The organism is Streptomyces sp. NPDC005195, assembly GCF_040608315.1.
In the GTDB taxonomy this organism is placed as follows: domain Bacteria; phylum Actinomycetota; class Actinomycetes; order Streptomycetales; family Streptomycetaceae; genus Streptomyces; species Streptomyces kaempferi.
This window is the reverse complement of record NZ_JBEXHZ010000032.1, coordinates 1-57,671: the sequence shown is the minus strand read 5'-3', so window position 1 is coordinate 57,671 and position 57,671 is coordinate 1. Positions and strand designations below refer to the sequence as shown.

50 protein-coding genes and 2 pseudogenes are annotated in these 57,671 nt (G+C 69.7%); 22 read left to right on the top strand and 30 right to left on the bottom strand.

The features are described from left to right. Positions 1-51: 51 nt before the first annotated feature. From ABZV34_RS26705 to ABZV34_RS26645, 13 genes and pseudogenes are all read right to left on the bottom strand, one after another. Positions 52-204, bottom strand: a complete 153-nt coding sequence (locus ABZV34_RS26705; RefSeq protein WP_356281568.1) for a hypothetical protein — start codon at positions 202-204, stop codon at positions 52-54. Next, positions 156-596 carry a zinc-binding dehydrogenase gene (locus ABZV34_RS26700; RefSeq protein ID WP_356281565.1) on the bottom strand — a complete coding sequence of 147 codons (441 nt, stop codon included), beginning with the start codon at positions 594-596 and terminating at the stop codon, positions 156-158. Before ABZV34_RS26700 ends, ABZV34_RS26705 begins: the two co-directional genes overlap by 49 nt. A gap of 324 nt (positions 597-920) precedes the next feature. Next, positions 921-1,121, bottom strand: a complete 201-nt coding sequence (locus ABZV34_RS26695; RefSeq protein ID WP_356281563.1) for a hypothetical protein — start codon at positions 1,119-1,121, stop codon at positions 921-923. Positions 1,122-1,205: 84 nt separating this feature from the next. Continuing rightward, positions 1,206-1,484, bottom strand: a complete 279-nt coding sequence (locus ABZV34_RS26690) for a hypothetical protein (protein ID WP_356281560.1) — start codon at positions 1,482-1,484, stop codon at positions 1,206-1,208. Between the two features lie 560 nt (positions 1,485-2,044). After that, positions 2,045-2,503, bottom strand: a complete 459-nt coding sequence (locus ABZV34_RS26685; RefSeq protein ID WP_356281610.1) for a hypothetical protein — start codon at positions 2,501-2,503, stop codon at positions 2,045-2,047. Positions 2,504-2,594: 91 nt separating this feature from the next. Continuing rightward, a pseudogene (locus ABZV34_RS26680) lies at positions 2,595-2,765 on the bottom strand (T3SS effector HopA1 family protein); the annotation flags it as partial. Next, on the bottom strand, positions 2,762-3,520 hold the full coding sequence (locus ABZV34_RS26675) for a hypothetical protein (protein ID WP_356281557.1): 759 nt from the start codon (positions 3,518-3,520) through the stop codon (positions 2,762-2,764). The gene ABZV34_RS26675 and the pseudogene ABZV34_RS26680, both read right to left, overlap by 4 nt. A gap of 7 nt (positions 3,521-3,527) precedes the next feature. Next, positions 3,528-8,294: a putative T7SS-secreted protein gene (locus ABZV34_RS26670; RefSeq protein WP_356281554.1), complete on the bottom strand. Its 4,767-nt coding sequence runs from the start codon at positions 8,292-8,294 to the stop codon at positions 3,528-3,530. Positions 8,295-8,296: 2 nt separating this feature from the next. Next, positions 8,297-8,956 carry a hypothetical protein gene (locus ABZV34_RS26665; RefSeq protein WP_356281552.1) on the bottom strand — a complete coding sequence of 220 codons (660 nt, stop codon included), beginning with the start codon at positions 8,954-8,956 and terminating at the stop codon, positions 8,297-8,299. Further along, positions 8,953-9,369, bottom strand: coding sequence for an SseB family protein (locus ABZV34_RS26660; protein ID WP_356281549.1), 417 nt, complete (start codon positions 9,367-9,369; stop codon positions 8,953-8,955). The genes ABZV34_RS26665 and ABZV34_RS26660 overlap by 4 nt, the downstream gene beginning before the upstream one ends. 135 nt (positions 9,370-9,504) lie before the next feature. Then, a complete protein-coding gene (locus tag ABZV34_RS26655) occupies positions 9,505-11,205 on the bottom strand; it encodes a hypothetical protein (RefSeq protein ID WP_356281607.1) in 1,701 nt (566 codons plus the stop codon). 103 nt (positions 11,206-11,308) lie between these two features. Further along, a complete protein-coding gene (locus tag ABZV34_RS26650) occupies positions 11,309-11,728 on the bottom strand; it encodes a TOBE domain-containing protein (RefSeq protein ID WP_356281547.1) in 420 nt (139 codons plus the stop codon). Positions 11,729-12,034: 306 nt separating this feature from the next. Next, on the bottom strand, positions 12,035-16,288 hold the full coding sequence (locus ABZV34_RS26645) for a bifunctional nitrate reductase/sulfite reductase flavoprotein subunit alpha (protein WP_356281544.1): 4,254 nt from the start codon (positions 16,286-16,288) through the stop codon (positions 12,035-12,037). 282 nt (positions 16,289-16,570) lie between these two features. On the opposite strand from ABZV34_RS26645, the gene ABZV34_RS26640 reads away from it, so the two are divergent. The 4 genes from ABZV34_RS26640 to ABZV34_RS26625 all read left to right on the top strand — a co-directional run bounded on the left by ABZV34_RS26640 (position 16,571) and on the right by ABZV34_RS26625 (position 19,423). Beyond that, entirely contained in the window at positions 16,571-16,960 is a 390-nt protein-coding gene (locus ABZV34_RS26640) for a cell division protein SepF (RefSeq protein WP_356281541.1), read from the top strand. 92 nt (positions 16,961-17,052) lie between these two features. Then, positions 17,053-18,297, top strand: coding sequence for an ATP-binding protein (locus ABZV34_RS26635; RefSeq protein ID WP_356281538.1), 1,245 nt, complete (start codon positions 17,053-17,055; stop codon positions 18,295-18,297). Between the two features lie 89 nt (positions 18,298-18,386). After that, entirely contained in the window at positions 18,387-18,710 is a 324-nt protein-coding gene (locus ABZV34_RS26630) for a nucleotide pyrophosphohydrolase (protein WP_356281604.1), read from the top strand. A 236-nt stretch (positions 18,711-18,946) separates the two neighbouring features. Further along, positions 18,947-19,423 (top strand): DUF6099 family protein, encoded by a 477-nt coding sequence (locus ABZV34_RS26625; RefSeq protein WP_356281535.1) that lies wholly within the window; start codon positions 18,947-18,949, stop codon positions 19,421-19,423. Between the two features lie 43 nt (positions 19,424-19,466). Here the strand turns inward: ABZV34_RS26625 and ABZV34_RS26620 are convergent, their stop codons facing one another. Continuing rightward, positions 19,467-20,390 (bottom strand): LLM class F420-dependent oxidoreductase, encoded by a 924-nt coding sequence (locus ABZV34_RS26620; RefSeq protein WP_356281532.1) that lies wholly within the window; start codon positions 20,388-20,390, stop codon positions 19,467-19,469. A gap of 367 nt (positions 20,391-20,757) precedes the next feature. On the opposite strand from ABZV34_RS26620, the gene ABZV34_RS26615 reads away from it, so the two are divergent. Then, positions 20,758-22,233: a 3' terminal RNA ribose 2'-O-methyltransferase Hen1 gene (locus ABZV34_RS26615; RefSeq protein WP_356281529.1), complete on the top strand. Its 1,476-nt coding sequence runs from the start codon at positions 20,758-20,760 to the stop codon at positions 22,231-22,233. Next, positions 22,230-24,779, top strand: a complete 2,550-nt coding sequence (locus ABZV34_RS26610) for a polynucleotide kinase-phosphatase (protein ID WP_356281526.1) — start codon at positions 22,230-22,232, stop codon at positions 24,777-24,779. The genes ABZV34_RS26615 and ABZV34_RS26610 overlap by 4 nt, the downstream gene beginning before the upstream one ends. A 200-nt stretch (positions 24,780-24,979) precedes the next feature. On the opposite strand, the gene ABZV34_RS26605 is transcribed toward ABZV34_RS26610, so the two are convergent. Further along, on the bottom strand, positions 24,980-25,873 hold the full coding sequence (locus ABZV34_RS26605; protein WP_356281524.1) for a hypothetical protein: 894 nt from the start codon (positions 25,871-25,873) through the stop codon (positions 24,980-24,982). Next, on the bottom strand, positions 25,870-26,913 hold the full coding sequence (locus ABZV34_RS26600; RefSeq protein WP_356281522.1) for an SPFH domain-containing protein: 1,044 nt from the start codon (positions 26,911-26,913) through the stop codon (positions 25,870-25,872). The genes ABZV34_RS26605 and ABZV34_RS26600 overlap by 4 nt, the downstream gene beginning before the upstream one ends. Before the next feature lie 163 nt (positions 26,914-27,076). Between ABZV34_RS26600 and ABZV34_RS26595 the strand changes: the two genes are divergently transcribed. Next, positions 27,077-28,300, top strand: a complete 1,224-nt coding sequence (locus ABZV34_RS26595) for an arginine deiminase (RefSeq protein WP_356281519.1) — start codon at positions 27,077-27,079, stop codon at positions 28,298-28,300. 300 nt (positions 28,301-28,600) lie between these two features. Beyond that, positions 28,601-29,635, top strand: coding sequence for an ornithine carbamoyltransferase (argF, locus tag ABZV34_RS26590; protein WP_356281516.1), 1,035 nt, complete (start codon positions 28,601-28,603; stop codon positions 29,633-29,635). A gap of 132 nt (positions 29,636-29,767) precedes the next feature. Here argF and ABZV34_RS26585 read toward each other — a convergent pair whose 3' ends face one another. Continuing rightward, entirely contained in the window at positions 29,768-30,223 is a 456-nt protein-coding gene (locus tag ABZV34_RS26585) for an ATP-binding protein (RefSeq protein ID WP_356281513.1), read from the bottom strand. Between the two features lie 353 nt (positions 30,224-30,576). On the opposite strand from ABZV34_RS26585, the gene ABZV34_RS26580 reads away from it, so the two are divergent. Next, a complete protein-coding gene (locus tag ABZV34_RS26580) occupies positions 30,577-31,404 on the top strand; it encodes an enoyl-CoA hydratase family protein (protein WP_356281510.1) in 828 nt (275 codons plus the stop codon). Positions 31,405-31,514: 110 nt separating this feature from the next. Beyond that, a complete protein-coding gene (locus ABZV34_RS26575) occupies positions 31,515-33,782 on the top strand; it encodes a bifunctional salicylyl-CoA 5-hydroxylase/oxidoreductase (protein ID WP_356281601.1) in 2,268 nt (755 codons plus the stop codon). A gap of 37 nt (positions 33,783-33,819) precedes the next feature. Here ABZV34_RS26575 and ABZV34_RS26570 read toward each other — a convergent pair whose 3' ends face one another. Together ABZV34_RS26570 and ABZV34_RS26565 are read right to left on the bottom strand one after the other, a co-directional pair. After that, complete coding sequence (locus ABZV34_RS26570) at positions 33,820-34,638, bottom strand: PaaX family transcriptional regulator C-terminal domain-containing protein (protein WP_356281507.1); 819 nt, start codon at positions 34,636-34,638, stop codon at positions 33,820-33,822. A 15-nt stretch (positions 34,639-34,653) separates the two neighbouring features. Next, positions 34,654-36,369 (bottom strand): AMP-binding protein, encoded by a 1,716-nt coding sequence (locus tag ABZV34_RS26565; RefSeq protein ID WP_356281504.1) that lies wholly within the window; start codon positions 36,367-36,369, stop codon positions 34,654-34,656. A gap of 214 nt (positions 36,370-36,583) precedes the next feature. Here ABZV34_RS26565 and ABZV34_RS26560 point away from each other — a divergent pair, with 214 nt between their 5' ends. Together ABZV34_RS26560 and ABZV34_RS26555 are read left to right on the top strand one after the other, a co-directional pair. Continuing rightward, positions 36,584-37,756 (top strand): acyl-CoA dehydrogenase family protein, encoded by a 1,173-nt coding sequence (locus ABZV34_RS26560; protein ID WP_356281501.1) that lies wholly within the window; start codon positions 36,584-36,586, stop codon positions 37,754-37,756. After that, a complete protein-coding gene (locus ABZV34_RS26555; protein WP_356281598.1) occupies positions 37,753-38,151 on the top strand; it encodes a RidA family protein in 399 nt (132 codons plus the stop codon). Before ABZV34_RS26560 ends, ABZV34_RS26555 begins: the two co-directional genes overlap by 4 nt. A 28-nt stretch (positions 38,152-38,179) precedes the next feature. Here the strand turns inward: ABZV34_RS26555 and ABZV34_RS26550 are convergent, their stop codons facing one another. Beyond that, entirely contained in the window at positions 38,180-38,374 is a 195-nt protein-coding gene (locus tag ABZV34_RS26550; protein ID WP_356281498.1) for a DUF5999 family protein, read from the bottom strand. Positions 38,375-38,617: 243 nt separating this feature from the next. On the opposite strand from ABZV34_RS26550, the gene ABZV34_RS26545 reads away from it, so the two are divergent. Next, positions 38,618-39,061 (top strand): DUF6299 family protein, encoded by a 444-nt coding sequence (locus tag ABZV34_RS26545; RefSeq protein ID WP_356281496.1) that lies wholly within the window; start codon positions 38,618-38,620, stop codon positions 39,059-39,061. Between the two features lie 258 nt (positions 39,062-39,319). Here ABZV34_RS26545 and ABZV34_RS26540 read toward each other — a convergent pair whose 3' ends face one another. Further along, positions 39,320-40,234 (bottom strand): tyrosine-type recombinase/integrase, encoded by a 915-nt coding sequence (locus ABZV34_RS26540; RefSeq protein ID WP_356281493.1) that lies wholly within the window; start codon positions 40,232-40,234, stop codon positions 39,320-39,322. 777 nt (positions 40,235-41,011) lie between these two features. Here ABZV34_RS26540 and ABZV34_RS26535 point away from each other — a divergent pair. Continuing rightward, on the top strand, positions 41,012-41,245 hold the full coding sequence (locus ABZV34_RS26535; RefSeq protein WP_356281490.1) for a helix-turn-helix domain-containing protein: 234 nt from the start codon (positions 41,012-41,014) through the stop codon (positions 41,243-41,245). A gap of 276 nt (positions 41,246-41,521) precedes the next feature. Here the strand turns inward: ABZV34_RS26535 and ABZV34_RS26530 are convergent, their stop codons facing one another. Next, complete coding sequence (locus ABZV34_RS26530; RefSeq protein WP_356281488.1) at positions 41,522-42,223, bottom strand: 2'-5' RNA ligase family protein; 702 nt, start codon at positions 42,221-42,223, stop codon at positions 41,522-41,524. Further along, a complete protein-coding gene (locus ABZV34_RS26525; protein WP_356281485.1) occupies positions 42,210-43,571 on the bottom strand; it encodes a helix-turn-helix transcriptional regulator in 1,362 nt (453 codons plus the stop codon). The genes ABZV34_RS26530 and ABZV34_RS26525 overlap by 14 nt, the downstream gene beginning before the upstream one ends. A 350-nt stretch (positions 43,572-43,921) precedes the next feature. On the opposite strand from ABZV34_RS26525, the gene ABZV34_RS26520 reads away from it, so the two are divergent. From ABZV34_RS26520 to ABZV34_RS26490, 7 genes are all read left to right on the top strand, one after another. Beyond that, positions 43,922-44,815, top strand: a complete 894-nt coding sequence (locus ABZV34_RS26520) for an aminoglycoside phosphotransferase family protein (protein ID WP_356281482.1) — start codon at positions 43,922-43,924, stop codon at positions 44,813-44,815. Between the two features lie 78 nt (positions 44,816-44,893). Next, entirely contained in the window at positions 44,894-46,144 is a 1,251-nt protein-coding gene (locus tag ABZV34_RS26515; RefSeq protein WP_356281479.1) for a methionine adenosyltransferase, read from the top strand. Then, entirely contained in the window at positions 46,144-47,067 is a 924-nt protein-coding gene (locus tag ABZV34_RS26510) for an aminoglycoside phosphotransferase family protein (RefSeq protein WP_356281476.1), read from the top strand. Before ABZV34_RS26515 ends, ABZV34_RS26510 begins: the two co-directional genes overlap by 1 nt. Further along, positions 47,064-47,774, top strand: a complete 711-nt coding sequence (locus tag ABZV34_RS26505; protein ID WP_356281473.1) for a histidine phosphatase family protein — start codon at positions 47,064-47,066, stop codon at positions 47,772-47,774. The genes ABZV34_RS26510 and ABZV34_RS26505 overlap by 4 nt, the downstream gene beginning before the upstream one ends. Continuing rightward, positions 47,767-49,059, top strand: a complete 1,293-nt coding sequence (serS, locus tag ABZV34_RS26500; RefSeq protein ID WP_356281470.1) for a serine--tRNA ligase — start codon at positions 47,767-47,769, stop codon at positions 49,057-49,059. Before ABZV34_RS26505 ends, serS begins: the two co-directional genes overlap by 8 nt. A gap of 1 nt (position 49,060) precedes the next feature. Beyond that, complete coding sequence (locus ABZV34_RS26495; RefSeq protein WP_356281467.1) at positions 49,061-50,083, top strand: glycosyltransferase; 1,023 nt, start codon at positions 49,061-49,063, stop codon at positions 50,081-50,083. Continuing rightward, complete coding sequence (locus tag ABZV34_RS26490; RefSeq protein ID WP_356281464.1) at positions 50,077-51,123, top strand: hypothetical protein; 1,047 nt, start codon at positions 50,077-50,079, stop codon at positions 51,121-51,123. The genes ABZV34_RS26495 and ABZV34_RS26490 overlap by 7 nt, the downstream gene beginning before the upstream one ends. Before the next feature lie 84 nt (positions 51,124-51,207). Here the strand turns inward: ABZV34_RS26490 and ABZV34_RS26485 are convergent, their stop codons facing one another. The 5 genes from ABZV34_RS26485 to ABZV34_RS26465 form a co-directional block, all read right to left on the bottom strand. Continuing rightward, entirely contained in the window at positions 51,208-51,939 is a 732-nt protein-coding gene (locus ABZV34_RS26485) for an HAD hydrolase-like protein (RefSeq protein WP_356281461.1), read from the bottom strand. Next, positions 51,936-52,358, bottom strand: a complete 423-nt coding sequence (locus ABZV34_RS26480; RefSeq protein WP_356281458.1) for a hypothetical protein — start codon at positions 52,356-52,358, stop codon at positions 51,936-51,938. Before ABZV34_RS26480 ends, ABZV34_RS26485 begins: the two co-directional genes overlap by 4 nt. Before the next feature lie 120 nt (positions 52,359-52,478). Continuing rightward, positions 52,479-53,663, bottom strand: a complete 1,185-nt coding sequence (locus tag ABZV34_RS26475; RefSeq protein WP_356281455.1) for a cytochrome P450 — start codon at positions 53,661-53,663, stop codon at positions 52,479-52,481. A gap of 4 nt (positions 53,664-53,667) precedes the next feature. Beyond that, positions 53,668-54,837 (bottom strand): MAB_1171c family putative transporter, encoded by a 1,170-nt coding sequence (locus ABZV34_RS26470; protein WP_356281595.1) that lies wholly within the window; start codon positions 54,835-54,837, stop codon positions 53,668-53,670. Between the two features lie 17 nt (positions 54,838-54,854). Next, a complete protein-coding gene (locus tag ABZV34_RS26465) occupies positions 54,855-55,400 on the bottom strand; it encodes a regulator component (RefSeq protein WP_356281452.1) in 546 nt (181 codons plus the stop codon). Between the two features lie 351 nt (positions 55,401-55,751). Between ABZV34_RS26465 and ABZV34_RS26460 the strand changes: the two genes are divergently transcribed. Next, positions 55,752-56,594 (top strand): helix-turn-helix domain-containing protein, encoded by an 843-nt coding sequence (locus tag ABZV34_RS26460; protein WP_356281449.1) that lies wholly within the window; start codon positions 55,752-55,754, stop codon positions 56,592-56,594. Between the two features lie 54 nt (positions 56,595-56,648). Here the strand turns inward: ABZV34_RS26460 and ABZV34_RS26455 are convergent, their stop codons facing one another. Further along, positions 56,649-57,218, bottom strand: coding sequence for an SMI1/KNR4 family protein (locus ABZV34_RS26455; protein WP_356281592.1), 570 nt, complete (start codon positions 57,216-57,218; stop codon positions 56,649-56,651). A gap of 103 nt (positions 57,219-57,321) precedes the next feature. Then, positions 57,322-57,543 (bottom strand): annotated as a pseudogene (locus ABZV34_RS26450) (transposase); the annotation flags it as partial. Between the last annotated feature and the right edge of the window lie 128 nt (positions 57,544-57,671).

The window sequence follows — 57,671 nt, the reverse complement described above, 5'->3', positions numbered from 1 at the left end:
GCGAACGGGCGAGGCCGTGCCGCTGTCATCCGCCGGGACGGGGCGGGCGCGTCATGGCTTCGGGTCGGCGAAGGCCGAGCCGTCGACCACGAACCGGTACTGGACGTCCGAGGCGTGGATGCGCTCGTGGACAGTGTTGATGTCCTGGGCGCCGATCAGCTCGATGTCGGCCGTGACCTGGTGCTCGGCGGCGAAGTCGAGCACCTCCTGGTCTCGGCGATGCCGCCGAACGGCGACCCCACATAGGAGCGGCCGTTCTGGCAGAGCGTGAAGACGTCCACGGGCATCGGCTCGGTCGTCACGCCGACGTTCACCATGGTGCCGTGCAGGCGCAGCATGCTGAGGTAGTCGGGCAGGGACACCGGGGCGCTGACGGTGTTGAGGATGAGGTCGAAGGTGTTGGCCAGCTCGGTGAACGCGCTGCCGTCGCCGGTCACGGCGTAGTGGTCGGCGCCGAGGGCCGCGACGGCCTCGCGCTTGCTCGCCGACTGGGACAGCAAGGTCACGTCGGCACCCATGGCCTTGGCCATCTTCACGCCGAGGTGGCCGAGGCCGCCGATCGCGACCTTGGTGCCGGGACCAGAGGATTGGGACAACGTCTCCCGTGCCGGTCGATCCCCCCGCCGGGCGCTGTTGCCCGGCGGGGAACGCGCCTCTTGCAGCGGATCCGTCGGCGTCCGAACGCTGCTCGGCGTGACGCTCGTTTGACGCTCCACGCGTCCGATCGCACGGCGAGCGCCGTAAAATCGGCTTTGACCTGCGATTTTACCGGGCTTTCTCTAGGTGACGTGTTTCCGATGACGCATCACGTGGATTGCGTGGCGATTCTGGAGCCGGTGAAAAGGGATGACTGAACTTTCCCCGTGATGCTGGAGACTCTCTGCCTGCGCTGCGAGGGCTTGTCCTTGCCCGTGTCGCTGTCAGGTCTCCAGTGGGTTGAGGTAGCCCCAGACCGGATGCCTGCGCAGGCGCTGGTGGTGATAGAAGGTCTCGATGAACGCGAAGATCTCCGAGGAGGCGCTGGCCCGGTCCGGCCATTGACGGGTGCCGATCTCCTCTTTGAGTGCGGCGAGGAAGGACTCGGCGGCGGCGTCGTCGAAGCACGAGCCGGTGCGACCCATGCTCTGCCGCAGTCCCAACCGGCTTATCGCGCGCTGGAGTTCGTCGGACGTGTATTCGCAGCCGCGGACCGCATGCGCGATGCGTCACGGCTGGAGCCGACCGCGTCCGGCAGCCATCCGCAATGCGACCACGACCAGGGAGGCACGGTGCTGGTCGGCCATCGAGTAGCCGACGATCTCGCGGGTTGCGAGGTTCAGCCAGGATCTCGTGCCAGGGCGTCGTCGGCGGCCTCCCTCGCCGTGCGCGCCTTCTCGTCGGCCGGCCATGTGTAGAAGGAGGAGCGCCACCTTCAGCAGCCGGCACAGCAGAGCAACGCTGTGGGTGGTCTTCTCCGCCTCGATGAACGCGTACACCTCGCTCATCGATCGCTCTCCCTGGCGAAGAAGACCGCTGCTTTTCGCAGCACCTCGAGCGTCTCGGCCTGCTCACGGTTCTGCTGCCGCAGCCGAAGCAGGTCCTCCCGCTCCGCGCTCGTCAGCTCGCCCGGTGCCCCTTGCCCGCGGTCGATCGTGTCCTGCTTGACCCAGCTCCGCAGGCCCCCGCGCTGACCCCGATCTCCCGGGCCACCTCGGTGACGGTCCTGCCGGAGGACCGGACCAGCGCGACCCGGCGCGCTTGAACTCCCCCGTATACCGCCTGCTGCGGTTGCTCTTGCTTCCCACCTGGCACTACTTCCTCTGGAACCTCACGTCCCAGTCGCCGGGTGTCCACCATCAAGGGGAAAGTTTCATGGCTGACCTGCGGTTACTCATCAGGTGTCACCGTGTGGGGCCGTGATGGTCGGTCCCAGCCGGTGACCGTGTGGGGACCCGCGTCTTTGAGTTGTAGCCGCCCGCTGAGGCAGGTACCGAGCCGCAGCGCGGAAGGACTGAAGTTGCGGTGCCTCGAAGCTCACTCACTCAGCGCGGGTCGGCCTCGCCCGTCAGCGTCCGCGGGGGCGCCGCGAGACCACCTGGGGGAGGCTGCCGGCCTTCCAGTAACCGTCGAGGACCTTGAGCAGGCGTCCGGGGTCGCGGAAGACCTCGGCGATCCGGTCGCCGTATTCGTCGAGGAGCGGGTCGCTTTCGACCATCTTGCGGCCGGCGCCTGTGAAGGACGACGAGTAGGCGTGGCAATTGCCGCACCACAGGTAGTTGATCCATGACGGAGTGGTTCGGCCATATGTCTCGTGGTGGTAGTTCCGCAGCGCGATGTGTCCGCAGAGCGGGCACATCCGTTCGTTCAGGGGCAGGTGCAGTTGGGCGCCGAGTGCCTCACGGTGATCGTGGTCGTACTTGCGGATCATGGGATCGGCCTTTTGCTCGGTGCCGGTGTCGCCGTAGTTGGCCATGCGATGGTGGTGGTAGGTCTCGTGGAAGAACGTCTCCATGGCCTCCTGCATGTCTCGCAGGCCCTTGTTCGAGATCTGGATGATCGGCAGTCCGTTCCGGCCCAGGTGGGGATATTGCGTCGCCCAGTCCGGGCAGGCCCCGGACGGACGCGGGGATGTCGGCGGCCGCGTGCCAGACGTCGGAGCCGAGGTACACCACCAGCGCGTCACGGCGCGGAAAGTGCTTCAGTGACGAGGTGACCTTGGCCCGGTACCGCAGCCGCAGCGCCGCCAGGCGTGACAGCGCCCTGGCATTCCGCGCTGACGCCGTCACCCGCCCCCGTAGGTCTCGACCAAGTTCGAGATGAGCGCGAGCAAGGTGTCCGCGCGATGACGGTCCTCGCGCTGGGCGCGCAGGGCCTCGTCGGTCGCCCGGAGTCGGGCCAGGGCCGTCGGGTCGCCGTCTTCCACGTCGTAGATCAGCGGCTGGGTGATCAGGTCCAGGCAGTCGGTGAGCAGGCGGCGGGTGGCGTCGGTCGGTGGGGTGGGGTCGGGGTCGGTGTACGCCGTGGTCAGGTAGCGTGCGGGGTCCGTGAGGCTCCAGCCGACGACGGTGCCGTGCTGGACCAGGAGCGCGACGTCGGGGGCGATGCCGACGCGGGCATCCAACGGCGCGTCGAGGACGGCGAGGTCCCGCAGAGAGGTCAGTACGGTGTCTCCGGGGGCGCGGCACAGGACCGCGCACATCTCGTGCCGGAAGTTCTCGGCCTCGACCGCGTGCAGTCCGCCCGAGCGCACCGCCGGGGTGAGCGGGAGGCGGGCCGCGTCCTCGGCCGAGGAGGAGTCCTCCGGCAACTGGAACTCGACCCCGACCAGTTGGCGGCCGGCCGGGTCGAAGCGGAAGACGTCGGGCGCGTCCCACAGGCGGTGCTGGCTGCCGAAGGTGTCCAGGACGAACCGCCCACGTTCCTTCGCATCCGCGTAGCGCACAACGCGTACAGAGTCGCCGTCGAAGCGGGGGGTGATGTGCAGCGGATCGTCCGTCACCATGGCGTGCCAGCCGCCGTCGAAGGACAGTTTCATGGTCATCCTTGCCTCATCTGATCCGCACCGCGGGGGCCAGGTTGCCGCCCTTACCGGGAATTCTGCCCTCCACGATGTCCTCGTGCGTCACCGGTGGCCCGGGGTCGGTGGGGCTGCCGCCCAGCGCCTGCGCTCCGGAGTCGCCCTTGACACCCGACGGGCCGTACGCCGTGATGGCCTGGCCCTGGGTGTTGCCGGGGCCATCGGTCACGACGATGTCCTCGCCCTGCCGGAACGTGAGCCTTCCGGCCGTACCCGTCGACTGGTACACCGCGTCCGGGTTCTTCAGGATCTCCAGAACCCGTTCGTCGCTCATACCGTGCATGGAGGCCCCGTGGTAGTCGTTGTGCTTCTTGAACCCGCCGTCCTGTGCCCTCTCGATGACGTTGTCCACGATCTTGTCGACCCGTTTTTTGGCCCTTTCCTCTTTCGTGTAGTTCGGCATCAGCCCCAGCGGGTCGCACCCCGTGAGCGGGTTGTCCACGTAGCCGACGGGGTTCGGCGCGGGAGCGAGGCCGAGGGGGTCCGGGGAGGTGTAGCGCCCGGTCTGCGGGTCGTAGTGCCGGAAGAGGTTGTAGTGGAGGCCGGTCTCGGCGTCGTAGTACTGGCCGGGGAAGCGGAGAGGGGTGTACGTGACTCCGTCGCGGGCCCACGCGGTGGCACCCCACAGCGTGGACCGGGAGCGCCACGCGATGCCGCCGGACTCGTCGATCAGCTCGGTGGGGGTGCCGACGAGGTCCGTGGCGATGGCGAAGAAGCGGCGGTCGATCTCGCGCTGCCGGTCGTCGGCGGTGAGGATGCGCTCGGTCTGCGCCAGGGGGATGTGGCCGCGGTGGTCCCAGGTGAGGGCCACCGCGTTCGGCCGGTCCGGTCCCTGACTGGTCTGTTCGCACAGGGTCAGGCCGTCCCAGGTGAAGCGGGTCTCCTCGGCCACGCTCGTGCCGTCCGCCGCCAGGCGCTGCTTCGCCGTACGACGGCCCAGCGGGTCGTAGCGGTACCTCCACCGGGTCCCGTCGGGGGTGGTGACGGAGGTGAGGCGGTTCTCCGTGTCCCACGCGTAGCGCCAGGTGTCGGGCCTGCGGGACAGACGGGTCTTCTGGCGCAGGGTGACGCGGCCGAGGGCGTCGTACTCGAAGCGGACGTCTCCGGCGCGGGTGACACGGGTGCCGTCGTACGAGCGGGGGCCGGCCGACTCGCCGCCGGGGTGGCCGGCGGGCCAGGAGGCGGACGTCTGGTTGCCCGTGTCGTCGTACGCGTACCGCTCCGTCCAGGCCGGGGCGTGGACGGCGGTGACCCGGCCCATCGGATCCAGGTCGAACGTGCGGGTCCCGGAGAGCCGGTCGGCGACGGAGAGCAGGTGTCCGTCGGCGCGGTAGGCGTACGCACGGCTGTTGACGGCGCGGGCTCCGGCGGTGAAGTGCTGCGTGGCGAGCCGGCCGCCCTCGTCCCAGGCCGACGTCACGGTGAGCGCGTCCCCGAAGACACGGGCCAGTTCGCGGCCGGCGGCGTCGTGGGTGAAGGTGATGTGCCGTCCGCCCGTGTCCAGTCGGGCGGGCAGGCCGTCGGAGTCGTAGGCGTAGGACGTGACATGGCCGGTGGGCGTGGTCCGGCGGACGCGCCGGCCCTGGGCGTCGTAGGAGTAGAGCATCGGACGGCCGTCCACCAGTTCCGTCTTGACGCGCCCGTCGCGGTCGTACTGGTACCGCAGTTCGCTGTCCGGTCCCACCGCCGCAAGGAGGCGGCCCGCCCGGTCGTACGCGTAGGTCGTCACCCGGCCGTCGACGGTCTTTGCGAGCACCTGACCGAGTGGGTCGCGCTCGAAGGAGATGGTGCCGCCGAGGACGTCGGTCCTGGCGGTGAGGCGGTCGGCGGCGTCCACCCGGTAGGTCAGGGTGCGCCCGTCGAAGTCGGTCTCGGAGACGATGTTGCCGACCGCGTCGTACGCGTACGTCCAGCTCGGGCCCCGCGGGCCGGTGACCCGGGTGAGGCGGAGGTCGGCGTCGTGCTCGAACTCGTAACGGCCGCCGTCGGGACGGGTGGTGGCGAGCGGAAGGTCGAAGTGGGTGTATTCGTAGCGTGTGTCGGCTCCGACGGCGTCGGTGTGGGCCGTGCAGTTGCCCTCGCCGTCGTAGGTCCATGACTCGCTCGCACCGTCCGGGCCGGTGCGGCGGGCGAGCCGGCCGTCCGCGTTCCACTCAAGGCGGGTGACGCCACCCGTTCGGTCGGTCGTACGGACCGGGCGGCCGAGCCCGTCCCGCTCGGTGCGGGTGGTGGCGCCGGACGGATCGGTCACCGCCACGGTCCGTCCCGCCGCGTCGCACGTGACGCGCGTCGTGTTCCCGAGGGTGTCGGTGACCGCGGTGAGTCGTCCGGCGCCGTCGTAGGACATGCGGGTGGTGTGTCCGGCCGGATCGGTGAGCGACGTGCGGTTGCCGAGTTCGTCGTAGGTGTGGGCAGTGCGGGCGCCGTCCGGTCCGACGACCTCCACCGGTAGCCCGAACGGGCCGCGTACGAGGCGCAGTTCGGTGCCGTCCGGCCGGGTGACGGAGACCGGCCGGCCGTCCTCGTCGTACCCGAAGGCGGTGGTGACGCCCAACGGGTCGGTGCGGGACAGCAGTTCACCGCCGGCGCTGTAGCGGAACCGGGTCGTGCGGCCGAGCGCGTCGGTGGTGGCCAGGACGCGGCAGCCGGGGCCGATCAGGTGGCGGGTGGCCCGGCCGTCGGCGGTGGTCAGCACGGTCGTCCGGTGTCCGGTCGCGGCGTCCGGTCCGGTGTAGGCCAGGGTGATCTGGACGTGGCCGGCCTCGCCGCCCTCGGCGACGACGCGGTCGTGGTCGTCGTAGACGTAGTCGTAGCGGTGGCCGTTGGAGTCGGTCCAGGCGATGACGCGGCGGCGGTCGTCGTAGAGGAACGTGGTGACGGCGCCGGAAGGCCTGGTGACAGTGGTGAGGTTGCCGTCCTCGTAGCCGTAGCCCAGCACTGGCAGGTCCGCGCCGTTCTCGCCCGCGCCGGCCAGGGACAGGGCGGTGACCCGCCCGTCGGCGGCGGACAGCCGCAGCTGGTGGCCCGCCGAGTGGACGAGGGCCAGCGGCAGGCCGTCCTCGGCGCGGTCCACCGTGACGGTGTGGCCGCCCCGTTCGGTGATGCCGGACAGCCAGGCCGTACCGTCGCCGCCCGGCTCACCGCCGGGCGGGGCGCTGAAGTGCCGGGTCGGACCGGCGTCGGGGGCGGCGATCGTGTAGTCGCCGTCGGCGTCGCGGGACAGGAGCGTACGGAAGCGGCCCGAACGCGGCCGGGTGGGCAGGCCGGGGACCGGATGCGGGTACGGGACGAGCAGCCCGTCGGCGGTGACGTGGAGGACACCGATCGCGTCGACCTCGAGGCGCTCGTCGACGGTGGACGACCAGGCGGCACCCAGGAAGCGGCCGGTCGCGCAGCCGGACTCGGCGCGGCGGGTGAAGACCAGCGGCAGGATGCCGGGTATCTCGAGGTCGGTCTGGGGCAGGAACATCCGGCCCGAGGCGAGGTCCACCGGGTCGGTGCCGTCGGTGGGGCGCTCGCCGTCCGGCCGGTGGTGGGTCCCGTCCGGGGCGTCGTCGACCAGCCTGCGCAGCCGCGCGGCCTCCGCGGCGTCCTCGGCGACGCGCGCGCCCTTCACCGCGGCTCCGCCGCCGTCGGTGGCCACGGTCAGCACGATGTCGGGTATCAGCCGGCCGAAACCCTCGGCCGGGTCCTTCATGAAGTCCTTGACCATCTGGGTGCCGGTGCCGACCGGGTCGTTGGCGGCGACGACCAGACCGGCGGCGAGACTGTTCAGGGACGTGAGGTACTCGGCCGGGTGCGTGAGGTTGTACGGATCCATCGGGTCGACGCTGCGGACGAAGTTCAGCAGCCCCGCCGTGCCCTTGACGAGACCGCCGCCGACGTGGTCGCTCATGATCTGCAGCTCTTGGAGCCCGTCGCTCGCCTGCTGGGCGTAGGACGGCTTCTGCGGGGCCATGTCGCGGGCGGCGCGGACCGCCGAACGCGCGGTCTCCGCCGCCGAGTTCCGCTGCTTGCGGGCCTCGGCGAGGATGTCCTGGGCGTCCGTCATGAGCTTCTTGCCGGGGTCGTCGAACGTCGTCGCCGGCCTGGGCGGGAGCGAGGCCGGGTCGCGCTTGTCCGCGGGCTGGGCGTTGTAGCGGTCGACGGCGCCGTTGTAGTCGTCGACCTTCTTCCGGTGGGCGTCGGCCGCGTCCTCGGACGCCTTGACGCCCTCCTTCCACTTGTCGATCGCCGCCTGGGCCTGTCCCTGCGCCCAGGTGACGGTGCCGGCGAACGCGTCGAGCGCGCCGATCGCCTTCACACAGGCTTCGCCGGCGGCGTACCACCTGCGCGGCTGGGTCGCCACGGCGGTGCGCAGCGCTTCGGCCGTCTCCCCCTTGAGCCGGGACGAGTCGAGGCCCCGGAGACCGTCGCCGGTGCCGTCGAAGGACGACTCGAAGGCGCGGAGCTTCTCGGCCGTGGAGTTGATCTTTCCCGGACTGCCGTAGATCAGCTTGGTCTTGTCCTCGGTCTGCCCGAGGTCCATCTCGTCGACCTCGGCGCCCATCCGGTTGGCGACCGAACGGGACTGCTCGCGTACCCAGTCCGCGCCGGACTCCCAGCCGACGTCGTCCAGCCGGTCGGCGGTCCAGTTTCCCGCGTCCTCGACCCGGTTGCCCGCCCACTCGACACCGTCCTCGACCGCGTTCTCGACCGAGTCGGGCGTGATGTCACTGATGAAGTCGCCTATGCCCACGATCAGTTCCCCCCGGACTCACCCTGCGGCGGCTGTTCCTGCTGGGCGCGTTCGTCCGGCGAAGGGCCGAAGGTGTCGTCCAGCGCCTGGTTCCACTGGTCGTCGGAGACGCCCAACGCGTGGTTGAGAACCTCCGACTGCCGGCCGCCCTGGCCCTCGGTGAGCACGGTGCGGCCGGTGTCCTTCCAGGTCTGCGCCATGTCGTCACCGGCCTTGTCGAACGACTCGGCGCTCCAGTCCGGGTTCAGGTAGTCCGGGGTGAAGATGTCGCCCCAGTCCTGCTTGGCGATGTCCTCCTCGCTCGCGTGCGGGTTCCCGCCGAACAGGGAGTTGGCGCCCACCTTGAGGGAGTTCCCGACGTACTGGTCCTCCTCCCACACGGTGCCCGCCGCCAGGCCGAGACGGTTCGCGATCGCGCTCGCGTCCCGCACCAGGGCGCGCACACCCCATTCCCAGCGCTCGCAGAAGTCCTCGAAGTCGACCGAGAGCCCGTGGTGCCCCGCCTCCATCCCGGTCATCGCCAGCCCCGAGAAGCCCTTTCCCAGCACCGCGCCGGTGGGGCCGCCGAGTTCACCGAGCTGGTCGATCGTCGCCCCCATGCCCTGGGTGAACTTGGCGACCGACGTCTGGTCGAGATGCAGGTCCGCGTCGTCGCCGCTCATGCCTCTGCCCCCCTCGTGCCCGCACCCGCGTCGACGGCGGCCGCGTCCGCCACGATGCCGACGACCGGCGGGAAGAACATCGACCCGTCCTCGGTGGCGATGTCGACGGCGAGACCCGCGGGTTCGCCGAGCGTGGGCACGATCTCGTCGACGATGCGCGCGCCCAGCAACGCCGCGTAGTCCATGGGCTGGTCACCGGCCGCGTGGCGCAGCGCGAACCTGGCCAGCGCGATCTCGTCGGTGAACCCGCAGATCCACCGCACCCCGCCCGAACGCACCGACCAGAGGCCTCCGTCGGTCACCGGCACCAGGAGGACCGAGCGCCGCATCTCGCCGACCAGCGCACGGGGGTCTTCACCTCCCCTCCTCCGCTCGGCGATGCGCTCCGCCAGCGCCGTGTTGGGCTGCCGCACGGTTCCTCCCGGGTCCTGGGTGACTGATCGCAGGTCTTCGGTGACTGATCGCACCATAGGGCGGGACGCGTGGGAAGGAGGGGGCGGTTCTCGTTCTCCTGGGGGCTTGTGCGGTCGGACGGACCTGCCGAGGCACTAGCCGGTGGGCGTCAGCCGGATGTCCGTGCTGGACAGGGTCATGGGGGAGGCGGAGACCGCCCGCAGGCGGATACGTACTCCGGTGCCGGGGAGGGTGAACCTGCCGTCGGGCGGCAGGATCTCGTAGCGGGCCGACGCGTGCCGGCCGAGGGTGGCAGGGCCGGAGGCGATGGACCAGTAGCGGCCCATGCCCTGGCCGGTGGTGAGGGTGAAGTGCGGACTGAGGGCCGTGTCGCCGAGGTTGGTGACACGGACGGTGAGCGCCGTCACGGCCTTCGTGGCCCGGCGCGCGCCGACGAGCTCCATCCGCAGGGGCGGCGAGCCCGTCACGGCCAGAGCCGTCGCCACCAGGGCGGGGGCCAGCAGGAGCCCGGCCGCGGCGATGCGCGCCCCCTGCCGGCGAGGGCCGCGGAGCAGGGCCGGCCGGGGCTGCCAGGCGGCGGCGAAGGCCTGCGGGGGCGCGGTGACGGCGGCGGCCAGCCACAGCGGCGTCATCATCAGGTAGTAGCCGTCCTGGGAACGCGTCGCCACGTAGAACGCGCACCAGGGCAGCACCGTCGCCGCGGGCCCGAGCCGTCGTACGAAGAGCACGAAGAGCCCCAGCAGCCCCGCGGCCAGGAGCAGACTCGCGTGCGAGTACCAGGCCAGCCTGCCGCTTCCGTCGGTGAAGTAGAGCGAGACGCCGACCAGGCCCTGGCCGTGGATGTTCGCCTTCTGGGTGAGGGGCAGCACGATCCCGTCGAACCAGGTACGCGGCTCGCTCACGATGAAGTACGCGTTGATCAGCAGCCAGGTCGTGGCGGCCACGCCGACGATCCTGCCCACGGCCGTCAGAGCTCCCCGCGGGCCGAGATCGGCACGGCGCAGGGCGTAGACGCCGGCCAGCAGGAACGGCGTGAGGAACCACGGCAACTGCTGGGAGGCGCAGGCCGCGCCCAGACACGCCGCCCGCGCCCAGTCCGCCCGGCCGCCGTATCCCATGCGGGTCCAGCCCACCACCACCGGGACGAGGAAGGCGACGGCGACGATCGCCGGGTAGCCGAGCCGGGCGTACGCCGGCAGCAGACCGAGACCGAGACAGACCAGCGTGGCCGCGGACCGCCACTGCACGGGCAGCATCCGCCACATCACGACCGTGGCCACGATCAGGGCCACCGTACTGACCAGGACCGCCGGAGCCGCCCCGTGCCCGACCCACAGCAGGGGCGCGGTGAGCAGCAGGGGCAGCGGCGGATAGCCGTACGTGAAGTCGTAGCCGCCGGTCATCGTCGGGGTGAGGGCGACGCCGTGCTGGGAGAAGAGCCACGGCCACGGCTGCCCGTAGACATGATGACCGGCGACGAACTCGCGCGCGGCCTGCGTGGTGAGGAACGACTCGTCACCGCCCCCGTGGTACATGGCGTACCCGCACGCGGCGAGCGTCACCGCCGTCACCAGGACGACGAGGTCGAGGCGGGCCAGCGTACGGGAGCGGCGCGCGATCAGGGTCAGTACGCCGGTCACCAGGATCGAGGCGTAGCAGACCGAGATGACCGCGGCGACGAGGAGCCGATGGCTCGCCGCCGCCGTCCACATCGGGCGGGTGCCGATGAAGAGACCGATGTCGGCGAGCAGCGTCAGCACGCGGTGCCACTGCGCGGGCGCCTCTTCCGAAGGCGCCTCGGTACGGGCCCGTAGGCGGATGGTCGACGGCCTCATGTCTGCCAAGTACACAGGTTCGGACGGTAATTCCCGCAGTTGAGGGCCGTGTCGGCGGACGTGAAGAGTCCGGTGTGAGGGCGGTAAGAAGCGCATAGGCGGCTCATGCGTGGGAGAGGGAGACCTCGGTGGACTTGATGAGCGCCACGACCGAGGAGCCTGCTGCCAGGCCCAGTTCGGTGGCCGCGTCTGTGGTGATCGCGGAGGTCAGTTCGGCCCCCGCGACCGCGAGCCTGACGCGGGCCATCGCACCGCCGGTGGCGACGTCGGTGACCGTGCCGGGGAGCTGGTTGCGGATGCTCACCCCCTCGACCGGGCCCGTGGCCAGGGACACCTCCGTCGACTTGACCAGGGCGCGGACCACGGAGCCCTGGGTGAGGCCCAGCTCCTCCACGGCCTCCGCGGTGACGGCCGCGGTCATGTCCTGCCCGCCGTCGAGACGGAGCCTGACCGTCGCCATCACCTCGTCCGACGTGACGGAGGTGACGGTGCCGGGGAGCTGGTTACGGATGCTCAGGCTCATGGGTGCGCCTCGATTGCGGTCCGGATAGTCGGTTTTCGACAATTATGTGCGCCGCGCGCCGCGTGGAGTGGACGCCGCGGCCCGTGTCTCCCATGCGGTGTAGACGCATTTCCGGTGGTCGCTCTATTTGTCTTGTTTGCCTATCCGCTACATCCGCCGTAACCGTTCATATGAGTGTGTATTCGTCTGTATCGCGTGTACCCATGTGCGTCTGTGTATATTTGTGTGTATCCGCGTGTATCGGTATGTGTCCTTGTGTGATGATTGGTATCCCTCATACCCGCATGCCGGGAAGAGTCCGCCCCGTCAGTACACGTCCCGTACGTACCGCTTGTCCGCCGCGAGTTGTCTGACGTGGGCGGCGGCCTCCGCCTCGCCCAGGCCGCCGTGCGTGACGGCGATGTCCCGCAGCGCCCGGTCGACGTCCTTGGCCATCCGTGAGGCGTCCCCGCACACGTAGAAGCGGGCGCCGCCCTGGAGCCAGTGCCAGAGCTCGGGCCCGTGTTCGCGCATCCGGTCCTGCACATAGACCTTGGCGCGCTGGTCACGCGAGAACGCCGTGTCGAGGCGGCTGAGCGTGCCGTCGTCGAGCAGCGCCGTCAGTTCCCGCTCGTAGTAGAAGTCGGTGGCGCGGTGCTGCTCGCCGAAGAACAGCCAGTTCGGCGCACGGTGTCCGAGCGCTCGCCGCTCCTCGAGGAAGCCCACGAACGGCGCGACTCCGGTGCCGGGTCCCACCATCACCATCGGGGTCGTCGCGTCCGCCGGGGGTCTGAAGTGCGGCGACCGCTGGACGAAGACCGGCACGCGCGCATCCGGCCCGGCGTCGGCCAGGAAGGGTGAGCACACCCCGCCGCGCGGCCGGCCGCCCGGATTCTCGTAGCGCACGACGGAGACAGTCAGGGCGACCAGGTGCGGATCGACGAGCGGACTGGACGAGATCGAGTACAGCCGGGGCCGCAGCCGGCTGAACACCCCGGCCCACTCGCGTGCCGAGGCGCGCACCGGATGATCGGACACCACGTCCACGGACTGCCGTCCCCACGACCACCGGGCCAGCTCGCCGTTGTTGTCCGGACGTAGGAGTTTCCTCAACTCCCGGCCGTCCCCGGCTCGTTCGCCGACGAAGCGCAGCAGGTCCGAGGTGATCCGGGTGATGTCCAGATGCCGCAGGAGTGCTTCCTCGAAGGGCACCTCGCCGACGCCCGCGATCTCGACCGGAGTCGGCCCGTGCGCTCCGGTGACCTCCAGCCACTCGGCCACGAGGCGGGCGGAGTTGACGGGTCGTACGCCGAGCGCGTCCCCGGCCTCGTAGGTCAGCGGGCTCTCGCTCTCCCGGGTGTCGAAGGTGAACCGGCGGACTTCCTTTCCGGCGCCGGGCAGGCTGAGCAGCCGGTTGCCGGTGAGGAGGGCGGTGCCGGTGGCCAGCCCCGAGCGGGTCGTCCGGGTCGCCCGGGACGCCTTCGGTGACTCCGCGTCCTCGCCGGGCACGGGCACGGGCATGGGACCTGTGTCGAACGGAGGTACGGCTCCCGCGCCGGGGCCGGGTTCCGCCCTCGTGCCGAGCGCGGTGAGGATCCGCTCCAGCCAGCCGTCCGCGGACGGCGCGTACTCCGGTTCGCAGTCCGTGCGGGGAGTGAGCCGTACGGCGCCCAACTCGTCCAGCCGCGCGTCCAGTCGACGGCCGTGCCCGCAGAAGTCGCTGTACGAGGAGTCGCCGAGCGCCAGCACGGCGTAGCGCACCCCGTCCAGGCGCGGGGCATCCCGCCCGGACAGGGTGTCCCACAGGCCGGAACCGTTGTCCGGTGCGTCGCCGTCCCCGAACGTGCTGGTGACGAAGAGCAGATCGGCGCCGCGGGTGAGGGAACCGGCGTCCGCCTCGTCCATCCCGACCAGCCGTGCCCGGTGGCCCTCCGCGCCGAGCCGCTCGGCGGCGGACGCCGCGCACTCCTCCGCGTTCCCGGTCTGCGAGGCCCACAGCACCACGACTTCGCGGGCCGCCGAGGTCGATACCGATGTCGTAGCCGGTGGTGGAGCGGATGCCCATGCCGGTACTGGCGTGGATGTGGATGTGGGCGTGGGGACGGCCGTGGGTGCGGAGCGGGAGTACATCCCGGCGAGCGCGCCGTTGACCCAGAGCGCGTGGTCGGGGGCGAGGGGAGCGTCCGGCGGGAGGACGGGTACGCCGGGCAGGCCGGTGCCGAGCCCGGCCAGGAAGCCGGTGAGATATCGGCGTTCGGAGGAGGACAGGACGGGCGGCGGCGAAGGCTCCAGACCGAAGCCGCGCGGGGACACGTCCCGGGGAAGGACCCCTGGGGGAGCGACGGCGGGACTCGCGTGCGCGACAGCATCCCCGTCCGCGACGGAATCCGCGGGCTCCACGGCGAGATCCCCCCGCTCCACGGCGGCCGCGCCACGCGTCCGCGTCAGCGACACCGCGCACACCTTGAACTCCGGCTGGAACGACACCGGATCCACCGCGTCACCGGTCACCGCGTTGATGCTCAGGTACTCCCCGAACAGGTCGTTCCAGTGGAAGGGCGCGAACACGCACCCCGGCAGCACCCGGTCCGTCACCACCGCCGGGAGCACCGCCCGTCCTCGCCGGGAGGCGACCTCCACCGAGTCGCCCTCCCCGATCCCGAGTGACTCCGCGTCCCACGGGTGCAGTTCCACGAACGGGCCGGGATTCAGCCTGTTGAGCCTCGCCACCCTCCCGGTCTTGGTCAGCGTGTGCCACTGGTGCGGCAGCCGCCCGGTGTTGAGCACGAACGGAAAGTCGTCGTCCGGCATCTCGGCGGGCGGCAGATGCGGCCGTGCGTGGAACACCGCCCGACCGCTCGCGGTGGGGAACGACAGCTCCGCACCCTGCCGGTACCGGATCGGATTGCGCCGGGGCCCGTCCGCCTCGGCGACGGGCCACTGCACGGGGCCGCCCCGCAGCCGCTCGTACGACGCACCCCGCAGATCCCACCCGGTCCTCGGGTTCCAGGCCCGCTTGATCTCCTCGAAGACCTGCTCGGCGCTCTCGTACGAGAACCCCTCCTCGTAGCCCATCGCGCGGGCGACGGCCGCGATGACGCGCCAGTCCGCCATCGCCTCGCCGGGCGGGTCGACGGCCGGCCGGGCCAGGGTGAGCGTGCGCTCGCTGTTGACGAGGACGCCCTCCGTCTCCGTCCACAGCGCGCCGGGCAGGACGACATCGGCGTACGCGTTGGTCTCCGTCTCGGCGAACACGTCCTGGGTGACGACGAATTCGGCGGCTTCCAGCGCCTCGACGACCGTGCGGCGGTTGGCGACGGAGGCGACCGGGTTGGTGCAGATGATCCAGCACGCCCTGATGTCACCGTCGGCCATCCTCCGGAACATGTCGACGGTGCCGCGCCCCACGCCGTCCTTGCGGAGGGTGCCCTCCGGCAGCCCCCACAGCTTTTCGACGAAGGCCCGCTCGTCGTCCACCAGCACCGACCGCTGCCCGGGCAGCCCCGGTCCCATGTATCCCATCTCGCGGCCGCCCATGGCGTTGGGCTGCCCGGTGAGGGAGAACGGCCCGCTGCCCGGACGGCAGATGGCACCCGTCGCGAGGTGCAGGTTGACCAGGGCGTTGGTGTTCCAGGTGCCGTGCGTGGACTGGTTGAGCCCCATCGTCCAGCAGCTCGTCCACTCGCCGGCCTCGCCGATCAGCCGCGCCGCCGTCCGGATGTCCTCCTCGGGGATGCCGGTGATCCCGGCGACCACGGCGGGCGGGTAGGCGGCGAGGAACGCGGGCATCTCCTCCCAGCCCTCGGTGTGCCGGGCGATGAACGCGGCGTCCGTGTGCCCGCCCTCGTGCAGCAGGTACAGCAGACCGTTGAGCAGCGCGAGGTCGGTGCCCGGACGGATCGGCAGGAACAGATCGGCCTTCGCCGCGGTCGCGGTACGGCGCGGATCGACGACGATCAGCCGGGCGCCCGCCTTGACGCGCTCCATGAGCCGCAGGAAGAGGACGGGATGACAGTCGGCCATGTTCGAGCCGATGATCAGGAAGACGTCGGCGTGGTCGAGATCGTCGTACGAGCCCGGAGGTCCGTCGGCGCCGAGGGACAGTTTGTATCCGGCGCCCGCGCTCGCCATGCACAGCCGGGAGTTCGACTCGATCTGGTTCGTCCCTACGAAGCCCTTGGCCAGCTTGTTCGCCAGGTACTGCGCCTCCAGGCTCATCTGCCCGGAGACGTAGAACGCGACGGCGTCCGGGCCGTGCTCGTCGATGATCGCGCGCAGCCGCCCGGCCGTCTCGGCGAGCGCCGCGTCGACGGACACGGGCTTCGCCTCCTCGCCGCGTCCCGCCCGTCGCAGCGCCGTGGTCAGCCGGCCGGGTGCGGCGAGCATGTCGGCCGTCGTCGCGCCCTTGGTGCACAGCCGGCCCGAGTTCGCGGGGTGCGCCTTGTCGCCGGACGCCTTCAGGACCGTACGCCGTCCGTCGCGACCCGCGCCGATGTCGAGGACCAGACCACAGCCGACACCGCAGTACGAGCAGACGGTCCGCACCCGCGCGGTGTCGGTCTGCGGACCCTGTGCGGTCACGGACGGCCCCTCTCGTCTCTCACCGGACGCGATGTCACTCGTGACGCGTCTCGCGCCGGTACCCGATGCGGCCGAGCGTACGAATTGCCCGTTACGTCGATGTCACGGCCCTTGATCGCGAGGGGTTACGCGCGTTGCACAGCCGGACGAAGGGCCGTGTGAGGCCCCGGAAATGACGGGCCCGTGGAGTCGCCGACCGTGTCGCTGTTGGGCCGAACGGGTGACCATGCGTAAGAATTGCCCGGTGCAGACAATGAGTGCGAGCCAGGACGGGGTGGGCCAGTGAGAGGCCGCGACGTCACCGACGAGCAGTGGGAAGGGCTCGCCCAGGTCGTTCCGCTGCGGGGCCGGGACGCGTGGCCCTCGGCGGTGAGTCACCGGGCGATGCCCGAGGCCCCGACCGAGACGCGGCGCCGCTTCGTGGTCCTGCGGGTCAACGTGTTCGCGGACGCCCGCGACGTCGCGGAGACGCTGATGTCCGGCATCCCCGTCCTGCTGGACCTGACGGGCGCCGAGACCGAGGTCGCCAAGCGGGTGCTGGACTTCAGCACCGGAGTGGTCTTCGGGCTCGCGAGCGGAATGCACCGGGTCGACCGGAACGTGTTCCTGCTGACACCGCCCGGCACCGAGGTGCGGGGGCTGATGGAGGGCGCGGGCGTTCCCGGGGTCTGAGCGGGGCGATGCGGAGGGCGCGGTTCCCTCGATCGTAGGAAGGTCGTCGGGGTGTAACGGTTCCCCTGACGGCGGGGTCCTACCGTCCACATATGACCCTGTCATCTCTGGCGGCCGAGCCCCCCGCCCAGGCCGAGTCGCACCCCGCTCAGGCCGAGCCGCACCACGCCCAGGCCGAGTCGTACGGCGCCCCGGCCGCGCCGCCTCCCGACCGGCCCGGCGTCATCGAGCTGCGGCTCGCGGCCTTCGCGGCGCACCGGCGCGCCCGGTTCCCGCTCGGACCGTTCACCCTCTTCGCGGGGCCCAGCGGCAGCGGCAAGTCCGCTGTCCTGCGCGCGTACGAGGCACTGGCGCGGCTCGGCGGCGGCGCCGAACTGGGCGAGGTGTTCCCGGACCCGGTCGCCTGCGTGCCCGAGCGGGCCCGGCCCGACGCCCAGAAGCGCCGCGGCTTCCGTATCGGCTGCACGGTCGACGGCCCGCAAGGACCCGTACGGCTCGATGTCGCCGTACAGGCCGAGCCCGAACTGCGCGTCGTCGGCGAACGGCTCTCCGCGGGCGGGCTGACCCTGCTGGAGACGGCGCTGCGGGACCCGGGGCGCCCCGTGGTCCAGGCGGCCTGGCACACGGCGGGCTCGTCCGCCGTCACCCGGGGTCCGCTCCCCGACGACCGCCTCGGCACCGCCCTGCTGCCGCTGCGCCTCGCGGGCCGGACGGAGGGCGAGCGCCAAGTCCTCGCCGCCGCCGAGCAGATGGTCGTCGCCCTGCGCTCCGTGTACGCCTGCGACCCGAGCCCGGGGCGGATGCGGGCCGCCACCCCGCTCGGCGCGGGCCGGCTGCTCCGGGGCTGCGACAACCTCGCCGACGTCCTGTGGCGGACCCGCTCGGAGTGCGGCCACCGGTACGCGCACCTGGTCGCGGCGGTCCGCGCCGGATGTGCGGGCCCCGTCGCGGACGTCCTGGCCGAGCCCCTCGGCGACGGGACGGTCCGCGCGCTCCTCGACCGCGGCGACGGCGTCCGAACGCACCTCGGGCTGCTCGGGGACGGCGAGTTGAGGTATCTGGCACTGGCCCTGGTGCTGCTCACCGGCCCCGGGGTGCTGGAGGTCGACCTGGTGGGCGAGGTCCCGGCCGCGCTGCAGACGCTGACCGTGCTGGCCGACGGTCTCGACCGGGGGCTGGACGTCCGGCAGGCCGGTGAACTGGTCCGGCTGGCGGCGCGGATGTGCGAGCGGGGGCACATCCGGCTGGTGGGTGCGGTGAGCGATGCCGTCCGGGTGTGCGGGGACGACGGGCTGGACGGGGTGGAGGGCGTCACGGTGGTAGACCTGACGCCGTGAGCGAGAGCGAGAGCGGAAGCGAGAATCCGGGTGCGGGTGCGGGTGCGGGCGTCGGGGCGGGGGCCGGTACGGGTGCTGGTGCCGGTGGGCTGGACGTGCCGAAGCTGCAGCACCGGCTGGCCGCGTTCGCGGCCGCGCGGAACTGGCAGCCGTTCCACACCCCGAAGAACCTGGTCGCCGCGCTGAGCGTGGAGGCGTCCGAACTCGTCGAGATCTTCCAGTGGTTGACCCCCGAGGAGTCGGCGCGGGTCATGGACGAGGCGGACACCGCGCACCGCGTCACGGACGAGGTGGCGGACGTCCTGGCCTATCTCCTGCAACTGTGCGAGGTCCTCGGCATCGACGCGCTGGCGGCGCTCGACGCGAAGATCGACCGGAACGAGCGGAGGTTTCCGGCGCCCGGGGGACCGTAACGGAGTGCCCTGGCGGGGCCCGGTGCGGGTGTGACACCTCCAAGGGACGGCTCCTGGGGCAAGCGCCACATCTCTCTGTCACTCTCCGGAGTCGTTGAGTTGTCTACATTCGATTCTCTGTCCACAGATTTCGGGCTTCCTCTGGCTTTTCGTCGCGCTAGAACTCACTCTGGGTAGTGGACAACGGAGTTCGGGCGGACGTGCGACGAGCGCGTCGGGACAGACGGGGGCAGCGCATGGAAGCGGTGCGGCTCATCGTGGCGAGCAGACGTGCCCTGGCGGGGACCGGGGACACGGACGAGGTGGTGGCGGAGGCGTGGCAGGCCCACGCCCTCGCCCAGGCCATAGGCAGTCGCTTCGCCGTCTCGGGGCCACCCGAACTGCGGGGCGAGGCTCTCGGGCTGACCGAGCTGGCGGGGCGGGGGTGCGGTGTCCTCGACGCGGCACCGCGCGACCTAGCCGATCTACGCGCTGCCCGGCTCACCGAGGTGGGTGACGCCCGCGAGGCGCTGCTCTGTCTCGGGGGGCTTCTCGCCGAGGTGGGCATCGCCCTCGTCGGTGTGGCCTGCGCGGCGGACGAACAGGGGACGTACTGGCAGTGCATGGAGGCGATCGACGCGGCGGACGAGTCCCGGGACCGGGTCCTGGAGATGCTGAGACGGCTGGCCGACCGGGATCAGGGGGTGGTGGAACGGAAGTGGGCGGCGGGGTAGGTTTTCGCCCCGCCGCCCGGCAGGACGCGGCCGTTCCGAACCCTCAACCCACCTGCGGCATCACCTCGGACGCGATCAGCTCCAGGTGATCCAGGTCGTCGAGGTCGAGCATCTGGAGATACATCCGCTGCGCGCCGACGCCCTGGAACCGGGCGATGCTCTCGACGACCTCCGCGGGCGACCCCGCGAGACCGTTCGCCTTCAGCTCCTCCACGTCACGCCCGATCGCGTCCGCCCGACGCTTCACCTCCAAGTCGGTCCTGCCGACGCAGGCGACGAGCGCGTTGGAGTACACCAGGTCGTCCCCCTCGCGCCCGGCCTCCTCGGCCGCCGCCCGCACCCGCTGGAACTGCCGCTCGGTGTCCGCGAGGGAGGCGAAGGGCATGTTGAACTCGTCGGCGTACCGCGCCGCCAGGGCCGGCGTCCGCTTGGCCCCGTGGCCGCCGATCAGGACCGGCACCTTCGACTGCGCGGGCTTCGGCAACGCGGGGGAGTCCTTGAGCTGGTAGAACTTCCCCTCGTAGGTGAACCGTTCACCGACCGGCGTGTTCCACAGGCCTGTGACGACGGCGAGTTGTTCCTCCAGCCGGCCGAACTTCTCCTTGGGGAACGGAATCCCGTACGCCTCGTGCTCGGCCTCGTACCAGCCGGAGCCGAGTCCGAACTCCACCCGCCCGCCCGACATCTGGTCGACCTGCGCCACCTGGATGGCGAGGACGCCGGGGAGGCGGAAGGTGCCGGCCGTCATCAGGGTGCCGAGCCGGATCCGGTCCGTCTCGCGCGCGAGGGCGGCCAGCGTGATCCACGCGTCGGTGGGCCCGGGGAGCCCGTCGCCGGACCCCATGTGCAAGTAGTGGTCGGAGCGGAAGAAGGCTCCGTAGTGGAGGTCTTCGGCGGCCTTGGCGACGCGGAGCAGCGTCTCGTAGGTCGCCCCTTGCTGCGGTTCTGTGAAGACTCGAAGATCCATGTATCCATCATGCACCGGTCGCATCAGTCGTCCCATCCGGCGCCGCAGTCACCCCCGTAACCGATCGTGCCGATCCGGACACAGGGTGCCGTGACCGTCGGCCACCCCGTGTCCCGGGTAGTCCGGCGTGGGCCGTCACCAGGGAAAATTCCCGGCTCCGCCCGAGGCGTTCGCTGTAGGTTGGGCAGGCGCGCCGAGGGCACGGCATGGCGCGCTCTTCCCCTGTCGCGGTTCACCGTCGACCGGCGCCGGACACCCGGAGCACACGTGCTCGGAGCACGCGTTCCCGCAGGACGTGTTCCCGGAGTGCGCGGTCAGGTCCGTACGGAAAGTCCGCGGCTCAGATGACGTTTCGAGGAAGACCACAGTGTTTCTGACGATCAGCACCACCGGCGACCCGGAACGCCCCGCGACCGACCTCGGATTCCTGCTGCACAAGCACCCCGACAAGGCGCAGGTGTTCTCGACCTCCTACGGCACGGCCCACGTCCTCTACCCCGAGGCGTCCGCCGAGCGGTGCACGGCCGCGCTGTTGCTGGAGGTCGACGCGGTGGCGCTGGTCCGGCGCGGCAAGGGCAAGGGCCGCGGAGGCGCACCCGACGCCGCGCTCGCCCAGTACGTCAACGACCGGCCGTACGCGGCCTCGTCCCTGCTCGCCGTGGCGCTGAGCGCGGTGTTCTCCAGCGCGATGAAGGGGCGGTGCGCCGCGAAGCCGGATCTCCCCGCTCGCGCGCTGCCCCTGCGGATCGAGGTGCCCGCGCTTCCCGCGCGAGGCGGCGCCGACCTCGTACGCCAGCTGTTCGAGCCGCTCGGCTGGACCGTGGGTGTCGAGGCCGTGGCGCTGGACGCCCGGTTCCCCGAGTGGGGTGCGTCGCGGTACGTCGGTCTCGTCCTCGAGTCGGCCCGGCTGACGCTCGCCGAGGCACTGCGTCACCTCTATGTCCTGCTCCCCGTGCTCGACGACGCCAAGCACTACTGGGTGTCGTCCGACGAGGTCGACAAGCTGCTGCGGGCGGGCGAGGGCTGGCTGCCGGACCACCCCGAGCAGAAGCTGATCACCAGCCGGTACCTCTCCCGGCGCTGGTCCCTGACGCGTGAGGCGATGGAGCGGCTGGAGCTCGTCCGGCTCGCCGAGACCGACGACACCGAGGTCGAGGACATCGACAACGCGGTCGACGAGGAGACCGACACCGAGGAGAGGCCGGTGCCGCTCGCCGTGCGGCGGCGGGACGCAGTCCTCGCCGCGCTGCACGCCCGTGGCGCCGCTCGGGTCCTCGATCTCGGCTGCGGCCAGGGGCAGTTGGTGCAGGCGCTGCTCAAGGACACGCGGTTCACCGAGATCGTCGGGGTGGACGTGTCGATGCGCGCGCTCACCATCGCCGCGCGCCGGCTCAAGCTGGACCGGATGGGCGAGCGGCAGGCGGCGCGCGTACAGCTTCTGCAGGGCTCGCTCGCCTATACCGACAAGCGGCTCAAGGGGTACGACGCCGCCGTGCTCAGCGAGGTCGTCGAACACGTCGACCTGCCCCGGCTGCCCGCCCTGGAGTACGCGGTGTTCGGCTCCGCGCGCCCCAGGACCGTCCTGGTGACCACCCCGAACGTCGAGTACAACGTCCGCTGGGAGACCCTCCCGGCCGGACATGCCCGGCACGGCGACCACCGCTTCGAGTGGACCCGCGAGGAGTTCCGGAGCTGGGCGCGCGGAGTGGCCGAACGCCACGGCTACGAGGTGGAGTTCACGCCCGTGGGCCCCGACGACCCCGAGGTGGGGCCGCCGACCCAGATGGCCGAGTTCTCCCTGAACACAACCACCCAGGACACGAAGGAGGAGAAGGCCGCATGAGCAGCGAAGACACCACCCGGGGGCGGGTCCTGCCCGTCACCGACCTCTCCCTGGTCGTCCTGATCGGCGCGTCCGGATCGGGTAAGTCGACCTTCGCCCGCAGGCACTTCAAGCCGACCGAGGTCATCTCCAGCGACTTCTGCCGGGGTCTCGTCGCCGACGACGAGAACGACCAGAGCGCCAGCGGCGACGCCTTCGACGTCCTCCACTACATCGCGGGCAAGCGGCTCGCGGCGGGCCGGCGCACGGTGGTGGACGCGACGAACGTCCAGCAGGAGAGCCGCCGTCAGCTGATCGAGACCGCCAGGAAGCACGACGTGCTGCCCATCGCGATCGTCCTCGACGTACCCGAGGAGGTGTGCGCCGGACGCAACGCGTCCCGGACCGACCGGGCCGACATGCCACGCCGTGTCATCCAGCGGCACATCCGTGAACTCCGTCGCTCCCTGCGGAGCCTGGAGCGCGAGGGCTTCCGGAAGGTGCACGTGCTGCGCGGCGAGGCGGAGATCGAGGCCGCCGAGATCCGCACCGAGCGGCGCTTCAACGACCTGACCCATCTGACCGGTCCCTTCGACATCGTGGGCGACATCCATGGCTGTGCCTCGGAACTGGAAACCCTGCTCGGCAAGCTGGGTTATGTCGACGGTGCGCACCCGGGGGGCCGTACGGCCGTCTTCGTCGGCGACCTCGTCGACCGGGGACCGGACACGCCCGGCGTGCTGCGCCGTGTGATGTCGATGGTCGCGTCCGGCAACGCCCTGTGCGTGCCCGGCAACCACGAGAACAAGCTCGGCCGTCACCTCGGGGGCCGCAAGGTCCAGCACACCCACGGACTCGCCGAGACCGTCGCGCAGCTGGCGGGGGAGAGCGAGGAGTTCCGGGCACAGGTGAAGGGGTTCGTCGACGGTCTGGTCAGTCACTACGTCCTGGACGGCGGACGGCTCGTCGTCTGCCACGCCGGACTGCCCGAGCGGTACCACGGCCGTACGTCGGGCCGGGTGCGTGCGCACGCGCTGTACGGCGACACGACCGGGGAGACGGACGAGTTCGGCCTGCCGGTGCGGTACCCGTGGGCGGAGGACTACCGGGGCCGTGCGGCGGTCGTCTACGGCCACACCCCGGTGCCGCAGGCGACCTGGCTGAACAACACCCTCTGCGTCGACACCGGCGCCGTCTTCGGCGGCAAGCTCACCGCGCTGCGCTGGCCGGAGCGCGAGCTCGTCGACGTACCCGCCGAGCGGGTCTGGTACGAGCCGGCGAAGCCGCTGGCCTCCGAGGCGCCCGGCGGACACGAGGGGCGTCCGCTCGACCTCGCGGACGTGCACGGCCGGCGGGCCGTCGAGACGCGGTACGCCGGGCGGGTCGCGGTGCGCGAGGAGAACGCGGCGGCGGCCCTGGAGGTCATGAGCCGTTTCGCGGTCGACCCGCGGCTGCTGCCGTACCTCCCGCCGACGATGGCACCGACCGCGACGTCCCGGGTGGACGGGTATCTGGAGCACCCGGCGGAGGCCTTCGCCCAGTACCGGGAGGACGGGGTCGCCCGGGTCGTGTGCGAGGAGAAGCACATGGGTTCCCGGGCGGTGGCGCTGGTCTGCCGGGACGCCGGGGTGGCACGCGAGCGGTTCGGGGTGGCCGGCGGGCCCACCGGGTCGCTGTACACCCGTACCGGCAGGCCCTTCTTCGCCGACGCCGGGGTCACCGAGGAGATCCTCGGGCGGCTGCGGGACGCGGCGGGGGCCGCGGGTCTGTGGGAGGAACTGGGGACGGACTGGCTGTTGCTCGACGCCGAGCTGATGCCGTGGTCGCTCAAGGCGTCCGGACTGCTGCGGACGCAGTACGCGGCTGTCGGCGCCGCGTCCGGGGCGGTGTTCCCGGGGGCGCTGGCCGCGCTCGAAGGGGCGGCGGCGCGGGGTGTCGACGTGCGGGACCTGCTGGGCCGGCAGCGGGAACGGGCTGCCGACGCGGCGGCGTTCACCGACGCCTACCGGCGGTACTGCTGGACGACGGACGGCCTGGAAGGGGTGCGGCTCGCGCCGTTCCAGATCCTGGCGGCGCAGGGGCGCAGCCTGGCCGCGCTCCCGCACGACGAGCAGCTCGCGCTGATCGACCGGCTCGTCGAGCACGACGGGAGCGGGCTGCTCCGGACGACCCGGCGGTTGTTCGTCGAGACCGGGGACGCGGAGTCCGTGCGGGCCGGTGTCGACTGGTGGCTGGAGATGACCGGGCGCGGCGGCGAGGGCATGGTCGTCAAGCCCGTCGAGGCGGTCGTCCGGGGCGGACAGGGCCGGTTGGTGCAGCCCGGTATCAAGTGCCGGGGGCGGGAGTACCTGCGGATCATCTACGGACCGGAGTACACCCGGCCGGAGAATCTGGCGCGGCTGCGGGGGCGGTTCCTCAACCACAAGCGGTCGTTGGCGATCCGGGAGTACGCGCTGGGGCTGGAGGGGTTGGAGCGGCTGGCGGAGGGGGAGCCACTGTGGCGGGTGCATGAGGCTGTGTTCGGTGTACTGGCGCTGGAGTCCGAACCGGTGGACCCACGTCTGTAGCCGATTCCTCGCCCTGCTTGCCCCTACCCGACCCATCCTTCACCCGGGGGCTCCGCACCCAGACCCCGGTATCGGCCTCAAGGGCCTTGTCCTCACACGCCGGACGGGCCGATGGTGCGGGCCTGGGCCGCGGACTTTCAGTCCGTCCGGCGTGTGAGGACGAGCCTTCGGGATGGGTAGGGGCGGCGGGGCGAGGACGCTCAGGTCAGCAGCCGCAGCCTGACCCCCGCAACCCCCACCCGCACCGTCTGCCCCCACACCAGCTCCACCGCGTCGCCCTCCATCCCGTCCCCGAACGCGATCAGCCGATCGGACTCGACGGTGAGCGACAACCGCCCGGACCCCCCGAGCTCGCCGGCCACGAGCGACGTACCGGTGACCGGCGACGGCCAGGCCTCGCGGACGAACCAGATCAGCCGTTCGTCCGTGGGGCGGGGCAGCGGCAACTCGCCGCCCCGCCCCTGCCACACCGAGCGGAGCCACCCGCTCGCCCCCGTCCCGGTGCCCACCAGCACCCCGGACGAGGCCTGGGGCTCGACGGCACCCCCGTACTCGTCGAGCCCCAGCCGATAGCGGGCCGTCTGATGGCCCGCGGCTCCCAGATAGATCTCGTTGAGCGCCAGCAGCCGCTGCGTGTCGTCCGCGACCGCCTCGACCATGGTCAGCTCGTCGGCCGGACCCCCGCGCGCCGACGCGAGCAGGGTGCCCGTGTCCCGGGGCCGATGCCGCACCAGCACGCCCGGATTGCGCCCGGGATCGGTGTCGATCCCGATCACCGGCTGCCCGGACAGGTACTTGGCGACATTGGCCACCAGCCCGTCCTGCCCCACCACGACCACGACGTCCTCGGGACCGAACAGGAACCGGTCCAGATCGCCCCGCTCGACCCTGGCCTGACGCCACGTCAGTGACACCGCGGCGGTCACCTCCGCCAGCGCCCGCCGGTTGCGGCGGCTCCGCTCCGCGACCTCCTCGATGTCCCGGCCGCGGGAGGTGAGGAAGAACGCCGCCTGCCCGTGCGTCCCGTGCCGGGCCACCAACTCCTCGTACTCCGTGGTGCGATGGACGAGCACGACCCGTGGGGCGAGGCTCACGCCGGCTCTCCGGGGGTCCCGCCGAGCCGGGACAGCAGACCGGTCAGGACGTCGGGCGACACGGTGACGCTGTCGATGCGCGGCAGGTTCTCGGCGAGCCGTGTGCCCGTCAGGGCGTGCAGCGTGGCCACGTCCACGTCCGAGTGGACCCGCAGCCAGGCGGCCTGGGCCACGGCCCGCGCCTCGCCGACCTCGCGCGCCGCCTGCGCCTCGGCCTGGGCCAGCCGTACCACGCGGGTACCCTCGGCGTCCGCCAGGCGGACCGTCCGCGCGGCCTCCGCTCCGGCCCGCACCGCGTCCGCCGCCGCGTGCTCCTCCGCCTCGCGCCGCGCGTTCGTTCCGCGCTGGTCGACCAACTGCTCCTCGCGCCGGGCGAGTTCGATCTGACTCGCGAGCTCGTTCTCGGCGATCGCCCGCTCCCGCTCGACCGCGACGGCCCGCCGTTCGTACGTCGCCCGGTCGGCCTCCTGCTGGATCTGCTCGCGGGCGGGGGTGCGCAGGGCCCGCTCCACCTCGGGCTCGGGGCGCAGCGCCACGACACGTACGGCCACGACCTCGATCCCCGTGGACGGAAGCCGGGGTTCGGCGGCCAGGCCGCCCGCGATCCGTTCGCGCACCGAGGCGACGCCGTCGACCAGGGCCGCCGCCAGGGGCGTACGGGCGAGTACGTCCAGAGCGTGCTGCTGGGCCGTCTCGGTCAGCAGCGTCCCCAGCTGTTCGAGGGGGGTGCCGCGCCAGGCGCCCGTGTCGGGATCGATGGAGAAGTCCAGGCGCGCTGACGCGACCCCCGGGTCGCTGATGCGGTAGGTGACGGTTGCCTGCACGGCGACGTCCTGGAAGTCGGAGGTACGGGCGTGGAAGGTCATCGCCAACTCGCGGTCGTCCACCGGCACTTCGGAGAGCGCGGCGGTCAGGGAGCGGTACCAGAAGCTGAGCCCGGGGCCGTCGTGCACGAGCCCGCCCGACCGGTGGTGGCGGACGTGGGCGGTCGGCGCGCCGCGCAGATGGCGCCAGCCGAGACGCCGGGTGATGTCGGCCATGGGTACCCCCTTGCCGCCGGGCGGTCCCGGCGGCCCTTCGTTCCTTGTTGTCGTCAGTGAGACGATAATCGGGGTTCCGGTTATCGTCAAGAGGACGAAATCAAGTGGTCCGGGTCGGCCCGATCCGCGGGTGAACGGGCGTCCGGATGGTCAGGATGGAGACATGGGATTCCATGTCGACTCCGAGGCCGGGCGGCTGCGCCGCGTCATCTTGCACAGGCCTGATCTGGAGCTCAAAAGGCTCACCCCCAGCAACAAGGACGCGCTGCTCTTCGACGACGTGCTGTGGGTGCGCCGGGCCCGTGCGGAGCACGACGGGTTCGCGGACGTGCTGCGCGACCGGGGGGTCACCGTCCACCTCTTCGGCGACCTGCTCGCCGAGGCGCTGGAGATCCCGGCCGCCAGATCGCTCGTCCTGGACCGGGTTTTCGACGAGAAGGAGTACGGACCGCTCGCGACCGATCACCTGCGGGCCTCCTTCGAGACGCTGCCCGCCGACGAGTTGGCCGCCGCGCTCGTCGGCGGCATGACCAAGCGGGAGTTCCTGGACGTTCATCCGGAGCCCACGTCCGTGCGCTTCCATGTCATGGACCTCGACGACTTCCTGCTCGGTCCGCTGCCGAACCACCTCTTCACCCGGGACACCTCCGCCTGGATCTACGACGGGGTCTCCATCAACGCCATGCGGTGGCCGGCCCGGCAGCGCGAGACCGTGCACTTCGAGGCGATCTACCGGCATCACCCGCTCTTCCGGGACGAGTCCTTCCACCTCTGGTCGGAGGGCCAGGCGGACTACCCGTCGACCATCGAGGGCGGTGACGTCCTGGTCATCGGCAACGGCGCGGTCCTCATCGGTATGAGCGAGCGGACCACTCCCCAGGCCGTCGAGATGCTCGCGCACAAGCTGTTCGCCGCCGGCTCGGCCCGCACCATCGTGGCGCTCGACATGCCCAAGCGGCGGGCCTTCATGCACCTCGACACCGTGATGACGATGGTGGACGGCGACACCTTCACCCAGTACGCGGGGCTCGGCATGCTGCGCTCGTACACCATCGAGCCGGGCGTGGGGGAGAAGGAACTGAAGGTCACCGACCATCCTCCGGAGCACATGCACCGCGCGATCGCCGCGGCGCTCGGACTCACCGAGATCCGCGTCCTGACCGCCACGCAGGACGTGCACGCGGCGGAGCGCGAACAGTGGGACGACGGGTGCAACGTCCTCGCCGTCGAGCCGGGTGTCGTGGTCGCCTACGAGCGGAACGCGACCACCAACACGCATCTGCGCAAGCAGGGCATCGAGGTCATAGAGATCCCGGGCAGTGAGCTCGGCCGCGGCCGGGGTGGCCCCCGTTGTATGAGCTGCCCGGTCGAACGGGCACCCGTATAGGCTCCGGTACCGCTCACCGCTCACGTACCGGAGCGGTCTCCGCCCGCGTCGGTCCCCCGCGTCGCCGGCGCGCCCGAGGTGACCTCCGGGCCCACCGCCGGGACCGCGGACGGCCGGGTCCGGCTTCGCCGCGTGCAGGTGGCAGGTGGTCCCGGCCCGCGCCGGGCGGCTCCGTCGGCATCGTCGCCCAGGGCGTGCAGACCACACCCGCTCCGTATAGAAATGTTGAACATCGTATAGAATTCCAAAAGTCCCCGTCCGTGTGACCCCTTCCGTCCCCCAGCCCCCAGGAGCGCCCCCATGGCGACAGTTCCGCCCGCCCTCGCCGGCCGCCACTTCCTCAAGGAGCTGGACTTCACGGGAGAGGAGTTCCGCGGTCTGATCGAGCTGGCCGCCGAGCTGAAGGCGGCCAAGAAGGCCGGGACCGAGACCCCGTACCTGCGCGGCAGGAACATCGCGCTGATCTTCGAGAAGACCTCGACCCGTACCCGCTGCGCCTTCGAGGTCGCCGCCGCGGACCAGGGTGCCTCGACGACGTATCTGGACCCCTCCGGCTCGCAGATGGGCCACAAGGAGTCCGTGAAGGACACCGCGCGCGTCCTCGGCAGGATGTTCGACGCGATCGAGTACCGGGGCGACAGCCAGGCCTCGGTCGAGGAACTGGCCGCGTACGCCGGCGTGCCCGTCTACAACGGCCTGACCGACGACTGGCACCCCACCCAGATGCTCGCGGACGTGCTCACGATGACCGAGCACTGCGCCAAACCCCTGGACGGGATCGCCTTCGCCTATCTCGGTGACGCCCGTTTCAACATGGGCAACTCCTACCTGGTCACCGGCGCGCTCCTCGGCATGGACGTCCGTATCGTCGCCCCGCGGGCCTACTGGCCCGCCGACGAGATCATCGCGCGGGCCCGCGAACTCGCCGGGGCCAACGGCGGCCGGGTCACCCTCACCGAGGACGTGGGCGAGGGCGTCCGGGGCGCCGACTTCGTCGCCACCGATGTCTGGGTGTCCATGGGTGAGCCCAAGGAGGTGTGGGACGAGCGCATCGGCGCCCTGTCCCCGTACGCCGTGACCATGGACGTGCTGCGCGCCACCGGCAACCCGGACGTGCGGTTCCTGCACTGTCTGCCGGCCTTCCACGACCTCGGCACCAAGGTCGGCCGCGAGATCCACGCCACCCACGGTCTCGACTCGCTCGAAGTGACCGACGAGGTGTTCGAGTCGCCCCACTCGGTCGTCTTCGACGAGGCGGAGAACCGGCTGCACACCATCAAGGCGGTCCTGGTCGCGACCCTGGCCCGACCGGCGTCGCCGCAGTCCATGTCCTGACCGGCGGTCCGGAGAGCCACCCCTTCCGCGGCCGCCACGCGACTCTCTCCGGGCGCTCGGCCCCGCCCGAGCGCGTCCTCGTGTACGTCCTCTACGGGTGCCGTCGCTCGCTGCTCGCGCGCCCGGCCGGGGTCACGCCGGCCGCCGCCGCTGATCCGGCACCACGGGAAGCCTGAACCAGACCGCCTTGCCTGCGTCGGTCGGGCGGTGACCGCAGGAGGAGCTGAGGGTCCGGATCAGCAGGAGGCCGCGCCCGTGCTCCTGCCAGGGGTCGGGTGTCTCGACCGGTCCGGGGGCGGTCAGATTGCCCGGCGGCGCCGGGTCGGGATCGTGCACCTCGACCTGGCAGCCGGTCGCCATCAGTTCCACGACCAGCTCTATGGGACCGTTCCCGGCGGTGTGTTCCACGGCGTTGGCCACCAGCTCCGCGGTGAGCAGCTCCGCGGTGTCGCTGTCGGCCGAGTGCTCCAGCTCGGCCATCGCGGTGCGGACCAGGGCGCGCGCCACCGGCACGGCCGCGGCGGTGTGCGGCAGCGCGATGCGCCAGGAGGCGGGAGCGGGGGTGTCGTGCACGGTGGGTCCGTTCATGGAGCAGGCTGTCCTGCTTTCAACTTTAGGAAGGGTACGGCGCGGCCCGGCAGAGGCGCCCGGCGGGCGCTTCGCGGGACGTTCGGCAGGGTGCTCCCGGGACGTTCGGCCGATTACGAGGGTGCGTACCCACGCGGGCGGCTCGTCTCCCGTGCGGCGCCCCTGTCGTTACGGGCCTGTCGAGGTCCCGTTACTCGATGACGGACGAGGGGCGGGGGCGGTGGGCGACGGTCGCTTCACGCCAGGGTTATCGCGTACTCGTGACGACAGTCACAGACTGGTGATAACTTCGTGAGGGAGCACGAGCGGTCCCGTCGCGCAGACCGCCGCCCCGCCCGAGGAGGCCGTCCGTCATGAGTCCCTTCACCGGCTCAGCCGCCCGCACCTCCGACTGGCGGCACCTGAGGTGCGAGGTCGCCGACGGGGTCGCCACGGTCACCCTGGCCCGGCCCGAGAAACTCAACGCCCTCACCTTCGGCGCCTACGCCGACCTGCGCGACCTGCTCGCCGAGCTCTCCCGGGAACGGTCGGTCCGTGCCCTGGTGCTGGCCGGCGAGGGCCGCGGCTTCTGTTCGGGGGGCGACGTCGACGAGATCATCGGCGCCACGCTCTCCATGGACACCGCGCAGCTCCTCGACTTCAACCGGATGACCGGACAGGTCGTGCGCGCCGTACGGGAGTGCCCCTTCCCGGTGATCGCGGCGGTGCACGGCGTGGCCGCGGGCGCCGGAGCCGTGCTCGCGCTGGCCGCCGACTTCCGGGTGGCCGACCCCAGCGCCCGCTTCGCCTTCCTCTTCACCCGCGTCGGACTCTCCGGCGGCGACATGGGCGCCGCCTATCTGCTGCCCCGCGTCGTCGGGCTCGGCCACGCGACCCGGCTGCTGATGCTCGGCGAGCCCGTGCGCGCGCCCGAGGCCGAGCGGATCGGCCTGATCAGCGAACTGACCGAGGAGGGGCACGCCGACGAGGCCGCGCGAACGCTGGCCCACCGTCTGGCGGCCGGCCCGGCCCTCGCGTACGCCCAGACGAAGGCGCTGCTCACCGCCGAACTGGACATGCCGCTCGCCGCCTCCGTCGAACTGGACGCCTCGACGCAGGCCCTGCTGATGAACGGCGAGGACTACGCCGAGTTCCACGCCGCCTTCAGCGAGAAGCGCGCGCCGAAGTGGCGGGGGCGATAGCCGTGGTCACCCCGCGCGATCCGGGCGCCCCCAAACCGGCCGGCGCCGTGCCGTCGCGCGCGGGCGCCGTACTGCCCGCGCCGGCCGCGACCGGGCGGCTCGGCGCGCCGCTGCGCGTCGCCGTCGTCGGCGGCGGTCCCGGCGGGCTGTACGCCGCCGCCCTCCTCAAACGGCTCGACCCGGGCCGTGAGATCACCGTGTGGGAGCGCAACGCCCCCGACGACACCTTCGGCTTCGGCGTGGTCCTGTCCGACGAGACGCTCGGCGGCATCGAGCACGCCGACCCCGTCGTGTACGCGGCGCTCCAGGACGAGTTCGTGCGCTGGGACGACATCGACATCGTGCACCGGGGCGTCCACCACACCTCCGGGGGCCACGGCTTCGCGGCGCTCGGCCGGCGCCGGCTGCTGGAGATCCTGCACGAGCGGTGCCGCTCGCTCGGCGTCGACCTGCGCTTCCGGGCCGAGGCCCCGGCGCCGGCCGAGCTGACCAGGGCGTACGACCTGGTCGTCGCCGCCGACGGGGTGCGCAGTCCCACGCGGGAGGCGTACGCGGACGTGTTCGGGCCGTCCGTCGAGGAACACCGGTGCCGCTACATCTGGCTGGCCGCCGACTTCGCCCTCGACGCCTTCCGCTTCGAGGTCGCCGGCACCGAGCACGGGGTGATGCAGCTGCACGCCTACCCGTACGCGGCCGACGCCTCCACCGTCATCGTCGAGATGCGCGAGGAGGTATGGCGGGCCGCCGGTTTCGCGGACCTCGATCCGCGGGAGTCCGTCGAGCGGTGCGCCAAGATCTTCGCCGACGCCCTGGGCGGACGGCCGCTGCGGTCCAACAAGTCCGCGTGGACCACCTTCCGCACGGTGGTCAACGACCGGTGGTCGCACGGCAATCTGGTGCTCCTGGGTGACGCCGCGCACACCGCCCACTTCTCCATCGGCTCGGGCACGAAGCTCGCCGTCGAGGACGCCCTCGCCCTCGCCGCCAGTCTTCAGGAGCGGTCCACGATCGACGAGGCGCTCGCCGCGTACGAGGAGGAGCGGCGCCCGGTGGTCGCGTCCACCCAGCGCGCGGCCCGCGCGAGTCTGGAGTGGTTCGAGAACGTGGGACGGTACGTCGACCAGCGGCCGCGCCAGTTCGCCTTCAACCTCCTCACCCGCAGCCGCCGGGTCACCCACGACAACCTGCGGCTGCGCGACGCCCACTTCACGACCGCGGTCGAGCGCGAGTTCGGCTGCCCGCCCGGCACGCCCCCGATGTTCACCCCGTTCCGGCTGCGCGGGCTGACCCTGCGCAACCGGGTCGTGGTCTCCCCGATGGACATGTACTCGGCCGTGGACGGCGTACCCGGCGACTTCCACCTCGTGCACCTGGGCGCGCGGGCGCTCGGCGGCGCCGGCCTGGTGATGACCGAGATGGTGTGCGTGAGCGCCGAGGGCCGTATCACGCCCGGCTGCGCGGGGCTCTACACGCACCGCCAGGCCGAGTCCTGGCGGCGGATCACCGGCTTCGTGCGCGCCCAGGCACCCGGCACCGCCATCGGCGTGCAGCTGGGCCACGCAGGCCGCAAGGGCTCCACGAAGCTGATGTGGGAGGGCATCGACGAGCCACTGGAGGAGGGCAACTGGCCCCTCGTGGCAGCGTCCCCGATCCCGTACGGACCGGACAGCCAGTCCCCCCGCGAGCTCTCCCGCGCACAACTGACCGACATCCGGGAACAGTTCGCGGCGGCCGCCTGGCGTGCCGCGCGCTGCGGCTTCGACCTCCTGGAACTGCACTGCGCCCACGGCTATCTGCTGTCCGGCTTTCTCTCGCCACTGACCAACCGGCGCACCGACGCCTACGGCGGCACGCTGGAGCGCAGACTGCGCTTCCCGCTGGAGGTCTTCGACGCCGTGCGGGCGGTGTGGCCGGAGGAACGTCCCATGACCGTCCGCATCTCCGCCACCGACTGGGCCGAGGGCGGTACCACCGCGGACGACGCGGTCGCCGTCGCGCGGGCCTTCGCCGCGCACGGCGCGGACGCGGTGGACGTGTCGACGGGCCAGGTGGTGGCGGACGAGCGGCCCGAGTACGGACGCTCGTACCAGACGCCGTACGCCGACCGGATCCGCCACGAGACCGGTCTGCCGGTGATCGCGGTCGGCGCGATCTCCTCCTGGGACGACGTCAACTCGCTGCTCCTGGCGGGGCGGACGGACCTGTGCGCACTCGCCCGGCCGCACCTCTACGACCCGCACTGGACATTGCACGCGGCGGCCGAGCAGGGGTACGAGGGTCCGGGCGTCGCCTGGCCGAAGCCCTACCGCGCGGGCAGCAGACGGCCGCAGACCGGCCGCATCGACGCTCCCAAACCCCGTCTCTCACTGGGGACTTGAGGGCAGTCGCGAGGAACATCCGGGACGCCCGCCTGAACTACGCGGGCACCTCGGTGAAGTCCGCACCGGCGTCGCGCAACCGCTCGTGCAGGGCCCGGAAGACGGCGGCCGAACGGGCGCCGGGCCAGTCCCGGGGCAGCAGCGCGACGGGAAGCCCCGGGTCGGCGTACGGGAGGTGGCGCCAGGTGTCCAGGGCCAGCAGGTAGTCGCGGTACGCCTCCTCGGGAGGGGTGTCCGTGCGCCGCTCCCACGTGTGCAGCACGGGCGCGTGCCGGTCGAGGAACGCCTCGTGCTCCTTGGCGATCGAACTCAGGTCCCACCAGCGCGCGACCGCGTCCACCGTCGCCGCGAAGCCCAGGTGCTCACCACGGAACAGCTCCACGTACGGGTCGAGCCGCAGCCGCGCCAGGGTGTGCCGCGTCTCCTCGTACAGCCGGGCCGGAGCGAGCCACACCCCGGGTGCGGCCGTCCCGAATCCGAGACCGGCCAGCCGGGAGCGCAGTACGTGCCGCTTCTGGCGCTCCGACTCCGGCACGGAGAAGACGGCGAGCACCCAGCCGTCGTCCTCGGGAGGCGCCGTCGCGTACACCCGCCGGTCGCCGTCGTCGAGCAGCTGGCGCGCGTCGGGCGACAGCTCGTAGCCCGCCGCGCCCGCCGAGGTGCGGGCCGGCTCGAGCAGTCCGCGGCGCTTGAGCCGGGAGACCGACGAGCGCACGGAGGGCGCGTCGACGCCGACCGCGGCGAGCAGCCGGATCAACTCGGCCACCGGCACGGGGCCAGGCATGAAACGGCCGTACGCGCCGTAGAACGTGACGATCAGGGACCGGGGGGCGCGCTGCTCTGACACATTGATCACTCTAGTGCTCGAAGATCACTTGGCGCCGCCGGTGGGCAACCCCCCTCCGGGGGACGCCTCGCCCCCGGTAGACGCCTCGCCCCCGGTGGACGGCTCGTCCCCGGGGGACGCCTGCGCGGGGACGGTCGTACGCAGCCGGAACCGCTGCAGTTTCCCCGTCGCCGTGCGCGGCAGCACGTCCAGGAAGACGAACTCGCGGGGGCACTTGTAGGGCGCGAGCTCGGACTTGAGGAAGACCCGCAGCGCCTCCGGGTCCCGTGGTGCGCCCGGCCGCAGCACCGCGTACGCCACCACGACCTGGCCGCGGGCCTCGTCGGGGCGGCCCACGACCGCGGTCTCGACGACGTCCGGGTGGCGCAGCAGCGCGTCCTCGACCTCCGGCCCCGCGATGTTGTACCCGGCCGAGACGATCATGTCGTCGGCGCGGGCGACATAGCGGAAGTAGCCGTCGGCGTCACGGACATAGGTGTCCCCCGTGAGATTCCAGCCGTCGCGCACGTACTCCCGCTGCCGAGGGTCGGCGAGATAGCGGCAGCCCACCGGGCCGCGTACGGCGAGAAGGCCGGGTTCGCCGTCCGGTACCGGATTCCCGTCGGCGCCGACCACGCGGGCCTGCCATCCGGGGACGGGCAGCCCCGTGGTGCCGGGCCTGATCCGCTCGTCGGCCGCGGAGATGAAGATGTGCAGCAGTTCGGTGGCGCCGATGCCGTTGATGATGCGCAGCCCGGTACGGGCCTGCCAGGCCTGCCAGGTCGCGGCGGGCAGGTTCTCACCCGCCGACACACAGCGCCGCAGCGACGTCGTGTCGTGTCCGTCCAGTTCCGTCAGCATCGCCCGGTACGCGGTCGGCGCGGTGAACAGCACGGAGACACGGTGATCCGCGATCGCGGGCAACAACTGCTTGGGACCCGCCTGTTCGAGGAGCAGGGAGCAGGCGCCCGCGCGCATCGGGAAGATGACGAGTCCGCCGAGCCCGAAGGTGAATCCCAGCGGGGGACTGCCGGTGAAGACGTCGTCCTCGCGTGGCCTCAGCACATGGCGGGAGAAGGTGTCCGCCGTCGCCAGCACGTCGCGGTGGAAGTGCACACAGCCCTTGGGCCGGCCGGTCGTGCCCGAGGTGAACGCGATCAGCGCGACGTCGTCGGCGGCCGTGTCCACGGCCGTGAAGGGCTCGTCGGGCGCGCCCGTGATCCGCAGCAGCAGGTCGTCTGGCGCGTCACCGCCGTACGTCGTGATCCGCAGCCCCGGGATGTCCGCGTCGGCCAGGTCGTCCACCGACCGTATGTCGCACAGGGCGTGGGTCACCCGGGCGATCGTGCCCATCGTGGTCAGCTCGTGCGGGCGCTGCTGGGCGAGCACGGTGACGGCGATCGCGCCCGCCTTCAGGACCGCGAGCCAGCACGCGGCCAGCCAGGGTGTGGTGGGCCCGCGCAGCATGACCCGGTTACCGGGTACCACGCCCAGCTCGGTGGTCAGCACATGGGCGATGCGGTCGACGCGCGTGAGGAGCTGTCCGTACGTCCACAGGTCGCCGGAGGGCGTGCGGAAGACGGGACGCTGCGGATGTCCGCCGTCGAGGAGTTCGGCCGCGCAGTTGAGCCGGTCCGGATAGTTCAACTCGGGCAGGTCGAAAGGGAGTCGGGGCCACTGTTCCGGCGGAGGGAGGTGGTCGCGGGCGAAGGTGTCGAGGTGGGCCGAGGTCGTCGGCTCCAGGGTGTCGCCGGGGTCCATGGAGGTTCGCCCCCTTGTCGTGGTGGGCTCGCGGCTCTCAACTCGCGGCTTGTGGCGCGTGGTTGATGGCACATGGTGCGTGGTGCGTGATCCGTGGCGCGTCGTGCGTGGTCGGTCGGTCCGCTCTCGGTTGCGCACAAGGAGCGTATCGTGTTGGTGACGACAGTCAACGTCCCGCGATAACCTGGGGCTCGCAGGGGAGAGGGGACCGGCCGTGACCGTTTTCTCGCTCGACACGGAGCAGGGCGCCTGGTGCGCCGAGCTGCGTACGCTCGCCGCCGAGCGGCTGAGCCCGCTGGCGGAGAAGGGCGAGCCGGGCCACGTCAACCGCCCTCTCGTCGCCGAGCTGGGCCGACTCGGGCTGCTCGCCCGGCTGTTCACCTCGGGCGCGCTCGACCTGTGCCTGATGCGGGAGTCCCTGGCGCACGTCTGTACGGAGGCCGAGACCGCGCTCGCCCTGCAAGGGCTCGGCGCGCATCCGGTGCACGCGCACGGCACCCGGGCGCAGCGCGCGTACTGGCTCCCGCGCGTCTCGGACGGCACCGCGGTGGCCGCCTTCGCCCTCAGCGAGCCCGCCGCGGGCTCCGACGCGGCGGCGTTGACCCTGCGCGCGGAGCGGGCCCTGTCCGCCGGCGAGGGGGACACCGGGACCGTCGCCGAGGCCGACGGCGCCGGGCGCTGGCGGCTCACCGGGGAGAAGTGCTGGATCTCCAACGCGCCCGAGGCCGATTTCTACACCGTCTTCGCGCGGACCACCCAGGGGGCCGGTGCCCGAGGGGTCACCGCGTTCCTCGTCCCCGCCGACCGGCCCGGCCTCACCGGGACCCCGCTCGACATGCTCTCGCCGCACCCGATCGGCGCCCTCGCCTTCGACGCCGTACCGGTCACGGCGGACGACGTGCTCGGCGAACCCGACCGCGGCTTCCGGGTCGCGATGGGCACCCTCAATCTCTTCCGCCCGAGTGTGGGCGCCTTCGCGGTCGGCATGGCGGGAGCGGCCCTGGAGGCCACCCTCGCGCACACCTCCCGGCGAGAGGCGTTCGGAGGCAAGCTGAAGGACCTGCAGACGGTGGCCCACCAGGTCGCCGAGATGGCGCTGCGGACGGAGGCGGCCCGCCTGATGGTGTACGCGGCCGCGGCGGCGTACGACGAAGGGGCCCCGGACGTGCCCCGGCGCGCGGCGATGGCGAAGCTGCTGGCGACCGAGACGGCCCAGTACGTGGTCGACACGGCGGTCCAACTGCACGGCGCCCGCGCCCTGCGTCGCGGTCATCTCCTCGAGCACCTCTACCGGGAGGTCCGCGCTCCCCGTATCTACGAGGGCGCGAGCGAGGTCCAACGAGCTGTCATCGCCAAGGAGTTGTACGCAGCATGGGAGGCACTGTGAGCACCGAGCGTCTCAATCCGCCCGAACTCTCCCCGCCCACCGGTTTCTCGCACGCTGTCGTCGCCACTGGTACCCGCATCGTCTTCCTCGCGGGCCAGACCGCGCTCGACACGGACGGGAAGGTGGCCGGCGAGACCCTCCCGGAGCAGTTCGAGCGGGCGCTGGCGAATCTGCTCACCGCGCTGCGGGCGGCGGGGGGAACCCCGGCCGACCTCGCACGGGTCACCGTCTACGCCACCGATGTCGCGGACTACCGCGCTCACGCCGCCGAACTCGGGCGTGTCTGGCGACGGTTGGCAGGGCGCGACTACCCCGCGATGGCCGTGGTCGGCGCGGCGCGGCTGTGGGACGAGCGCGCCCTGGTCGAACTCGACGGCTTCGCGGTACTGGCGTAGCGCGGTGCCGGAGCGGTGGGGGTGGTGATCAGGCGGCGACGGTGAGCCGCTCGGCGAACATCCGGTGCGGAGCGACCACGCTGCCGTCGGGGAGCAGCTCGCCGCTGTCGTCGAAGACGATCGCGCCGTTGCACAGCAGGCTCCACCCCTGCTCGTGGTGGGCCGACACCACGTGCGGAAGCCTGGAGTCCGCGGACGGGCACAGAGCCTGGTGGGAACACATGGCGCACCTCCACGTCGGATGCGATGAGTGCCTGCGGCGCTGTCGCCGCCTCGCATGTACTAGACCATGCTCCCGCGGCGAACTCATCGGAACAGCCGACCGAGAAGCGTGACAACACACGGACAACTCTCGGACGTTCCCATGACGCGTGGGGCGGACTCGCCACCAAAGGGGTGATGATCACCGCCCCGGGCGCACCGGGCCGGTACCTGTGGAGCCTTCCACGTTCCAGGAGGTACTTCCATGTCCTTGCGCCAGGTCATCGGCGCGGCCGCCGCCGCCGCGCTCCTGCTGCTCGTCCCGTCCGCCGTCGCCGCGTCCGCCGCCGGCCTGTCGGACCCGTACGAGACGGTCACCGTCGACAGCACCGGTCACCTCGCGGCGGACGGCACCATCACGCTCTCCGGCACCTACCGGTGTCTGACGGGTGCCGGCCCGGTGCTCGTGTCCTCGTCGGTGTGGCAGGGCGACTCCGGAGTGCGTCACGGCATCGGCGGCACCTCGGCCGTCTGCGACGGAGTGGCGCACCGCTGGACCAACTCCGAGAAGCGCGAACCCGGCACCCTCCGGCCGGGAGCCGCCCATGTCGAGGCCACGCTGATGGAGCTGAGCACCGGCGCGGGCGGCCTGCCGCTGCCGAAGTTCCACGCGGTGCGGCAGCAGGACATCACGTTCATGGAGAGCTGAGAGGCCACGCACCGGGGCCCGCCGGCCGACGCGCGAGCGTCCTCCGGCGGGCCCCGGTGCCGTGCGGCATACCCGGCGGGAATCACCGAGGTGCCGCCGTACCCCCTCCCGGTCCGCTGCGTCGCGGGTCAGGAAGAGACGCGTCGGCACTCGCGTATCAGATGTCCCGGAACTCCTATACAACGCATCTGACCTGCGTAAACGAATCCTTCGAAGATCATCTTGCACGGTTGTTGCACAAGCCGACCAGCGTAGGAGTCATGCGGCCCTCGTATAGGCGCTCCGGACCGCGATACGGATCTTGGAACCGGCCCCCACGACCCGGTGCACGTACTTACGCAGAGTGAACGCAGGATCGGCGTGTCCGAGTCGATCCGCGAGTGTGTACACGTCTACCCCGCCGTTGATCATCATCGTCGCGTACAGGTGTCGGAGGGCGTGCATCATCACGTCGCGGGACTTCTCCCAGCGCCGTCCCTGCGCGTCGGGGTCAAGGGGCTTGATGATGCCGGCTGCCGCCAGAGCAGGCTTCCATCGGTAGGAGTTGAACCAGTTCGACTGGATGGCGGTCTTCTCTCGGGTGTAGAAGATCAGCTTCACCGTGGCCGGGTCGCCGCCTTTGCTGCCCCACGGTCGGGTCACCTCGGCGGGTGGATATTTCTCCATGTGCTCACGCAGGGGGATGGCCACGTCGTCGGTCAGTTCGACCCACCGGTCCTTCGGGTCCTCGTCGTTCCCGCCCTTGGGGAGGGCGTATGCCAGGAACGAGCCGTCGTGGACTACTTGCCTTTGCACGTGCACCATCGGGCCGTCCGGATGTGCCCAGTCGATGTCGTCTGGTGACAGGCCGAATATTTCTCCTTGACGAAGGCCCAGGCCGCGACCGCAGTCGACGAGCGCCTTGTAGCGGTCGGGAAGTTCGGCGCGGATCTTGTCGGTGTCCTCCCATGTCAGGGTCAGCTCTGCCCGGCCGCCATCTCCTCGCTTCGGCTTGGCGTCCTGCACCGATTTGGCGAGGCACGGATTCTTCGGTATCAGGCTGTCGTCCACGGCCAGGTCAAAGACAGCCCGAAGATTGTCGAAGACCAGGCGCAGCGTGGAACTTTCGAGCAGCCGACGACGATCGTGCAGCCAGTCCAGCAAAGACGACGCGTTCACGTCCTTTACGCGCATCTTCCCAACTGCGGTAGGAACGATGTGTAGGTGAACCCGCTCCCTGTGGCGTCGGTATGTGCGCGGATTCTTGTGTTCGTGCCCCTTGAGCCATGTCAGGGCGAGTTCACAGACCCTGACCTCTCCGGCGCGAGGGTTGATGTATGACCCGTCGTCCACTCCGGACCGCATTTTGGTCTCGTGCCTGCGGGCTTCGGCCTCGGTGCGGAACAACTCCGTCTGCTGGACATCTTCCTGGTTACGCCAGCGAGCCTGCCACCGCTTCCCGGCCCCGTGATCCCTTGTCGGAACCTTCCCGTGTTCCCTGCAGGTCGACTCCCCGGCTTTTGGGCGTGACTTGTGCCAGCGGTCGTACGGCATGGACTCAACTCCTAGTTCTCAGTGGGCCTTCAGGTTTCTTTGTGAGTTCTCTCGCATCAGGCCGTCATCTACGGCGAGATCGTGTGCCCGTTCATCACGCCCTGAGCGAATTGGATGTTGATCCAGGCAAGCTAAAAATGTCAAACGCATTCTTGGGATCCTTGCGACAAAGGGTGCAGAGCGGCAGGGAGGATTTCACCTAGGCGAATTCTCGCTGAGGGTTCGGCGAGGGCTCGCCGAACCCTCGCCGAAGATTCTCCTGCTTCCTTCGAGGGTTCGAAAGAGGCGTAGGAATTTCGTCGAAAGTCCTTCTGTTTGGTCCGGCCGGAAATTCATGTAAACGTTCCGTGCACCACCACGGCGGACTACCGCTCACGTGGTTCTTTCCTGCCCGTTTCGAACCGTTTTGGAGTACCCATGCGTCGGACCACTGCCCGTGCGGAAGAAGCCGCCAGTGGCGCGCGGGGCCGTTGCCCCTTGATGAGCGCGGAGGAACTGGCCGACTTCCTGGGCGTACCTCTGAATACGGTCTACATATGGAATCACCGACACCAGGGTCCGCGAGCCCACAAGGTCGGCCGCTATCTGCGCTACCGCTGGCCGGAGGTAGAGGCATGGCTGGAAGCTCAAGCGGTGAATCGCGCGACCTGAGCGGCCAAGAGTGGCTGGTGCCCATGACCTTGGTAGGGCGACAGAACCCGGCGTACAGCCCGACTCGTCTGCCGCTACCTGCGGCTTTGCCTTGGAAGGGTCTCTGACCTGTGTCGGAGGTCCTTTTCGATCTTTCGGGGGGCTTGCCGTGTTAGGCGGCGAAAAGTCCCTCGGAAGTCCCTCGGACAGCGCTGAAAGTCCCTGAAAAGTCCCAGGAGCGGAGAGGCGGGGGACGCCTCTGAGCTGGTACGTCTGCGAAGGGTGCCGGGGATGCGATCAGTTCAGAGCCACTTGATCGATGGTGCGCCAGCGATAGGCGCGGTCTTCGCGACGCAGTTCGACCAGATCCAGGTGATCGACCGGGACGCCGACGCTGTCCATGTCGCGGAGCGGGCGGATCGCTTCCCGGACAACGCAGGCATCCGTGGGGCGGTTGCAGTACGCGATGCCGATGTGCGGCCGCAGCACCGCGGTCGGCTTCCGCAAAGGCAGCTGGCATTGCGCGGTGGTGGCGGACAGCTTGGAGTGGAGGTCGAGCACGGGAGTCCACGGGGCGATGCTGTAGCGGACCGCGCCGCGGGATGCGGTCATCGGTATGGCCTGGAGCCGGAACCTGCCTGTAGGTATCGCGGCTGTGGTGGCGAGCAGTGTGTCCAACTGCTCCAGCGAGACGTCGTCGGTGGTGCCGATCCGGCCGAGTGTCAGATGCAGACCGTCCGCGTCGATGGAGTCGAAGTTCAGGTTTCGGATCTTGTCTTGGCAGTGTCGAGCGTGCTCGGCGAGCGCCGAGTCGGCGGGGAAGCTGAGCATCCAGTAGTAGGCCCGCGTCGATGGAGTCCACCCAGCCCGGTCCCAGTGGTTACTCATCTCCTGCACCCGGTCGAAGGCCGCCCAGTCGTGTGCCGCGATGACCTCGGGGTCATCGACGCTCGGCGGCGGGGCGGTGGGAAACGCGCTGGGATCCTCAGTCAGCAGCACTCGGTGCCCTTCTCGTACGGCTATCGCTCATGCGTGCCATCTTGGCAAAGTTGGTCACCGCTCGGGTTAACGGGGTGGTGTGCCAAGTGCGTAGCGCCTCGGCGTAATCCCTGACGACAGGTAGCTGGTGCCACGATGCTGCACGGGTGTGGAGTTCACCGGCTCGCTGGATGACCGATCGGATCGGCGGGCCACCCCCGGCTTCGAGAACCTGCCTGCCGAGCACCATGGCCTGCTCCACATCCGGCTGAGGCCCTGCGAGCAGAGCAGTGGCCACGTCCAGGCGGACCAAGGCCCGGCTCCAGTCGGAGTTGGACTGCTCTATGAGTTCGTCGACCTGCTCTGCGTACTCGATGACGTCCCGTGTGTTGCCGAGGGCGACATGGGCGGTAGCGGCGTTCGCCAGGGTGCGGGCGATGCTGTACGGGGCGAAAGAGATGCACGGTGTCAGCCCGCCCGGGAGCCGGTGGTTACTGCTGAGGTCCTCGGCCTCTGCGATGGCCCTCTGCGCGCCCACGGCGTCGCCGAGCTTGCCGAGAGCACGTGCTCGGCCGTTAGCAAGCAGCCGGATCGCCTGCGCGTTGTCGCGATCGATGGCCAAGCCGGCATCGGCCCATTCGAGCGCCTGGTCGTAGAGGCCCGCGTAGTACGCGCCCAGAGAGCGGGTGCCAAAGATCCACATCATCAGTTCCAGGTCGTCGATCTCCTGGGCGAGCTGGAGGGCTTCGGTGCTGTAGGCCTCGGCGATGGCCTCGTGACCCGCGTTGACCGCCATGTAGCTGAGCAGGCCGGAGGCTTGGGCTGCAAGACGGAAGAGTTCTGCCCGCTGCCCAGGCGGCTGGCGCCCTTCCAACAGTGTCTGGATGAAATTACGCAACTCGGCAGCCGTGGGTGCGAGTTGGTGCGGACCATCGGCCTCGTAGCGGTCCACTATGGCGCCCACCTGTTGGGCCAGCACGGTCAAGGTGGTGGGGTCGGTGTTGGACGAGATGGTCGTGCTCAGGCGCCTCGCCACGTCGAGCGGGCTCTCCCAAGGTTCCCGGGCAGCTGTCTCGCGGACAGGTTCCGGGTGCCGGTGAGCTTCCTCGATCGGCTCGGGAGCGTTCCGAGCGAATAGCTGCGGCAGCGCGTGCGGCGGCACGGCCAGCCGCTCCAGCACGGTCACGATCTTGTCGAAGTTGGTCAGCCGCCTCGAACCGGACTCGAGAGCGGAGAGGAACGGCTGACTCAGGCCCGTGAGACGGGCCATCTCCTCTTGCCGTAAAGAGGCCAGCTTGCGCACGCGGGTGAGAGCCGTCCCAAAGTCGCCGTCCCGCAAGGCCATGACGACCTGCGCGTCCTGCCACACGTGTTTAGGCACCCGAACTGGGTCCGGCTCGGCGGCTGTCAGTAACCGGCTGCAAGGGGCACAGCGCGGCTCACGGTTGTACCGGCTCAGCACAAGCCCGCACCCCTCGCACCGTCTTGGTTTGCCTGCCACCGCTACCGCCGCCCCTCCATCGCCAGCTTCTTGCGGGCCTTCAAAAGTCTGATCACCCAAGTGATATCACCGCCGGAATGTGCGCTCAGCCGGTTCCTGCCACATCGTTGATGGCCACAGCCAGCACGCATTCCCTGGCCGCTGATCAACGCTCAGGTCGTAGCGGACCCCTGCCTGGAAAGGGCGAAGGTCAAGACCCCGGCTACAGGAGGTGACTTGTGCCCGACGTTGACACGACGATGCACGAGATCGAGCTCAAGCACGGTCCATTCGGCCAGGCGATCACGAAACCGTTCGCCAGAACGCGGCGGGCAGTCGACGAACGGTCTCTGCTCAAGGTCTACATGGGGATTGATCCCGAGGGCCGCCGTAAGCGGGAGGTGGAGTCAGTGCAGCGCGCTGCTCACTTGGGCCTGTCGGTCCCCGAGGTCCTGGCCACGGGCACGGGAGAGGACGGATCTTGGACGGTGTTCGGTATGTTGCCAGGCGTGCCCTGTGGGGTGCGTACCGGCCGGGCAATCGAGGGGTACCTCGGTCACGTTCTTAACCTGACCCACCGACTCCACCGGTCTTCGGCCAGTCTTGCACCCGGCCTCGGCTGGGAGAACCGTCACGGTCGCCTTGTGCCCCAACACCGCTTCCTGCTCGACCAGTTCTCTCCACGCTGCCGACTACGACCGTGGTGGGAGGCGTTGACCGAGGCCCTTCAACCGCTTGAATCGCATCCCGTTGTCCACCTGCATGGCGACCTCAAGCCCGAGCACCTCTTGCTCGACGACGACCGAGTGCACGTCGTGGACTGGGAAGCCAGCGCCCGAGGTCCCGCCGTCGTCGACTACACCGACGTGGTGTTCCATCTTGTACGTGACCTGCTGTACGAGGGCGTGCCACCCAAAGACGTCCCAGTCGGCCTCATGACCCGGTTACCGTTCAGCGGTCCTGTGCTGGCCTGGCGCTTGCTGCTCTGGCTCGATCGCCGTCGACCTGAGGACATCGACCTCGTCACGGCCTGCGAAGTCGGCCGCCTCACGGCCGAGGAGCAGGCTCCGGCTGCCTACGCGGCGTTGGCTCGGACCGTCTCACTCCTGCGTGCCGTCGGCGTACCTCGCTGATTCCTTCGCGCATCGCCCGTCCAGGCGTGCTGACGCCTGCGCTCATTCACCTTTCTGTCCCCCTGAACGGAGTTCGTGATGCCTCGTACGAGCACGATCATCAACAACAGTCACCTCGTCATCGACACCGCCATGGCCAAGCCGGATACGACGACCATCGTCGAGCGGAAGGGCCTCGGACACCCGGACACCCTGGCTGACCACCTCGCCGAGCGGCTGTCCCGTGCCTACAGCCACCACACCGTCGCGCGGTTTGGCGCCGTGCTTCACCACAACTTCGACAAGCTCGCCCTCCTCGGTGGGGGCAGCGAGGTCCGATACGGCGCCGGCAGGATGACAGCTCCGGTGCGTGTCCTGGTCAATGGGCGCGCAGCACCCATGTGCGGAGGCGAGAAGATCCCGGTCGAGGAGATCATCGAGACTGAGGTCAGGGCGTTCTTCGCCGAACGGCTCCCCGAGGTGTCGGACCACCTCGACATCGTCTTCAACATCACCAGCAACTCCAGCCCGGGCGCGGTCCTCACCGGCGACGGGGTCCCGGACCGTACACGCTGGTTCAATCCGCGCTCCGTCGATGACCTGCGGGAGCGGCGGGTGCGGCTGTCGAACGACACCTCACTGGGGACCGGCTGGGCTCCGGAGAACGCTTTCGAGTCGTTCGTCCGTGAACTGGTGAACCACTTCTCCGGCGAGGGCGTTTTCACTCGCGCCCATGCCTGGTGCGGGTCCGATGTCAAGCTCATGGGCTACTGGGACGGCGATCAGGCAGACGTCGTGCTGTGTGTTCCGCAGAAATCGCGCCACGTCGCCAGCCGGGTCGAATATGTCCGCAACGCGGAGAGCGTCCTGGCCGAGTGCCACCGGCTGGCGGGCCTTCGCCTGCCTGGTGCTCAGGCACGCTTCCGGCTCAACGCCCGCGACGTGCCGGAGAAGGACGAGTTGTACCTGACCTACACCGGAAGCTCGATCGAGTCGGGGGACGAGGGTGTCGTCGGGCGCGGCAACCGAGTCAACGGCCTGATCACGCCACTGCGTCCGATGAACCTTGAGGGAGCCAACGGCAAGAACCCCGTGTACCACGTCGGCAAGCTCTACAACATCGCCGCCCAGCGCCTGGCCGAGCGCCTGCACGAGAGCACGAACGGGCACGCGGAAGTGCACCTGGTCAGCACCACCGGGCAGCGCCTCGATCAGCCGTGGCGCATCCTGGTCCGCCTCTCGGCTCCCTACGCCGAGACCGACAAGGTGCAGGCCCTCGTAGCGGAGACACTGGGAGAGTTCCCGGCGCTGACCGACGAGTTGGTCTCCGACGGGATCGTGCTGAGCTGATGACGAAGCGGACGCTCGGAGAGATCCCCGCAGGGTGCCGACGGCGATTACTTGCGCACTACGGGCCTGCTGCCCAGCGGTGGCTCGATGCCGCCCCGGGGCGGCTGGCACGTGCGGCGGAACGCTGGAAGCTGTCGCTTGTGTCCTATCACGACGCCGGACACGCCTCGGTGATCGCGACGGCGACCTGCCTTGACGGGTGTCCGCTGCTCCTCAAGGCGTGGTTCGATCCCACCCGCTACCGCCGTGAGGTGGACGCGCTACGACTCTGGTCCGGCGGACCGACAGTCGGCGTCGTGGAAGCCGCGGACGACCTGGCTGTCGCCGCACTCGAACTCGTCGGAGGACAACCCGGTGGCGCGGAGTGGCCGAGGCGGGAGATTCAGATGGTGGCTGCGGCCCTCCAGGGGCTGCATGTCTTTGGGCAGCGCAGGCGCCGGCCGGAGAGTCTGCCGCGCCTCGCTGACTACCTCGCGCAGGAAATCCGGCCCCGGATCGAATGGCGGCTACAGAAACTCGATCTCGGCGGCTGGCGCTCCCTGGTCGAAGCCGGGCGCCCTGCTGCCGACCTGGAGAAGGGCCCCCGCCGGGTGACGGTGCTGCACGCGGACCTGTATCGGGAGAACGTGCTGTTCGACCGGCCGGGTCACCCCCGGCTGATCGATCCGCTTCCCATGGTGGGTGACCCGGCGTTCGACTGGGCGTTCTGGACCGTCTACTACGACCTGGGGCGCGGTACCGACAGGCGACTGGCCACCGCCTCACGCGTCTCCCGGATTCCCGTCCCGGTGCTCGCACCCTGGTGCCGTCTCCTGGGCGTCGACGGCCTCCTTTTCTACGTGGAGTCTCGCGACCCACGAGCGGCCCTTATGGCGGAAGTGCTCACCCACCTCTTGGCATCAGACTCTTGGAGCGGATCGTGACGACGTACATCCTCCGCCATGGCCAAACGGACTACAGCAGGCGGCACCTCGTCAACGGCGACCCATCCCAACCCATCCGCCTGACCGAGGAGGGGCGGCAATCGCTGAGCTTGAGCCGCTCCACTCTCCCCCTCCACACCGTACGGACGTGGCTGACCAGCGAATTCCCGCGTGCCCAGCAGACAGCTTCTCTACTGATAGATGTGTCGGCGGCGGACCTGGTCATCGATCCTCGGTTGAACGAACTCGACTATGGAGAGTTCGAGGGCCGCCCGTTCCTGGAGTACGCGGTCTGGCTTGACGGCCAGGGTCCGGGAGAGCGGCCGGCGGGTGGCACTGAATCACAGCGCGACGGCATTCGGAGGATGCTCACGGGAGTCCTGGCGGCCCTGGAGCACCCAGGTCCCCGTGTCCTCGTAGGCCACGGCCTTCTGGTCTCCGTACTCCTCTGGCACCAGTGCCGATCGTCGAAGGAGACCATGCCGCTCTTTTTCCCGGAGGCGCCGTACGTCGAGCCGATCGCTATACCCGACGACGAACTGCCTGACTGGTGCACGGCGCTGCTGAGCGATCTTGACAGAGATGTTCCCGGAGGTCGCGTCGACCGCCGTGGCGTGGACATATTCCGGATCGACGAGGGCTCGGCGCTTGCTACCGTCGATTCCGTATCCCACCCGCCGGATCAAAAGGATCTTCCTCATGCATGATGCCCGCGCCCTAATCGAAATGGGTGCCGAAGCGGTTCGTCGGCTCGCTCGCCGCGGCTACTCTCTGGACCTGTCCGAGCTGGAGTCCCTCCAGTCTCGTCGCAACCAGAACATCCGTTCGGCTGACGAGCTGCGGGCTGAGTCCAAGCGGGTGGCGAGCGAGGTCCAGCAGACGGCCAAGCAAGGTGGTGACATCTCCAAGCTGAAGGATCGGGCTCGCGAGCTGAAGGAGCAGATCCGGGACATCGAGACCGGTCAGAGCCAGATCGAGGAGCAGCTTCGCGACCTCCTCCTCAGCATCCCGAACCTGCCGGACGAAGCGGCCCCAGACGGCGATTCCGAGGACTTCGCGGTCGAGGTCCGACGGGTCGGTACTCCGCCGGCCTTCCCGTTCGAGCCGAAGGACCACGTTGACCTCGGCGAGGGCATGGGGATCCTCGACTTCGCGCGGGCTACGAAGCTGTCCGGCCCCCGCTTCGCGGTCTCGCGAGGCGTCGGGGCAGCCCTGGAGCGTGCCCTAGCCACGCTCTTCCTCGATCTGCACACTCGTCGGCACGGGTACATCGAGCACGCCGTCCCGTACCTGGTCACCCGCAAGACGATGACCGGCACTGGGCAGCTGCCGAAGTTCGAGGAGGACCTGTTCAAGACCGGCGTCGCCGACCGTGAGCTGTTCCTGATCCCGACCGCCGAGGTGCCGCTGACCAACCTCTACGCCGACGAGATCATCCCTCCGGCCGAGCTGCCGCTGGCGCTCACCGCGCACACGCCGTGCTTCCGGTCCGAAGCAGGCTCGTACGGTCGTGACACCCGGGGCCTGATCCGCCAGCACCAGTTCGCCAAGGTCGAGATCGTCCAGATGGTCGACCCGGTTGACGCGGACGCAACGCTGGAGACGATGGTCGGCCACGCCGAGGCGTGCCTGAAGGAACTCGGCCTCGTCTACCGCGTCGTCAAGCTGGCCGCCGGTGACACGGGCTTCTCAGCCCAGCTCACGTACGACATCGAGGTCTGGATCCCGAGCCAGAACACGTACCGCGAGATCTCCTCGATCTCCAACTTCGGCACCTTCCAGGCCCGCCGGGCCAACATCCGGACCCGTGGCGACGACGGCAAGCCCAAGCTCGTCGCCACCCTCAACGGCTCCGGCCTCCCCGTCGGCCGCACCCTGGCCGCTCTCCTTGAGCAGTGCCAGCAACAGGACGGCTCCGCCGTCCTGCCCGAATCTCTCGTCCCGTACCTCGGCTTCCGCCGTATCTTGGCGGACGGAACACCGGAGGCATAACGTGCTCGTCGGCGTCTGCGACTTCCCCAGTAGCTACGCTTTTCCACCCGCCGGTTACGGCGGGATCGAACGATGGCTGTGGGCGGTCGCCGTAGGCGCCCGAGCCGCAGGCGCCGACGTACACCTCCTCGGGCCGGGCTGGCTCACGAACCTGGAGAACGACTGGGTTCGTCGGCCGGTCCGCCTGGAGGACACCACCACCGGGTCGCTCGCCTCGCGCGATCTCCGCAGCACCGGATACGACCTCCTGGTCGTGGGGCACGAATACCCGTCGCTGCCGGCCTGGACGCGTACCTGGAACGACCTGGACTGCGACGTTGCCACGTTCCAGCACTCGCCCGTCTTCGAGCACGCCGATGCGGCCTTCGACGGCAAACGGTCACGGCTCTACTGCTACTCGCCTGAGATGGTCGAGCGGTACGCAGACCACCAGCCGATCCCTGAACTCGCTGTACACCTCGGCTTGGACGAGGAAGAGCCGTCGGCCGTCGCCGGTGACGACCTCGTGTGGCTTGGCCGCATAGACGAGGAAAAGGCGCCCCACATCGCTGTCCGAGCCGCCCAGATCCTCGGCGGCCGGATACAAATCGTCGGCCCCGTCTTCGACCAAGCGTATGTACAACGCCACGGACGCCTCTTCAGCGCGGACCACGTGAAGTGGGCCGGTGAACTCGGCGGTCCCGCCAAGACCGCCGCCATCCGTGACGCCTCCGTCTTCGTCTACACCTACGCCCGTACGTACGTGGAGGCCGGCGCTGCCGTTTTCGGCGAGTCCCTCCGCACCGGCACCCCTATGGCTGCGCTCACATGGCGCGAGGGGACCTGCGCCGAGGCGGCCCTGTGCGAACGGACAGGCGTGATTACGGTGGCCGATCCCGACGAGGACGACGAAACCGCTGCGGAGCTTCTCGCCCTCGCGATTGAGCAGGCCGAAGACCTCAACCACACGGAGGTCCAAGAGATCGGAATGCATCGCTTCGATCCGGCCCGCCACTTTTCGGCGATGTCAACTCGGCCGTGCTGAAGGGCGGCCTCAGAGAGCTTGCGCCCGGTCCGCCGACCGATACAGAGGGCCGCTTACCTGCGGTCCTGCGCCAAGCTCTGGGACCCCACTGGGAGTTCACCATCGCCGACGGGCGGATTGCAATCGAGCACGCCCACAGAGGCTCGCCGTACCGTCCGCCCCGCCAAGCCCCGTCGTGGGAGGGACTGCTGGCGGAACTGAAGGCAAGTTTCGCCGCCCAGGGCGTCCCGCAGGACGCCTGCCTGCCACTTCGGTGGGGCCGCGAGACCGAGCTGACGATCTCGGCCGTCCAAGCCCTCGACCCCCTCCTCAAAGATGGGCGTCCCCTGACCTACCGCAGCGGCTTCCTGCCTCAGCCTGTTGTCCGTTTCACCGGGCAACGCGACGCATCGGGCGACCTCCGGGATGGATTTCTGACCTCGTTCGTCAACGTTTCCCGTGTCCAGCCAATTCAGCGCATGGACGAATACGGTGTGATCCTGGATGGCTGGCTCAGCGTGCTGTCGCGATTGGGTTTCCACGCGCGCCACATCAGCGTCCAAGGAAAGCTGGCAGCATGGCGACGTCGCCAAGTCGAAGGCGTCACCCTTCGCTTCAACCACCTCGACCTGTCTCTCGGCGACATCGTCCTTCTATGGAACGCCGACAACCCAGCGCGAATGGCGGTAGACCTCGGCACCGGATTGGAGCGGTTGGCCTGGGCACGTACGCGGCTGGGGTGGATGGACCTCGTCTTCGGCAGGTTCGCGCCCTTGGCGCCCCCACCGACTCTGGACGCCGTCCGCACCGCCACTCTCCTCCTTGCGCACGGCATCCGTCCCGCCGCGCGAGGGGCTGGCGGAATCACACGCCGGGTGATCGGAACGATCGACCCTGATTCGGCGAGGTTGGGTGTCAGCTCCCTGGTTCGCGCCTCGTATCGCTATTGGCGACTGTTCGGTGAGCCGAATGTCCCATGGCCAGCCGTGGCCATGGCGATTGAGGAGGAGCTCGGCATCTCCCTCTCTGTCAAAGTAGATCGAGTCAGGCATACTGGATGATTTATTGAGTCGAGAGCGGAGACGCGAGTGCCGGTATCACTCATGTAATACGGGCAGTTGAGGCATCCTGACGGGCAGCTGCCATCAGTTGCGGCCGTGGGTCGTTTTGACGATCGCGTCCAGGAGCCGTGGGACGTCTTCGAGACTGTCGAGGACCACGTCGGCTCCGGCCGTGGAGAGTTCGGCGGCGGTGGTCTTGCCGGATGCGACGCCAATCACAGGAGCACCGCCTTCAAGCCCGGTACGGACGTCTTCGAGGGAATCTCCGATGATGACCGTGTTGGAGCGGCTGAAGGCGGTGGTTCCGTACTTGGCCTGAGCTCGCTCCTGTGCGACGGCGACGAGAGCTGGGCGGTGTTCGTCGTCCGAGGAGTATCCGCCGATCTCCGTGTCAAGGAACCCGTCGAGGTGGAATGCTCCGAGCTTCAGCAGTGCGTTGGGCTTGAGGTTTCCCGTGACGACGGTAGGAACGCAGCCTGGTTGTGCGTGTACGGCCTTGAGCGCGTCCACGGCGCCAGGCAGGAGCACGCCTCGCTCACGAAGGTCGTCGACGTGCGCGGCGAGACGCCGCGGTAGGAGTTCCACCATGCGCGGCACCAGGCCGGGGACGTCTGCCTCGGGGACGCCGTTGTCCAGGAGCAGGGACCGAATCGCGAGGGGCATGGTGACGCCGGTGCCGCGGGCTGGAAGGTGTTCCACGGGACGTCCGACGATCTCCGTGAAGGTCTCCCGGTACACCTGCCGGTCGATGCCACCGACGTACAGCAGGGTGCGGTCGATGTCCCACAGCACGAGAATCTGCCTGGCGTCGGTCAAGTTCGGCTCCCTGCTGCTGCCATGGCGGCGCGTCGCTCCAGTACGTCTTGAGCGTACGGGCTGTGGGCGACGGGGCGGAGTTGTTGGATCATGCTCGTGACGTGACTGTCGAACCGTGCCGACTGAAGATTCTCGGCGAGGTCGAGGACCTCGTGTGCCGTGGTGCAGCCGGCTTCGAGGTCGCCCTGCTCGATGTGGGCGGTTGCGGCTCGGGAGAGGAACAGACCCCTGGTGCGGTTGTCCGCCGGGTTGAGTGCCTTCCGGGCCTTCGTGAAGCTGGCGACGGCGCTGCGGGCGTCGCCGAGGAATCTTGGAGGCCAGCCACGCGCGGGGCCTGCGCCTCTACACGGAACGGCGTCAACACCCACGGCTCCGCGGCACTTTTCGGTGCCGCGGTCGACGAGCAGCTTGTACGGCACTGGCTGCGTGAAGCGACGGCAGATGTCGTACCCCTGACGCCCCTGCCGTTCACCTCCACCTGCTTCGTACGGAGTGGGCCTCAGGTCGAGCACATCCCATCCCGGAATTCCCCGCCGACCTCATGACGAGGTCAGGACGGGCAATGAGGCCAGTCCGCGCACAAGGCGGGTGCGCCGCCAGTCCAGTTGATCAGGCGATACGGCAAGCCGGATCCCAGGGAAGCGGGACAGGATCGCGCGCAGGGCGATGTCGGCTTCGGCTCTGGCGAGGGGAGCGCCGACGCAGCGATGGATGCCGTGGCCGAAGCTGAGGTGGCCGGCGGCTTCCCGGTCCAGATTGAGCTGGTCCGGCAAGGGGAATCGCTCCGGGTCTCGGTTGGCGGCTCCAAGAGCGACCATTACCGGGACACCGGCGGGGATCTCGGTGCCGCCGAGCGTGACGGCTTCCGTGGTGAATCGGAAAGTGGCCGTGCTGACGGGCGAGTCGAAGCGAAGCAACTCGTCCAGCGAGGCAGGGATGTCCTCCGGGTTGATGCGTAGGCGCTCCAGCTCGGCTGGGTGCTGGAGGAGCGCCAGGGCGGCGTTGCCGAGGAAGTTGGTTGTGGTCTCATGTCCGGCGACGAGCAGCAGCACGGCCAGGGAGACCAACTCCTCTTCGCTGAGGTGGTCGTTGCCATCGCGCGCTGAGATGAGGCGGTCGAGGAGTGAATCACCGGGCTGCAGGCGCTTGGTGGCGATGAGGCCGGTCATGTAGTCGGCCACGGCGTGCGAGGCCGCGTCGATGAGGTCGGGCTTCCCGGCGGCGAACAACTCGGCGGACCAGCGCTGGACCTCGGGCCGGTCGACCTCTGGGACCCCCAGCAGTTCGCAGATCACGATGACCGGTAGGGGCACCGCCAGACCGGCGAGGAGGTCGACCTGCTCGCCGACGGGCCACTGGTCCAGCAGCGCGTCGGTCACCTGGGCGATGAACGGCCGCAGCTCGGCGACAGCGCCCGTCGTGAAGGCATTGGTCACCAGCTTGCGCAGGCGGGTGTGCTGGGGTGGATCGCTGGCCAGCATGTTGTGTGCGACCGCAGGGTGCAGACGGCGCCGCGACCCCTTGTCGGCGAAGAAGGCGGCCGTGTTCTTCGAGAGCCGCGGGTCGCTGAGGGCTTGTCGGGCCTCCGCGTATCCGGTGACCAGGTAGCTGCTGTGCCCGCTTGAGCCGGTGGGAACGGCCTGCACGGGGCACGCAGAGCGCATGGCCGCGTAGGTGGGATAAGGGTCGCGCACGAAGCGAGGGTCTTGGGTCGGGTTGTCCATGCTGTCAGGCTCCAACTGGTTCCGGGTGGCCGTCGTTGGCGACACGCGCTGGGACACGGTGCACGTAGGCATCGGTGACCTGTAGAAGCCATTGCGTGTCCGCGCGGAGGTCCTTCCGCGAAGCGGCGTCCACTGTCGACGGCGCAGCGACCTCGTCGACGAGGCGGCCGCCCTGCAGCGCGGCCAGTGCTGCCTTGACGACAGCGGCCTCGATGATCGCGGCACCCTTATCTGTTCCGGCGTCGACAGTTCGCTGGGCGGCCTCCTGGACGAGCTGGGAGCGGTAGGTCCGAAGGGCAAGGATGCCGTCGCTGATCTCGATGACACGCCGTTGAAGGCGAAAGTCGGAGTCGTTCGCCGCCTCCTCGTCGAGGCCCCCTGATGGCAGAACGATTTCTGGCATCGCGGCCGAGAGGTCCTGCCAGAGAGGGCCGAGCGCGTTGAAGGAGCGCACCTCCCAGCGGTGGAGGCGGGTCTGACTGATCGGATAGACCACGGCGGGCAGTGTGAGGCCGAGGCAGATCAGCAGCACGGCGAGCGCGGGAGAGGTCACGCTGAAGAAGCAGGGCGAGGTGACCAGCGAGGAGCACTGCGCGTGGTCGGGTATGAGGTGAAGGCCCAAGCTCAGAGAGAAGAGGACCGTGAGCTTGTACGTGGCGTAGACCAAGGCGAACGCGCAGCCCGCCGCTGCCATCCGGAGACCGATCCGAACGCTGCTTCTGCGGGTTGACTTCGACTGCCGCACGGCCTGCCGCAGAAAGTCGACGATGGCGAAGCCCAGGTAGGAGATGAAGAGGAGCAGGTAGAGCGCGTACACCTGCGGGGAACGGTGCGTCATCTGCTCGTACACGAACAACACCGTCATGCCGAAGACCGAGGCGGCGAGGAGGACGAGGCGCAGGCGGATGCGGCGCCGCGCCTCCGCAGGTTGCAGATTGACCTGGAAAGAGACAGCGAGAACCGAGGTGGCAGCCGACAGAGAGGCAGAGTTGCTCAGGAGCCGAGCCACGTGCGGCACGACTGCCTCAACCGCGTTCTCGAACAGCGGCGCGTAGGAGGCGAAGGCCAGGGCGAACGAGGCGAGGAGAGCACCCATGGCCCACGTTCCGGCGGGGCGAGGTGCGCCCCGACCGAGGACCCAGTAGCCGGCAGTTGCTGTGAGCAGGCAGACCATGCCGAGAAAGAGGGCATTCATCGTGAGAGGAATCGACCTTTCTTGATGGGCTGGGCGAAGAGTGCATCCCAGCTATCCGATCCTTTTTCGGGTTGACGGGAAGGGGATTCGCGTTCGCGGTAGATGCGCTGGCGAATGATGGTCGCCATCAACTCCGCTTCGCGTTCGTCGGCCGTCGAGTAGCTTGTGCGCCCCGACATGCGCATCACCAGCGTGGGATTCACTCCGAGGGAATGTGCCGTTTCGGCGTCGACCTCTAGGCTCCCTGGATGGTCGCAGTACACGTGGCACAGCTCATGCGTGAGAATGTGCCGCTGGTGATGCACGGAAGTCCCCTCCTCGTAATAGAGAAGATCGGCCTCCGGCAGCTCTAGACGTATACCGCACGGTGCGTCGATCGAGCCGAGCGTGCTCAGAGGTTTCAGGACTATTGGCTTCCCGCGAAGCGCGGCTACCGCTTCGCGCAATTCGCGTGTGCTGAAGCGATGCGGCAGGCGCAACCGGTCGACCTTCTCTTCACACGATTCACGCAGTCGACTCTCGTCGATTTCTGGCCAGGGCATGGCAATCTCCCCTCAGCCTGGGCTGAGCAACAACTTGCTCGTGAGCGATGTCAGGAGGATGCCAAGAGCAGGGGGGAAGTCACGCTTCGTGGAAGTGGCAGTTCCGATTACGGATGGTGACGTTCTCAGGGTGTGGGGTCGGAGGGCCCGGCTCGCGTACCTTCTCGATCCTGGGCCCGCGCTCGCTACTTCCCGGTGATCTCAAGACGTTGCAGGTGTCGCCAAATTTGCTTGAATAGGCGACTATCTGTTACGTCCGACTACGCTGAATGACGATTTCATGATCCTTTGATAGTCGATTAGGGCGGGTTGTGGGCCATGTCACGTGACCCAGTGATCTAATCTCACGTCATGGAATCCCGGGGTGGGCAGGGCGACAGTGGCGAGCCCGAAGGCGAATCCTTGTCTGAGCTGCTGCGTTCGTGGCGCGGCCGGTCGGATCCTCGTGCGTTCCCGGGCCTGGCAGTGCCAGGCCGGCGGAGTGTCGGCCTGTCGCAGCGTGAGGTGGCTCGCCTGACGGGTGTGAGTGAGCGCTGGTACAGCTCCTTGGAGCGGGGCAACGAAGCCAACTACTCGGCAGACTTCCTCGACCGCTTGTCATCCGTCCTGCAACTGAGCCGCGCTGAACGTCGCGCCCTGTACTTGAGGGCCATCGGGCGACCGCCGGCCCTTGCGGCCGTACCGGAGGCGGGTTCTGTCGCCGAAATGGACGAGGTGCTCCAGCAATTCCTCGATAACCAGTCGCCTAATCCGGCCTACGTATCGGACCTGGCGTGGAATGTGATCGGACACAACGAGCCCCTGCGGGAATGGTTCCCCTGGGCTGCCCATCAGGCCAACCTCGTACGATGGGCATTTCTCAACCAGGAAGCCCGCGAGCAGCTTGTCAACTGGCGGGAAGACTGGGCCCGGCCCTACTTGGGGCAGATTCGCTACGCGAGAGCCCATTATCCGGAAAGTGCAGCCCTGCTGCGTCTGGAGCGCGACATCCTCGCGGGATCGCCGGACGCGCAGGAAATGTGGGGTCGCCGCGAGGTCTACGAACACCCTGATGGTGACCTGCGCAAGCTCAGATTGCCGTACCACCGAGGCCAGGAAGTTCCTGTCCGCATCATCGCCTTGCGGCCCATGCGCAGTGACCGGATTCGCGTGATCGTGCTGATGGAAGCCCCCGGAGATGCCACGAGCGGCTAATCGGCCTAAGAAGTGATCTCATTAGGTGGCTGCTGAGACTGGAGCGGTGGTCGCTCACATGTCGCGGTCTGGGCCGTACCAAGGTTCGGTGCGTTCGCCAGCGGACATCGGAAGGCGCTCCAACTTCACGGGGCCGGGGTAAAAGGCTGCACTGTTGGGCCCGCTCATGTCCTCGCCGATGAGATAGCGGTAGAGCCATTCCGCGAAGCTCATGCGGTGCTCTGCCCAGGTTTCGTCATAGCTCACCAGGAGCCTCGGGGCCTCAGGGGCAGCGAGAAGGAAGATGGTCTCGCCTCGGTCGGTGCTCGCGATCGGCCACAGCCCATTGCGGGTGCCAAAGCTCAGCTCGCCGAGTCCGAAGAGCTGGCGAGGGTCCTCGTCCGGGTCGAGGTGGAGGTCGTCCCACGGCACATCGGACCACGCTTTGATGGTGCTGCGGATGTTTTGGCCCAGGTTCCACCGTTCGGTCGCCGGGTGGGAGAGGTACAGGTGCCCGTTGATCTGGATGGGGGCGAACGCGTCCACGAGGGCCCTGTAGTCGGGCGGAAGTTCTATGCCGAGCTCTGCGTGCAGACGCTCCCACGCAACTGGGTCCGCGTAGCGGTTCTGGGCCGGGCCGAGCATCTCCAACACGGCAGCCAGGTAGTCAGTCGTGAGTTCCTCGACGGTGTGTCCGCAGTGCGGCCCACCGCGTTGGGCCGCACCCTCTAGACCCGTACTCTACGGATCACGTCGAGGTGATGACCTTCGCAAGTCTGCGGTAGCAGATCAGAGCGGCAGCGATGCCGGCGAAGGCGAGGAAGTGTCCTGCCTTGCGTTCGTAGCGACGGTGCAGACGGCGGCACCCGGCAAGCCAGGCGACCGTCCGCTCCACAGTCCAGCGATGACGGCCCAGGCGCTGGGAGGACTCGATGCCCTTGCGCGCGATGCGCGGGGTGATGTTCCGTGAGGGCAGCCACCGGCGCAGGTGATCGTAGTCGTACGGGCGTTACCCCTTGATCGTGGACACCCTGATCATTGGATCGTGAGGATCCGAAGAACAGGAGTTCCCATTGGGGACGTCGAAGTACTCGCCTG

Excerpts from the sequence above, each read along its gene's own strand:
- ABZV34_RS26695 (WP_356281563.1), bottom strand. The coding sequence starts at position 1,121 with ATGGGTCGCACCGGCTCGTGCTTCGACGACGCCGCCGCCGAGTCCTTC.
- ABZV34_RS26690 (WP_356281560.1), bottom strand. The coding sequence starts at position 1,484 with ATGAGCGAGGTGTACGCGTTCATCGAGGCGGAGAAGACCACCCACAGC.
- ABZV34_RS26685 (WP_356281610.1), bottom strand. The coding sequence starts at position 2,503 with ATGCAGGAGGCCATGGAGACGTTCTTCCACGAGACCTACCACCACCAT.
- ABZV34_RS26675 (WP_356281557.1), bottom strand. The coding sequence starts at position 3,520 with ATGACCATGAAACTGTCCTTCGACGGCGGCTGGCACGCCATGGTGACG.
- ABZV34_RS26665 (WP_356281552.1), bottom strand. The coding sequence starts at position 8,956 with ATGAGCGGCGACGACGCGGACCTGCATCTCGACCAGACGTCGGTCGCC.
- ABZV34_RS26655 (WP_356281607.1), bottom strand. The coding sequence starts at position 11,205 with ATGAGGCCGTCGACCATCCGCCTACGGGCCCGTACCGAGGCGCCTTCG.
- ABZV34_RS26650 (WP_356281547.1), bottom strand. The coding sequence starts at position 11,728 with ATGAGCCTGAGCATCCGTAACCAGCTCCCCGGCACCGTCACCTCCGTC.
- ABZV34_RS26635 (WP_356281538.1), top strand. The coding sequence starts at position 17,053 with ATGACCCTGTCATCTCTGGCGGCCGAGCCCCCCGCCCAGGCCGAGTCG.
- ABZV34_RS26625 (WP_356281535.1), top strand. The coding sequence starts at position 18,947 with ATGGAAGCGGTGCGGCTCATCGTGGCGAGCAGACGTGCCCTGGCGGGG.
- ABZV34_RS26620 (WP_356281532.1), bottom strand. The coding sequence starts at position 20,390 with ATGGATCTTCGAGTCTTCACAGAACCGCAGCAAGGGGCGACCTACGAG.
- ABZV34_RS26610 (WP_356281526.1), top strand. The coding sequence starts at position 22,230 with ATGAGCAGCGAAGACACCACCCGGGGGCGGGTCCTGCCCGTCACCGAC.
- ABZV34_RS26600 (WP_356281522.1), bottom strand. The coding sequence starts at position 26,913 with ATGGCCGACATCACCCGGCGTCTCGGCTGGCGCCATCTGCGCGGCGCG.
- ABZV34_RS26595 (WP_356281519.1), top strand. The coding sequence starts at position 27,077 with ATGGGATTCCATGTCGACTCCGAGGCCGGGCGGCTGCGCCGCGTCATC.
- argF (WP_356281516.1), top strand. The coding sequence starts at position 28,601 with ATGGCGACAGTTCCGCCCGCCCTCGCCGGCCGCCACTTCCTCAAGGAG.
- ABZV34_RS26585 (WP_356281513.1), bottom strand. The coding sequence starts at position 30,223 with ATGAACGGACCCACCGTGCACGACACCCCCGCTCCCGCCTCCTGGCGC.
- ABZV34_RS26580 (WP_356281510.1), top strand. The coding sequence starts at position 30,577 with ATGAGTCCCTTCACCGGCTCAGCCGCCCGCACCTCCGACTGGCGGCAC.
- ABZV34_RS26565 (WP_356281504.1), bottom strand. The coding sequence starts at position 36,369 with ATGGACCCCGGCGACACCCTGGAGCCGACGACCTCGGCCCACCTCGAC.
- ABZV34_RS26550 (WP_356281498.1), bottom strand. The coding sequence starts at position 38,374 with ATGTGTTCCCACCAGGCTCTGTGCCCGTCCGCGGACTCCAGGCTTCCG.
- ABZV34_RS26545 (WP_356281496.1), top strand. The coding sequence starts at position 38,618 with ATGTCCTTGCGCCAGGTCATCGGCGCGGCCGCCGCCGCCGCGCTCCTG.
- ABZV34_RS26540 (WP_356281493.1), bottom strand. The coding sequence starts at position 40,234 with ATGCGCGTAAAGGACGTGAACGCGTCGTCTTTGCTGGACTGGCTGCAC.
- ABZV34_RS26535 (WP_356281490.1), top strand. The coding sequence starts at position 41,012 with ATGCGTCGGACCACTGCCCGTGCGGAAGAAGCCGCCAGTGGCGCGCGG.
- ABZV34_RS26515 (WP_356281479.1), top strand. The coding sequence starts at position 44,894 with ATGCCTCGTACGAGCACGATCATCAACAACAGTCACCTCGTCATCGAC.
- ABZV34_RS26510 (WP_356281476.1), top strand. The coding sequence starts at position 46,144 with ATGACGAAGCGGACGCTCGGAGAGATCCCCGCAGGGTGCCGACGGCGA.
- serS (WP_356281470.1), top strand. The coding sequence starts at position 47,767 with ATGCATGATGCCCGCGCCCTAATCGAAATGGGTGCCGAAGCGGTTCGT.
- ABZV34_RS26475 (WP_356281455.1), bottom strand. The coding sequence starts at position 53,663 with ATGGACAACCCGACCCAAGACCCTCGCTTCGTGCGCGACCCTTATCCC.
- ABZV34_RS26470 (WP_356281595.1), bottom strand. The coding sequence starts at position 54,837 with ATGGTCTGCCTGCTCACAGCAACTGCCGGCTACTGGGTCCTCGGTCGG.
- ABZV34_RS26465 (WP_356281452.1), bottom strand. The coding sequence starts at position 55,400 with ATGCCCTGGCCAGAAATCGACGAGAGTCGACTGCGTGAATCGTGTGAA.
- ABZV34_RS26460 (WP_356281449.1), top strand. The coding sequence starts at position 55,752 with ATGGAATCCCGGGGTGGGCAGGGCGACAGTGGCGAGCCCGAAGGCGAA.
- ABZV34_RS26455 (WP_356281592.1), bottom strand. The coding sequence starts at position 57,218 with ATGCTCGGCCCGGCCCAGAACCGCTACGCGGACCCAGTTGCGTGGGAG.